Consider the following 56,008-nt stretch of genomic DNA (forward strand, 5'->3'; position numbering starts at 1 on the left):
GGCTTGCCACGTTCCTCATCCCGGGCATCTCTCTGGAGTCGAGTTCCGCCGCGGAGACGGTGACCACGCTGCTCCTGGTGGCGGTGATCTTCGGCGTGGTCAACGCGGTCCTCCAGCCGATCATCAAGACCGTCGGTTGTGGTTTCTACCTGCTGACGCTTGGTCTCATCGCGCTGGTCGTCAACGGGCTGCTGTTCCTGCTCACCAGTTGGATCGCCGACCAGGCCGGGCTGCCGTTCTCGGTTGACGGTTTCTGGCCGGCGGCGGTGCTCGGTGCCCTCTTCGTGAGCATCGTGACCTGGATCCTCGGCGCCGTCCTCGACCGGGACTGACCGGCGACCTGCCCGCACCGACCCGGCCCGCCCGGGCTCCGACCACGGCCGGGGCCGGGGCGGGCCGATGACCAGAGTTCGGGAATTGGCCGGCGGCCGCGCCCATCGTGGCGGCTAGCGTCGCCTGGTGTTCTCACAGACCCGCGCCGACGGCCACCTGCTCAGCACCGACCCGGCCCGGCTCGACCTGAGCCTGGTGCACCACTGGTTGTCCACCGACGCGTACTGGGCGGTGGGGCGGGACCGGGCGACTGTCGAGCGGGCGTTCGCGGGCTCCCTGCCGTTCGGCGTCTACCGGCCCGGGGACGGCCGTCAGGTCGCGGTGGCCCGGGTGGTCACCGACCGCGCCACCTTCGCCTGGCTCTGCGACGTGTACGTCGACCGCGCCTCCCGGGGCGACGGCCTGGGCGGCTGGCTCGCCACCGCGGTCCGCGACCACCTGGCCGAGCTGGGCGTACGCCGGATCCTGCTGGCCACAAACGACGCCCACGAGGTGTACGCACGGGTGGGCTTCACGCCGCTCGGCGCTCCGGAGCGGTGGATGAATCTCGACCAGCGGCCGCCGGTGACCCCCATCACCGGAAAGGAACAGAGAGCAGCTGGACCCCTTACGGTGGAGTCGTGACGCCACTCCGCCTGGGATACCTCTACGGCATCGGCGCGTACCTGCTCTGGGGTTTCTTCCCGCTCTACTTCAAGTTGCTGCGACCGGCCGGCCCGCTGGAGATCCTGGCCCACCGGATCGTCTGGTCGGTGCTCTTCGTGGCGCTGCTGCTGGGCGCGCTGCGCAACATCGGTTTCCTGCGGGCGCTGCTGCGCCGGGGCTGGGCGCTAGCCGGGATCGTCGCCGCCGCCGCGCTGATCGCTGTCAACTGGGGCACCTACATCTACGGGGTCAGCTCCGACCGGGTGGTGGAGACCGCGCTCGGTTACTTCATCAACCCCCTCGTGGTGGTGCTGCTCGGGGTGACGGTGCTGCGGGAGCGGCTGCGCCCGGGGCAGTGGGTGGCGCTGGGCATCGGCGGGTCGGCCGTGGCGGTGCTCGCCGTGGACTACGGCCGCCTGCCCTGGCTGGCGCTGACCCTGGCGTTCAGCTTCGCCGGGTACGGCCTGATCAAGAAGCGGCTCGGGCTGCCTGCCGCCGAGGGACTGTTCGTCGAGTCGGCCGTGCTGGCGCTGCCCGCACTCGGCTACCTCATCTGGCTGTCCTACCGTGGTGGGATGGCCTTCGGGCACGTCTCGGCCGGGCACACGGCGCTGCTGGTGCTGGCCGGCGCGGCCACCGCGATCCCGCTGCTTCTCTTCGCCGGTGCCGCGAACCGGCTGCCACTGACCGGCCTCGGCATGATCCAGTACCTGGCGCCGATCCTCCAGCTCGCCTGCGGTGTGCTCATCTTCCACGAGCCGATGCCGCCGGCCCGGCTCGCCGGCTTCGCGCTGGTCTGGCTCGCCCTTGTGGTCTTCACCGCCGACGCGATCCGTCACACCCGCCAGGCCCGTCAGGCCGCCCGCGTCTCCACCGCCGCCCCCGTCCCGACCTCCTGACCCCACCCCCACCACGGGGCGTGGTGCCGGGGTCAGGGGACGTCGTAGGTCAGCAGGGGGGTGCCGTCGGCCCGCTGGAGCTCGACGCTCACCAGCTCCGCGTCGGTGAACCTGGTGGCACCGGTGAACTGGAGGCTGTCGCCCGGCGCGGCGAGCCAGGAGCCGATCTGTTCACTGGCGCCGTTCGGGCCGTGCGCCACCAGCCGGAACGGGTACGCCTTGCCGTAACTCGTCCGTGGGTCGTACCCGCAGCGCATGGTCACTTCGGTGCCCCACTTCGTGCTGTTGAGCCCGACCTCGGCGTGCACCGGCCCGGCCGTGGCCACCGGCCGCATGGCGACCATCGAGACCCGTACGCCAGGTGTCCCCACCGCGTTCGGAGTGACCGGAGAGCTCGGCCCGCCCCGCAACGCCGTAACCGTGCCGACGCCCACCACCAGCGCCATCGCGGCGGCGACGAGCCCCGTCACGGCGTACCCCCGGCGGTTGGACCACCGCTCGCGGCGCCGGCGGGCGCGGGCCTCATCGAGCAGCGCGGGCACCCGGGGTGGGGTCGGGGGCGGAAGGAACTGTTCCAGGCCGGACGGGTCGAGGCGGCCGAGCAGTCCGGGTAGGACGGCGATCTCGGCCACCGCGTCGCGGCACTCGGCGCAGCCGGAGAGGTGCCGCTCGTAGGCGGCCCGCTCGGCGGGGGCGAGTGCGCCCAGCACGTACGCGCCGTCGTCGTGCGCGAACTCGCACCGGGTCATCCCGTCACTCCCATCTCAGCCAGGACCAACCGTAGTGACCGCAGCGCGTAGTGGGTGCGGGACTTGACGGTGCCCGGTGGCACGCCCAGCCGCGACGCCGCCTCGGCCACCGACCGTCCCTGGTAGAAGCACTCGATGAGCACCTCCCGGTGGGTCGGGCTGAGCCGGTTCAACGCCTCGGCGACGGTCCACGCCTCCACCGCGCGTTCGGCCTCGTCGACGACCTCGGGTGGCTCCGGCATCTCGTCGGTGAACACCTCGCCGACCCGCGTGGATCGGCGACGCCAGGCGTCGATGGCCAGGTTGCGGGCGGTGGTGAAGAGCCACGCCCGCACCGAACCCCGGCGGGGGTCCAGGGATTCCGGGTGCCGCCAGGCCCGCAGCAGCGTCTCCTGCACCAGGTCCTCGGCACGCTGCCGGTCGCCGTTGACCAGCCGCAGGGCATGTACGTACAGCGCCTCCGCGTGCTCGTCGTGCAGCGCGCGCAGCAGTTGGGCGTCATGGTCGCTGATGGCGGTCTCCTCGCTTCCGGCGCGCGTCCGGCTGTGCGTCCGCCCGGGAATACGTGCGGTGACGCCTTTCGGTTCAGCCCGAGGTCAGACCGGCTGCGGGTCGATACCCGACCGGAGAGGTGTTCACGCCCGGTTCACATCGCAGCCGGCGAGCGCTCACCGCGTCCTCCTAGCGTCCGGCTGGTACGCCGCCTGTCGTGCCACCGACTCCCTGGAGGCTTCTCCCATGAGCGACCGCCCCCGGCTGCTTCCCCTGTTGACCGGCACCCGCCACGGCACCCGCGACGCCATGACCTGCCTGTACCGGTGCGGAAACGCCTGCGACCACCCGGTGCCGAACACCTCCGACAACGCGTACTTCGGGGACGTGGTGAACACGGAGGTCTCGCGGCGCGGCGTGGTCCGTGCCGGTGCGGTAGGCGCGCTTGTCCTCGGCTTCGGGGGCGCGGCGGCCGGCGCGGCCCCCGCCGTGGCGGCTCCCACCACGCCGGACGTCCCGGACGCCTTCGGCTTCGGCCGGCCGAGCACCGGTGTGGGCAACGGCGCGCTGACGTTCAAGCCGATCCCGCCGAACAGGTTGGACAGCCTGGTCGTACCGAACGGCTACGACCACGCCGTGGTGATCAGGTGGGGTGACCCGGTGCTGCCCGGCGCTCCGGCGTTCGACGTGCACCACCAGAGCGCCGCCGCCCAGTCCCGGCAGTTCGGCTACAACAACGACTTCGTGGGCGTGCTGCCGCTGGACAAGCAGGGCAGGCGGGCGCTGCTCGTGGTCAACCACGAGTACACGAACGAGGACCTGATGTTCCCGGGCTTCCCGGGCCTCGACGGGCTGTCCGTGGAGCAGCTGCGCACCGCCATGGCGGCGCACGGCATGTCGGTGGTGGAGGTGGAGCGGGTCGGCGGCACCGGGCAGTGGAAGCCGGTCGACAGCGGTCGCCGGCCGTACAACCGGCGGGTCACGGCGCTGGGAACCAGGTTCGACCTGACCGGTCCGGCCGCCGGCTCCGTGTGGCTCAAGACCGCCGCCGACCCCAGGGGTCGTACTGTCGTCGGGACGCTCAACAACTGCGCGGGGGGCGTGACCCCGTGGGGGACGGTGCTCTCCGGGGAGGAGAACTTCAACCAGTACTTCGTCGGCGCCGACGCCGCGCCCGCCGAGCTGAAGCCGAAGCTGGACCGGTACGGCATCAGCACCGCGAGCCGCTACCCCAGCGGCAGCCGCAGGTGGGAGCGGGCGGACGAGCGCTTCGACCTGGCCCGGCACCCCAACGAGGCGCACCGCTTCGGGTGGATCGTCGAGATCGACCCGTTCGACCCGGAGAGCCGCCCCCGCAAGCACACCGCGATGGGCCGGTTCAAGCACGAGGGCGCGAACGTGATCGTCGCCCGGGACGGGCACGTGGTCGCGTACATGGGCGACGACGAGCGGTTCGACTACCTGTACAAGTTCGTCTCGGACAAGAAGTTCCTGAAGGGCAACTCCTGGGCGGCCCGGCAGCACAACCTGACACTGCTGGAGTCCGGCACGCTCTACGTGGCGCAGCTGGAGCAGACCAGCGCCGGCGAGATCGACGGCTCGGGCGCGCTGCCCGGCGACGGCGCGTTCAACGGCCGGGGCCGCTGGATCAAGCTGGTCAGCGGCAACCGGTCGTTCGTCGACGGGATGACCGCCGCCGACGTGCTCACCTTCACCCGGCTCGCTGGCGACAAGGTCGGCGCGACCAAGATGGACCGCCCCGAGGACGTCGAGCCGAGCCACCTCACCGGCAAGGTGTACGTGGCGCTCACCAACAACACCGACCGCGGCAAGGCCGGCAAGGCCGCTGCCGACGAGGCCAACCCGCGCAACGCCAACAAGCACGGGCAGATCCTCGAGCTGGTCGAGGACCGCAACGACAACACGGCGGAGACGTTCGCCTGGTCGCTGCCGATCGTCTGCGGCGACCCGACCGACCCGTCGACGTTCTTCGCCGGGTACGACAAGACGAGGGTCTCCCCGATCTCCTGCCCGGACAACGTCGCCTTCGACGCCACGGGCAACCTGTGGATCTCCACCGACGGCAACGCGTTGGGCAGCAACGACGGTCTGTTCGCGACAGCCGTGGAGGGCCCGGAGCGAGGTCACCTCAAGCAGTTCCTGACCGTGCCGATCGGTGCGGAGACCTGCGGCCCGTTCATCACCGGCGACAACCGCTCGGTGTTCGTGGCCGTACAGCACCCGGGTGAGATCACCGGCGCCTCGGTGGAGAACCCGGCGTCGAACTGGCCGGACGGCGACTACGCCAAGCCGGGCGTGGTGGTCACGTGGCGCCTCGACGGCGGCCCGGTGGGCAGCTGACGTTGCTCAGGCGGTCCGGCCCTGGACCGCCCCGAGGGGCTCTCTCCCCGCCCGGGAGGGGGCCCCTCGGCGTCGTACGGGTCAGTGGTCGGCGGCGATGCCGTCGGCGACGCTGCGGGCCACCGTGAGCAGCTTGGCGCGTACCACCCGGGCCGACGTCATCATCTCGCTGGCCGGCAACGCGCACGCCAGCACCACGCGGCGTTCCATGTCCTTGTCCGGCGCGACGAGCACCGCCGCGCACGCCACACCCTGACGGAACTGCCCCAGCTCCAGCTGCATCCCCCGCCGGTCGCCGGCGGCCAGGTCGGCCTCGAACGTCTCGTTACTCGTCAGGGTGGCGTTCGTGAACGGCCGCATGCCGTACTCCCGCAGGTAGCGGAAGCGCTGGTCGGCGGTGAGGGTGGCGAGCAGCGCCTTGCCGAGGGCCGTGGCGTGTGCCCCCTCGTCGAACCCGGGGACCAGGTCCTCCAGGTAGGGCGACCGGTGCCCCTCGGCGACCGCCGTGATGGCCACCTGACCGCCGACGAAACGGCCCAGGTAGTGGCTGTAGCCGGTGTCCAGGGCTGCGCGGCGCAGCGCCTCACCGACCGCCGGTGGCCCCCGGAACGCGGTCACCAGCTCGCGGTAGCGGTCGGCCACCTCCAACCCCACGATGTACGTGCCGTCCTCGCGACGGATCACGTAGCCCTCGTACGCCAGGGTGCGCACCAGGTGGTAGGTGGTGGCAACGGTCAGCTCGCACCGCCGTGCGATCTGCTTGACGGTCAGGCCCTTCGGGGCGCGACCGACCGACTCCAGCACCCGCAGGGCTCTGGAGACGCTGCGGATCAGGTCCGAAGGTTCTGCCAAGGGGTCGCGCACAACCACCTCCGCCGCCGGGGACTTACACCATATGAAATACAGGCCCGGTGCGAAATGCCTGTTCGGGTCGAGGATGCCAGATCACCATCCACACGTTGTGCCCTGACGGTCACGAGGAGTGCTTTGAACACCTCTCGCGTAGGTTTGCCGGACGATGAACGACACAGTCCTCACCCCGACCTCCGCCCGCCCGCGACCCGTCCGGGCGAGCACCGGTGCCGTCGCCACGACAGTGGCCTGCGTGCTGCCCGTCTTCCTGCTCGGCGGCCTCGCCGTGCAGATGGGTGCCGACGTCGGCTTCTCCCCTGCCGGCCTGGGCGTGGCAGTGGCCGTCTACTTCGGTGTCAGCGCCCTCGCGTCGGTGCCCTCGGGTCGGCTGGTCGAACGGTACGGACCGGCGGTGGTGGCCCGCTGCGGCATCCTGCTGGCCGCCGGCTCGATGCTGGCCGTGGCGGCTCTCGCCCGGTCGTACCCGGTGCTTGTGGGGTTGCTGGCACTCAGCGCCGCCGCGAACGCCCTCGGCCAGCTGGCCAGCAACGCGGCCCTCGCCCAGCACGTCCCGGCCCGCCGGCAGGGCCTGTCGTTCGGCGTCAAGCAGGCGGCCATCCCGGTCTCCACACTGCTGGCCGGCGCGGCGGTGCCCACCGTCGCGCTGACCGCCGGCTGGCGCTGGGCGTTCGTGGTCGCCGCCGGTGCGGCACTGACGACGCTGCCGCTCGTACCCCGGCAGGAGCCCGGCCCCGCCCGCGGGGCCGGCGGCGGGCGCACCGGCCGGGCCACCGGGGCGCTGGTGGTCGTCGGCGCGGCGGCCACGCTGGCCGCCGCCGCCGCCAACGCGCTCGGCACGTTCCTGGTGGACTCCGCCGCCGCCCGAGGTCTGTCCCCGGGCCTGGCCGGCCTCACCCTGACCCTGGGCAGCGCCGTCTGCGTGGTGGCCCGGGTGGGCGCCGGGTGGCTGGCCGACCGCCGCGCCAGCGGCCACGTGGCGCTGATCGCCGCGATGCTTGTGGTCGGCGCGGTAGGTCTGGGACTGCTCGCGCTGACCGGCGCGGTGCCGCTGGTCGCGGGCGTGGTGCTCGGCTTCGGCCTCGGCTGGGCGTGGCCCGGACTGATGAACTTCGCGGTGGTACGGCTACACCCGCAGGCGCCGGCCACCGCCACGTCGATCACCCAGACCGGTGTGTACGCGGGCGGCTGCCTCGGTCCGCTGACCCTCGGCCCGCTCGCCGCCCACCTCGGCTACCCGACGATGTGGTCCACGGCGGCGGTGTCCATGCTGCTCGCCGCCGCCCTCATGCTCGTCGGCAGTCGGCTGCTGACCGCCGCCGGAAACGACCGGAGCGAGGATCAGCTGGTGCGGTCGGCGATGTAGTCGCAGAGCGATTCGAGGGCACGACGCGACGGGCCGGCCGGAAGCGGGGCCAGGCGGGCGCGGGCGTCCTCGGCGTAGCTGCGTACGGTCTCCCGTGCCCGCTTGAGCGCCGGGCTCTCCCGGAGCAGACCCAACGCCTCCGCGTGCAGGGCGTCGTCGGTGAGCGGGCCGGTCGCCAGGATCTCCCGCAGACGCACCGAGGAGGCGTCGGAGTCGTCAGCCGCACGGGCGTACAGCACCGGAAGCGTCGGAACGCCCTCCCGCAGGTCCGTCCCGGGAGTCTTGCCGGACTGCACCGACTCGGACGCGATGTCCAGCAGGTCGTCGGTGAGCTGGAACGCGACGCCTATCGTCTCGCCGTAGCCGGCGAGGGCCTCGACCTGCTCGGCGGGGGCACCACCGAACATGCCGCCGAACCGCACCGACGTGGCGATCAGCGAGCCGGTCTTCTCGGCGATGACGCTCAGGTAGTGCGCGACCGGGTCGTCCCCGGGGCGCGGGCCCACCGTCTCCGCGATCTGACCGTGCACCAGGCGGGCGAAGGTGCGCGCCTGCAACCGGACCGCCTCGGGGCCCAGATCGGCCGCGATGTCCGCCGCGCGGGCGAAGAGATAGTCGCCGACCAGGATGGCCACCGAGTTGGTCCAGCGGGAGTTCGCACTCGGCGCACCCCGGCGGACGGCCGCCTCGTCCATCACGTCGTCGTGGTAGAGCGTCGCCAGGTGCGTGAGTTCCATCACCACGGCGGCCGGTACGACCTGCGGGCCGCTCGGATCGCCGAACTGGGCGCCCAGCGCCACCAGCAGGGGGCGGAACCGCTTCCCGCCGGCCTCCAGCAGATGCCGGGCGGCCTCCTCGACGAAGGGGTCCGCGCTCGCCACACTGGCGCGCAGCTCGACCTCCACCGCGTCGAGCAGACCCAGCACGGACGCCTCGACGCGGGGATCGGCGAGATGGAGGCCGAGCGCGCCGAACTGACTCGTACTCGCCCGACCCCGACGACCGCCGGAGCCCGGGGCACCTGAACGCTCGCCAGCCGGATTCACCACGCCATCAACCATGCCACACCCGTTCTACCTGCTCCGGGTTGGGGATAGCACCGGAGGCCGGCACGCGCACGCGTACCGGCCTCCGATCGTCGAGACTCGCGTCATCGTACGAATTCGGCAGCTCCGGCGGCCAGATCGAGCAGCGGCGCCGGGGCGACACCGAGCACCAGGGTCGCCAGTACGCCGATCATCAGCGCGGCGGAGGTGAGCCCACCGGGCACGGTGACGGTCGGGGTGGACTCGCCCGGCTCGGACAGCCACATCATCACCACGACCCGCAGGTACGGGAACGCCAGCACCATGCTGGTCAGCACGCCGGCGATCACCAGCCAGGCCTGCCCCTCCTCCAGAGCCGGCCCGAAGATCGCGAACTTGCTGGTGAAGCCGCTGGTCAGCGGGATACCCGCGAAGGCCAGCAGGATGAACGTGAACAGCGCGGCGAAGAACGGCGACCGCCGGCCCAGCCCGGCCCACCGGGACAGGTGGGTGGCCTCCCCGTCCGCGTCACGCACGAGCGTCACCACGGCGAACGCGGCAAGCACCGAGAACCCGTAGGCGACCAGGTAGAACATCGTGCCGGACAGCCCGTCCTTGCTCGGCGCCAGCACACCGACCAGCAGATAGCCGGCGTTGGCGATCGAGGAGTACGCGAGCAGCCGCTTGATGTCGGTCTGGGTGACCGCGAGCACCGCGCCGACCAGCATGGTCAGCACCGCGACCGCGCCGAGCACCGGCGTGAAGTCCCAGCTGGCGTCGACGAACGCGACGTGGAAGACACGCAGCAGCGCACCGAACGCGGCGACCTTCGTGCAGGCAGCCATGAAGCCGGTGACCGGGGTCGGCGCGCCCTGGTAGACGTCGGGCGTCCACACGTGGAACGGGGCCGCCGCCGCCTTGAAGAGCAGACCGATGGCGAGCAGCGCCATGCCGGCGAAGAGCAGCACCGGGCTGGCCGGCGACTCGGTCACCGCCGCGTTGATGGTGGCGAAGTCGACGCCCGCCGTCCGACCCGGCATCCCGGCGGTGAACCCGTAGATCAGGGCCACCCCGAACAGGAAGAACGCCGAGGCGTACGCGCCGAGCAGGAAGTACTTCATCGCCGCCTCCTGGCTCAGCAGACGCCGGCGACGGGCCAGCGCGCAGAGCAGGTACAGCGGCAGGGAGAAGACCTCCAGGGCAATGAACATGGTCAGCAGGTCGTTCGCCGCCACGAAGATCAGCATGCCGCCGATCGCGAACGTCGTGAGCGGGTACACCTCGGTGAGCCCGTTGCGCCCCTCGGCCTGCCGCCTGTCGTCGGTCGACTCGGCGGTCACGGCCGCCTGGGCGACGAACGCGCCACCCCGCTCCACCGAGCGGTCACCGATCAGCAGCAGCGCCATCGCGGCCAGCACGAGGATCGCGCCTTGGAGGAAGAGCGTCGGCCCGTCCACCGCGAGCGCCTGACCAGCGGTGATGATCCGGTCGTCGGCGTTGAAGACCACCATGGTCAGCGCGGCGAGCACCGCCAGCAGGGCCAGCGTCAGCTGCACCACGTGCCGCGAACGCCGGGGAACGAAGGCCTCGACAAGCACACCGAGCAACGCGGTGCCCAGCATGATCAGGATCGGGGCGAGCGCCGCGTAGTCAAGCGACGGCAGTTTCAACTCGGTCACTTTGCCGCCTCCTGGACGGTGCCGCCCACGGACGGTGCCGGGTCGGTTCTGCCGATGTCGTCCATGGTCGCCTGGACGGCAGGGTTGATCACGTCAGTGACCGGCTTGGGATAGAAGCCGAGCAGCACGATCAGCGCGATAAGTGGGGCGACCACGAACTTCTCGCGCAGGTTGAGGTCCTTGCGCATCCCGTCGACCTCGGTGAGAGCCGGGTTGAGCGTGCCCTGCGTGGTGCGCTGCACCATCCACAGCACGTACGCCGCGGCCAGGATGATGCCGAGCGTCGCGATGACCGCGACAGGCTTGTTCACGGTGAACGTGCCGATCAGCACCAGGAACTCGGAGATGAACGGCGCGGTGCCGGGAAGCGCGAGCGAGGCGAGACCGGCGAAGAACAGCACCCCGGCGAGCACCGGGACCAGCTTGCCCGCCCCACCGAAGTCGCTGATCAGCGCCGAACCCCGCCTGGCGATAAGCATGCCCACCACCAGGAAGAGCAGCCCGGTGGCCAGGCCGTGGTTGAGCATGTAGAGCACCGCGCCCGTGCCTGCCTGCGTGGTGAACGCGAAGATGCCCACCCCGATGAAACCGAAGTGCGCGATCGAGGTGTACGACACCAGCCGCTTGAGGTCGTTCTGGCCGACCGCCAGCAGCGCGGCGTAGATGATGCCGATCACGCCAAGCGCCAGCGCCCACGGCGCGAACCACTTCGACGCCTCGGGGAACAGCGGCAGGCAGTAGCGCAGGATGCCGAACGTGCCCACCTTGTCCAGTACGCCGACCAGCAGAGCAGCGGCACCCGCCGGTGCGGCGCCACCGGCGTCCGGCAGCCAGGTGTGGAACGGGAAGAACGGCGCCTTGATGGCGAACGCGAGGAAGAACCCGAGGAACAGCCAACGCTCGGTGCCGGTGCTGATGTCGACCTGCGACAGCGCCTGCCAGTCGAACGTCTTCCCGCCGACCACCCACAGGCCGATCACCGCGGCCAGCATGAACAGACCGCCGACAAGCGAGTAGAGGAAGAACTTCACCGCCGCGTACTGCCGCTGGTGGCCGCCGTAGCTTCCGATGAGGAAGTACATCGGGACCAGCATGACCTCGAAGAACACGTAGAACAGGAACACGTCGGCGGCCGCGAAGACGCCGATCATCGTGCATTCGAGGACCAGCAGCAGCGCGAAGTAGACAGGCACCGACCGCTTCGACGACTCCGCGTCGTGCCAGGACGCCAGGATCACCAGCGGCACCAGCACCGCGATCAGCATCAGCATCACAAGCGCGATGCCGTCGGCGGCGAAGGTGAAGCTGACACCCCAGTTCGGGATCCACGAGTACGACTCGCGGAACTGGAACCGGTCACCGCCGGCGTTGAAGCTGACCCACATCACCACCGACAGCACAAGCACCAGCAGCGACCAGGCGAACGCCACCTGCTTGGCCAGCTCCGGCCGGTGACGCGGCAGGAAGGCCACCACCAGGGCGCCCACCAGCGGCGCCACGGTGAGCACCGAGAGGAACGGGAAGTTGGACATTATGCGGCCTTACCTCCGTCGTGGATGCGTAGTCCGCCGGCGGGGGCGGCCGGGCAGAGGTCGATCACGCCAACCACCCCGCCTGCACCGCCAGGAACGCGGCCATCACCAGCAGCGCGCCGGCCAGGATCGAGGTGGCGTACGAGCGGACGAAGCCGGTCTGCATCCGCCGGAGCCGGCCCGATCCACCGCCGACCGCGGCGGCGAGCCCGTTGACCAACCCGTCGATGCCCCGGTTGTCGAGGAAGACAAGTGCCCTGGTGAGGAAGATGCCCGGCTTCTCGAAGACCGCTTCGTTGACCGCGTCGGTGTAGAGGTTGCGTCGGGCGGCGGTGACCAGCACCCCGGCCGGCTGCGGCGCGGTGGCCGTACCGGCTCGGAACAGGAACCAGGCGAGCCCGGCGCCGAGCACGGTGACCAGCAGCGACAGCGTGGTGATCACGGCGTGCGAGAGGACCGCCTCGTGCTCCGCGTGCTCGCTGCCCAGCCCGGCGGTCGCCGTCAGCCAGTCCGGAACGGACGTGGAGAGCAGGAAACCGGCGCCCACCGAGCCGACCGCCAGCAGGATCAGCGGGATGGTCATCAGCTTCGGCGACTCGTGCGGGTGCTCGATGTCCTCGGTCCACCGCTTCGGGCCGTGGAAGGTGAGCACGAACAGCCGCGTCATGTAGAACGCGGTCAGCCCGGCCCCGAGCAGCGCCGCGCCGCCGAAGAGCCACGCGGTCCAGTCGTCCCGCTCGAAGGCGGCCACGATGATCGGCTCCTTGGAGAAGAAGCCGGAGAACGGGAACATGCCGATGATGGCCAGCCAGCCCATCATGAAGGTCAACCAGGTGACCTTCATGTACTTCGACAGCCCACCGAACCGGCGGATGTCCACCTGGTCCTTCATCCCGTGCATGACCGAGCCGGCGCCCAGGAACATGTTGGCCTTGAAGAAACCGTGCGCCAGCAGGTGGACGATGGCCAGCGCGTACGCCCCACCGCCCAGACCGACGCCGAGGAACATGTAGCCGATCTGGCTCACCGTCGACCAGGCGAGCACCCGCTTGATGTCGTCCTTGGCCGCGCCGATGATGCAGCCCATCAGCAGGGTGAGCGCGCCGACGCTGACCACCACGAGCTGGAGCGTCGAGTTCGCGGAGAAGATCGGGTTGGAGCGGGCGATCAGGTAGACGCCCGCCGTGACCATGGTCGCGGCGTGGATGAGCGCCGACACCGGGGTCGGGCCCTCCATGGCGTCCGGCAGCCACGCCTGGAGCGGGAACTGGCCGGACTTGCCTGCCGCGCCGAGCAGCAGCAGCAGGCCGAGCACCAGCACCGTGGTTGCGGTCAGCCCGCCGACGCCGGTGAACACCTCGTCGTACTGGGTGGTGCCAAGCGTGGCGAACATGATGAAGATGCCGACGGCCAGACCGGCGTCGCCGACCCGGTTCATCAGGAACGCCTTCTTACCGGCGGTGGCCGCGCTCGGCCGTCCGTACCAGAAGGAGATCAGCAGGTACGACGCCAGACCGACGCCCTCCCAGCCGAAGTACAGCATCACGTAGTTGTTGCCGAGCACCAGCAGCAGCATGGCCGCCACGAACAGGTTGAAGTACGCGAAGAACCGGCGGCGGCCACTGTCGTGCGCCATGTACTCCACCGCGTACAGGTGGATCAGGAAACCCACCCCGGTGATCAGCAGCACGAAGACCGCGGCGAGCGGGTCGAACAACAGGCCGAAGTCGACGCGGAGGTCACCGACCGCGATGAAGTCCCAGAGGCTCAGCTCGACCGACTTGTTCTCCAGGCCACGCAGCTGGAAGAAGAAGGCCAGGCCGAGCACGAAAGCGGCACCGATGGCGGCGACGCCCAACCAGTGCCCCCAGCGGTCGGCCCGACGGCCGAGCAGCAGCAGGATGGCCGCGCTGACCAGCGGGATCGCCACCAGCAGCCAGACGCTGCCGAGCAAGCCCGTGGCACCGGCGTACTGCACAGTCTCTTCCACTTGCTTGCCCCTTAGTACTTGAGCAGATTGGCGTCGTCGACGCTCGCGGAGCGTCGAGTACGGAAGATCGACATGATGATCGCGAGCCCGACCACGACCTCGGCCGCGGCCACCACCATCACGAAGAACGCCATGATCTGGCCGTTCAGGTCACCGTTGATCCGGCTGAAGGTGACAAGGGTCAGGTTGGCCGCGTTGAGCATCAGCTCCACGCACATGAAGAGCACGATCGCGTTGCGCCGGACGAGCACCCCGGCGGCGCCGATGGTGAACAGCACCGCGGCCAACACCAGGTAGTAGTCGGGTGTCATGACTGGGCTCGCCTTTCGTTCGCGACTGCGGGGCTCCGCTTCGCTGCACTCCTCGCGCTCACTGGTCCGTCCCCTTCAGGGTGGTCTCCTGCGCGGTCAGCTCCCGCACCGGCAGGATGTCCGGCGTGCTCCGGTCGGTGAGCCGCCCGTCCGGCAGCCGAGCCGGGGTGGCCACCGAGGAGGAGGTCGCGAAGACGCCGGGGCCCGGCTTGGGGCCGGGGTAGTTGCCCGGCGCGAAGCGGGCCTTCATGGTCGACGGCTGATCGATCTTGTCCTGCTTGCGCCGCTCGATGTGCGCGAGCACCATGGCGCCGACCGCCGCGGTGATGAGCAGCGCCGAGGTCAGCTCGAACGCGAAGACGTACTTGGTGAAGAGCAGCCGGGCGATGCCCTGCACGTTGCCCTCCGCGTTGGCCTGCTCCAGGCCGACCGCGGTGGTGCCCTCCAGCGCCCGGTAGAGCGCCCCGCCGACCAGGCCGGCGAAGCCCAGGCCGAGCACGATCGCGGCGACCCGCTGGCCGCGCAGCGTCTCGATCAGCGAGTCCGTGGAGTCCCGGCCGACAAGCATCAGCACGAACAGGAAGAGCATCATGATCGCGCCGGTGTAGACGATGATCTGCACCATGCCGATGAACGGCCCGGCCTGGAGCACGTAGAACACGCCCAGGCAGAGCATGGTGAGCACCAGCCAGAGCGCCGAGTGCACGGCGTTGCGGGCGGCCACCATCCCGATCGCGCCGATCAGGGCGAGCGGCGCGAGGATCCAGAAGGTGACCTCCTCGCCGCCGGACACCCCGCCCGCCGCGGCCAGCACCGTAGACGTGGTCATGCTCCCTCTCCCTTGCCGGCCGCCGCGCGCTGGGCGGCCTGCTCGGCACCCGGGAACGTCACACCGGGGTGCTCCTCGACCTGGTAGCGGCCGGGGCCCATCGGGGACGTCTCGGCACCGGCGGAGGTGCCCGGGTTGTCGAGCGCGCCGACGTAGTAGTCCTTCTCGCTGTCGCCCAGGCGCATCGGGTGCGGCGGCTGCTCCATGCCCTCGAGAAGCGGCGCGAGCAGCTGCTCCTTCGTGAAGATCAGGTCCTGCCGGTTGTCCCGGGCCAGCTCGTACTCGTTGCTCATCGTGAGCGAACGGGTCGGGCAGGCCTCGATGCAGAGCCCACAGAAGATGCACCGCGCGTAGTTGATCTGGTAGGTGCTGGCGTACCGCTCACCAGGCGAGAAGCGCTGCTCGTCGGTGTTGTCGCCGCCCTCGACGTAGATGGCGTCCGCCGGGCAGGCCCAGGCGCACAGCTCGCAGCCGATGCACTTCTCCAGCCCGTCCGGGTGCCGGTTGAGGATGTGCCGCCCGTGGTAGCGCGGCGCCGACACCGGCGGCTTGAACGGGTAGTCGGTCGTGACGACCTTCCTGAACATGTGCGAGAAGGTGACACCGAATCCCTTGAACGTTCCGGTGATCGCGCCCACGTCACACCTCCCTGGAGTCCGAGCCGGCGACGATGTTTGCCGGCTCCCGCTCGGCGACCACGCGCGTGATACGCGGGCTCGGTGGTACCTGTAGATCCATCGGTGGCAGCGGGAAGCTCCCGTACGGCCGGTTGTTGACCTGTTCCTGCGTGGTCGGCTTGGGCTGCGGCCGGCGGTTGGGCCAGAACAGCGTGGCGATCAGCAGCACGCCGGCCGGGATGCCGACCGCGATGAGCTTGCTGCGCGAGTCCCAGTCCTCGATGGAGCGCAGGCCCGACAGGACCAGGATCCACACCAGGTTGATCGGCAGCAGCACCTTCCAGCCGAAGCGCATGAACTGGTCGTAGCGCAGCCGGGGCAGCGTGCCGCGCAGCCACACGAACACGAAGACCAGTGCGATCACCTTGCCGAAGAACCACAGCATCGGCCACCAACCGGAGTTGGCGCCCTCCCACAGGGTGATCGGCCACGGCGCCCGCCAGCCGCCGAGGAACAGCGTGGTGGTGACCGCGGACATGGTCACCATCGCGACGTACTCGCTGAGCATGAAGAGCGCGAACTTCAGCGAGCTGTACTCGGTCATGAAGCCGGCGACCAGCTCGGACTCGGCCTCGGGCAGGTCGAACGGCGCCCGGTTGGTCTCACCCACCGTGGCGATGAAGAAGATGATGAAGCTGGGCAGCAGCAGGATCGCGTACCAGCCCGGCGCCGGGATCTCGGTGCCGAAGACGGTCAGCTGGGTGGCGTCGCCCTGAGCGGCGACGATCCCGCTGGTGCTCATCGTGCCGGCGGTCATGAAGACCGCCACGATGCTCAGCCCCATCGCGACCTCGTAGGAGATCATCTGGGCGCTGGACCGCAGACCGCCCAGGAGCGGGTACGTCGAGCCGGAGGCCCAGCCGCCCAGCACGATGCCGTAGACGCCCATCGAGGAGCAGGCCAGCAGCAGCAGCACCGCCACCGGCACGTCGGTGACCTGCAACGGCGTGTGGTGACCGGCGATGCTCACCATCGGGCCGAACGGCACCACCGACAGCGCGGTGACAGCGCAGATCACCGAGATGGTCGGCGCGAAGAAGTAGACGACCTTGTCGGCCGCCTTCGGCAGGATGTCCTCCTTGAAGGCCATCTTCAGGCCGTCGGCGAGGGTCTGCAGCAGGCCGAACGGGCCGACCTGGTTGGGGCCGGGCCGCACCTGCATGTAGCCCACCACGCGCCGCTCGAACCAGACACCGAGCAGGGTGGCCAGCAGACCGAACGCGAACGCGAAGACGATCTTGCCGAGGACCAGCCACCACGGATCCCTGCCGAAGTCGGCAAGCGTCGGGTCCTGGGCCAGGATTGACGGACTCACTGGGCACCCCCGGTGTTGAGGAGCGGACCCGGCAGACCGGTCTCGTCGGCCGCCACCCGACCGGCCGGTACGGCCGCGCTCGGTGCGGGGACGGAGATCCGGACGACCGCGCCGGACGTCGCCCCGAGGCTGCGTCGCACGGTCGAACCGGGAGAGTTGGTCGGCAACCAGACCACGCCGTCCGGCATCTCGGTGAGCTCGGCCGGCAGGGTGAGAGCGCCCCGGTCGGTACCGACGGTGACCGCGTCGCCGTCGGCCACGCCGAGCGCCTCGGCGGTTCCCTTGCCCAGCCGGACGACAGGCGGGCGGGCGGTGCCGGCGAGGTGCTCGTCGCCGTCGGTCAGGCTGCCCAGGTCGACAAGCTGGTGCCAGGTGGCCAGTACGGCCTCCCCGGCGCCCGGGTGGGGCACCGCGCCCGGCGACACCGACGGGGGAGCCGGCCGGGACGTACGGCTGGCCGGCAGCGAGCCCAGCTCCCGACGCACACTCGGCACGTCTGCGGTGCCGAGCCGCACGTCGAGCAGCGCGGCCAGCGCGTCGAGCACCCGACCGTCGGTCATCGCGGCGGTGTTCAGCACCGCCTCGAACGGACGCAGCCGGCCCTCCCAGTCCAGGAAGCTGCCGGCCTTCTCGACCACCGGCGCGACCGGCAGCACCACGTTCGCCCGCCGGGTCACCGCGCTGGCGCGCAGCTCCAGGCTGACCAGGAACGGCACCGCGTCCAGGGCGGCCTCGGCGAGCCGAGGGTCCGCCAGGTCGGCCGGGTCGACACCGCCCACCACCAGGGCGCCGAGCTGGCCGTTGGCCGCGGCCGCCAGGATCTGGTCGGTGTCCCGACCGGCCTGGCTCGGGATCACCCCGGCCGGGATGTCCCACGCCTCGCCCAGCTCGGCCCGCGCGGCCGGCTCGGTGACCAGCCGGCCACCGGGCAGCAGGTTCGGCAGGCAGCCCGCGTCGACCGCGCCACGGTCACCCGCGCGTCGCGGCACCCAGGCCAGCTTCGCGCCGGTACGCCGGGCCACGTTCGCCGCGGCGGAGAGCCCACCGGGGACGCTCGCCAGCCGCTCGCCGACGATCAGGATCGCGCCCGGGGCGCTGAGCGCCTCGGCGACCGTGGCGTGCTCGGCGAGCACGCTGGCCTCCTCGCCGGGCACCACCCGCGCCAGCTTGGCGCCGAGCTTCTCCAGGCCGCGGGTCGCGAACGGCGCCAGCGCGTACACCGTCAGGGTCTTCTTCAGGTACGCCTTGCGCAGTCGCAGGAAGAGGATGGGGCACTCTTCCTCCGGCTCCAGGCCGACGAGCACCACCGCCGGCGCGTTCTCCACGTCGGTGTAGGTCACGTCGGTGACGCCGGCTACCGAGCTGGCCAGGAAGTCGGCCTCCTCGCGGGAGACCGGTCGGGCCCGGAAGTCGATGTCGTTGGTGTTCAGTGCCACCCGGGCGAACTTCGCGTACGCGTAGGCGTCCTCGACGGTCAGTCGGCCGCCGGTGAGCACCGCCGCGCCCTGCCCACCCTCGCGGGCCGCGTGCAGCCCCTCGGCGGCCACGGTGAGCGCCTCACTCCAGGACGCCTCCCGCAGCTCACCGGTGCGCTCGTCGCGGACCAGCGGGTTGGTCAGCCGGTCGGTGGCGCGGGTGTACTGGAAGCCCCAGCGGCCCTTGTCGCAGTTCCACTCCTCGTTGACCTCCGGCTCGTCGCCGGCCAGCCGGCGCAGCACCTTGCCGCGCCGCCAGTCGGTGCGCTGCCCGCAGCCGGCGGAGCAGTGCTCGCAGACGCTCGGGCTGGACACCAGGTCGAACGGGCGGGCCCGGAAGCGGTACTGGGCGCCGGTCAGCGCACCCACCGGGCAGATCTGCACGGTGTTGCCGGAGAAGTAGGAGTTGAACGGCACATCACCGGCGTCGCCCTCCTCGCCGTACGCGTCGTCCCGGTAGATGTTGATCTCCTCGGCGGACGACCGGCCCATCAGGTCGATGAACTTGTCGCCGGCGATCTCCTCGGAGAACCGGGTGCACCGCTGGCAGAGCACGCAACGCTCGCGGTCCAGCAGCACCTGGCTGCTGATCGCCATCGGCTTCTCGTACTCCCGCTTGTGCTCGTGGAAGCGCGAGTCGGTGCGGCCGGTGGACATCGCCTGGTTCTGCAGCGGGCACTCGCCGCCCTTGTCACACATCGGGCAGTCCAGCGGGTGGTTGAGCAGCAGCAGCTCCATCACCCCCTCCTGCGCCTTCTTGGCGACCGGGGAGGTGAGCTGCGTACGCACGACCATGCCGTCGGCGACGGTCTGGGTGCAGGAGGCGACCGGCTTGCGCTGCCCCTCCACCTCGACCAGGCACTGGCGGCACGCGCCGGCCGGGGCCAGCAGCGGGTGGTCGCAGAACCGGGGGATCTCGGTGCCCATCTGCTCGGCGACCCGGATGAGCAGGGTCCCCTTGGGGGCGGTGACCTCGACGCCGTCGATGGTGAGGGTGACGGTGTCGGTCTGCTTGGCTACGTCGGTCACAGTGCTTGCCTTTCGCTCGCGACTGCGGGGCTCGCTTCGCTCACTCCTCGCGCTCGCATCAGTGAGCTCCAACCAGCTGCTTGTCCGACAGCTTCGGCGCGGTACGTCCCTCGATGTAGTCGAGGTAGTCCTGCTTGAAGTACTTCAGCGACGAGGTCACCGAGCTGGTCGCGCCGTCGCCGAGGCCGCAGAACGAACGACCGAGGATGTTGTCGCAGGTGTCCAGAAGGGTGTCCAGATCCTCGTGGGTGCCCTGACCGGCGAGGATCCGCCGGTAGACCCGGACCATCCAGTAGTTGCCCTCGCGGCACGGGGTGCACTTGCCGCACGACTCGTGGTGGTAGAACTCCAGCCACCGGTACGTCGCGTAGACCGGGCAGTCCTGGTCGGAGAAGATCTGGGTCGCCGTGGTGCCCAGGATCGAGCCGGCCGCCGCCACCCCCTCGAAGTCCAGTGGCACGTCGAGGTGCTCGGCGGCGAGCAGCGGCGTCGACGACCCACCGGGCGTCCAGAACCGCAGGTTGTGACCGGGCTGCATCCCGCCGGCCAGCTCCAGCAGCTCGCGCAGCGTGACACCCATCGAGCACTCGTACTGGCCGGGGTTCGCGACCCGGCCGGACAGCGAGTAGATCATCGGCCCGGAGGACTTCTCGGTGCCCATGCTCTTCCACCAGTCGGCGCCACCGAGCACGATCGGCGGCACGCTGGCGATGGTGCCGACGTTGTTCACCACCGTCGGGCTGGCGTACAGGCCGTGGGTGGCCGGGAACGGCGGGCGCAGCCGGGGCTGACCCCGGAACCCTTCGAGCGAGTCCAGCAGCGCCGTCTCCTCGCCGCAGATGTACGCCCCGGCGCCGGAGTGCACCACCAGCTCCAGGTCGTAGCCGCTGCGCAGAATGTTCCGGCCGAGGTAGCCCTTGTCGTACGCCTCCTGGACCGCGCTGCGCAGTCGGCGCGCGGCGTGCACCGCCTCGCCCCGGATGTAGATGTAGGCGCGGCTGGCCCGGATCGCGTACGAGGCGATAATGACGCCCTCGACGAGCGCGTGCGGGTCGTGGGTCATCAGCGGCAGGTCCTTGCACGTGCCCGGCTCGCCCTCGTCGGCGTTGACCACCAGGTAGTGCGGCTTGCCGTCGCCCTGCGGGATGAAGCCCCACTTGAGTCCGGTGGGGAAGCCCGCGCCGCCACGGCCGCGCAGACCCGAGTCCTTGATCAGCTGGATCAGGTCGTCCGGGTGGGCCTTGAGCGCCTTGCGCAGCGCGGCGTAGCCGTCGAGCTGCTCGTAGGTGCCGATCCGCCAGGCGTCCGGCGACAGCCAGCGCTTGGTCAGCACCGGCGTCAGCTTGGCCAACGTCTCCGGTCGGGGAGTGGTCACTTCTGGGCCCCCGTTTCGTTCGCGCCGGCGGAGTTCGCGCCATCGGTGCCCGCCGACGCTTCGTTGAGGTTGCGCTCCTGCGCGCCTGTGGAGTCACCGGCGGGCTTCCCGTCGCCGGCGGGCGCGTTGGCCGCCGCGCCGGCGGCCTCCGCCTCCCGCGCGTCGCGCGAGGCCGGCGGCGAGGTCTCCGTCGGAACCTTGGTGCCTGGTGCGTCCGGAACTGCGGTGTCCGCGTCCGGTTGCCGGGTCTCGGCGGTACGCACCTGCGGCGACTTGTCGTCAGGCGCCTTCACGTCCGGAGCGGTGCTGCCCGTCACGGACTCCGGCTTCGCCGGCTCGGCGACGCCTGCCGCGCCCGTCGGGGCGGACGCTCCGTCGCCGCCCTTGACCGGAGCCGCGCTGGCCTCGGCGGGCGCCGGCTTGGCGGCCTCCACCTTCGCCTTCGCCTCGGCGGCGGCCTTGTCGGCCTCGGCCTTGCTGCGGATCGGGGTGTTCGGGTCGAAGCCCGGCACCGAGACGCCGTGCTGCTGGGCCAGCCGCAGACCGCGCAGGGTGGGCTCGCCCGGCCCGCCGTCGGCGACCGCGCCGTCGCGCTCGTCGGCGAAACCGGCGAGCTGCACCGCCATCTCCTTGAGCGTGCAGAGCCGCGCGCCACGGGTCGGCATCGGCCGACCTCCCGCGCGCAGCTCGTCGACCACTCCGACAGCCGTCGACGGGTCGACCCCGTCGAAGAAGTCGTAGTTGACGGTCATCACCGGGCCGTAGTCGCACGCCGCCAGGCACTCGGCGTGCTCAAGCGTGATCGTGCCGTCGGCGGTGGTCTCGTCGTGCCCGACGCCCAGGTGCTCGGAGAGCGTGTCGTAGACCTCCTGGCCACCGAGCACGTTGCACATCGTGTTGGTGCAGACGCTTACCAGGAAGTCACCTGTCGGCTTGCGCTTGTACATGGTGTAGAAGGTGGCCACGGCGCCCACCTGGGCCTTGTTCAGCCCGAGCACCTCGGCGCAGAACGCCACGCCGGCCGGGGAGACGTACCCCTCCTCGGCCTGGACCAGGTGCAGCAGCGGCAGCAGCGCCGAGCGGGACCGGTCCGCCGGGTAACGGGCGATGATCTCGCGCGCCCGCTCGCGGGTCTCGTCGGTGAAAGTCGTCATCGGTCACAACCACCCATCACGGGGTCCAGCGAGGCGCCACCGGCGATCACGTCGGCGATCAGGCCACCCTCGGCCATCGCCGGGAGGGCCTGGAGATTGACGAAGCTCGGCTCCCGGTAGTGCACCCGGTACGGCCGCGTGCCACCGTCGGAGACCGCGTGCACGCCCAACTCGCCGCGCGGCGACTCGATGCCGACGTACACCTGGCCCGGCGGAACCCGGAAGCCCTCGGTGACGAGCTTGAAGTGGTGGATCAGCGACTCCATCGACTGACCCATGATCTTCGCGACGTGCTCCAGCGAGTTGCCCATACCGTCCACGCCGATGGCCAGCTGCGCCGGCCAGGCGATCTTGCGGTCGGCGACCATCACCGGGCCCGGCTTCAACCGGTCCAGTGCCTGCTCGACAAGCTTCATCGACTCGCGGATCTCGGCGAGGCGCACCTGGTAGCGGCCCCACACGTCACCGTCGGGGTGGGTCGGCACGTCGAACTCGTACGTCTCGTAGCCGCAGTACGGCATCGTCTTGCGCAGGTCCCAGGCGAGGCCGGCGGAGCGCAGCACCGGGCCGGTGACGCCGAGTGCCACGCAGCCGGTCACGTCGAGAACCGCCACGTTCTTCGTACGCTCCAGCCAGATCGGCTGACCGGAGAGCAGGTCCTCGTACTCCTTGAGCTTCTTCGGCATCATCTTGAGGAACTCGCGGATCTTGACGATCGCCTCGTCCGGCACGTCCTGCGCGACACCGCCCGGCCGGACGTACGCGTGGTTCATCCGCAGGCCGGTGATGGTCTCGAAGATGTCGAGGATGTACTCCCGCTCGCGGAAGCCGTACAGCATGATCGAGATCGCGCCCAGCTCCATGCCCGTGGTGGCCAGCCAGACCAGGTGCGACGAGATCCGGTTGAGCTCCATCATCAGCACGCGGATGGTGGTGGCCCGCTCGGTGATGTCGTCGGTGATCCCGAGCAGCTTCTCGACCGCGAGGGCGTACGCCGTCTCATTGAAGATCGGCGCGAGGTAGTCCATCCGGGTCACGAACGTCGAACCCTGCACCCAGTTGCGGTACTCGAGGTTCTTCTCGATGCCTGTGTGCAGGTAGCCGACGACGGAACGGGCCTCGCGGACCGTCTCGCCCTCCAGCTCCAGGATCAGCCGCAGCACGCCGTGCGTGGACGGGTGCTGCGGACCCATGTTGACGACGATGCGCTCGTCGTTGATCGGGTCGGTGCCCGAGACGATCGTGTCCCAGTCACCGCCGGTGACTGTGAAGACGCGACCCTCGGTGGTCTCACGCTCGGTCGCGTAGTTCGACGTGGTCACTGGTAGGACCTCCTACGGTCCGGCGGTGGGATTTCCGCGCCCTTGTACTCGACGGGAACGCCGCCGAGCGGGTAGTCCTTGCGCTGCGGGTGGCCCTCCCAGTCGTCCGGCATGAGGATCCGGGTCAGGTTGGGGTGGCCGTCGAAGACGATGCCGAACATGTCGTACGCCTCCCGCTCCTGCCAGTCCGCGGTCGGGTAGACCGCCGTCACGCTGGGCAGGTGCGGGGCTTCGACGGAGACCGCGGCCTCCAGTCGCACCCGACGCCGGTAGGTCATCGAGGTGAGCTGGTAGATCACGTGCAGGCGACGCTCGTCGGCGCCGAGGTAGTCCACCCCGGACACCGAGGAGCACAGTTCGAAGCGCAGCGCCATGTCGTCGCGCATCACCTGGCAGACCTCGGCGATCCGCTCGGGGCGTACGTGCAGGGTCAGCTCACCCCTGTCGACGACCACCTTCTCGATCGCGTCGCCGAAGGCCGGGTACGCCTCCTCCAGCGCGTCGCGCACCTCGTCGAAGTAGCCGCCGTACGGGCGGGCGGCCTCCTCGATGGGCTGGCGCGGGCGGACCAGGCCGCCGTAGCCGGACACGTCACCGGAGCCCTGGTTGCCGAACATCCCCCGCCCGGCCGGGCTGGCCGGAGGCAACTCGGCGGGAGCGCCACTGGAGGCGCCGGCCGGCACCACCGGCAGCGGTACGCCGCCGTCGTTGGGCTTGTCCGTGGGTGACGTCATTTGGGGCCTGCCTGCGGGTGGAGGTGGTTCTGGGCGTTCATCCAGTTCTCGATCCGCAACTGCTCCTCGCGCCCCTCACGGACCGCCTTGGTCCACTCGGCACGCCGGGCCTTGTCGTTGCGGTACGAGGACGGCATGGAGCCGTAGGGGACGACCGGGACGTCGCCGCGCTCCTGCCGGGCCGCCAGCATCTTGCGGCCGTTCGGGCCGAGCGGCTCGTACATGATCTTCTCGCGGAGCTTGAGGATCGCGTCGATGAGCATCTCGGGGCGGGGCGGGCAGCCGGGCAGGTACATGTCGACCGGCACCACGTGGTCGACGCCCTGCACGATCGCGTAGTTGTTGAACATGCCGCCGCTGCTGGCGCAGACGCCCATCGAGAGCACCCAGCGGGGCTCGGCCATCTGGTCGTAGATCTGCCGCAGCACCGGGGCCATCTTCTGACTCACCCGGCCGGCGACGATCATCAGGTCGGCCTGCCGGGGCGAGGCCCGGAAGACCTCCATGCCCCAGCGACCCATGTCGTAGTGCGGACCACCGGCGGCCATCATCTCGATGGCGCAGCAGGCCAGGCCGAAGGTGGCGCCCCACACGGACGACTTCCGGGACCAGTTGACCAGCTTCTCCACCGAGGTGAGCAGGACGCCGGCGGGAAGCTTCTCCTCGATGCCCATCTGACGTTCCTTCCTCAGTCCCAGTCCAGGCCGCCGCGACGCCACACGTAGGCGTACGCGACGAAGACCGCGACGATGAACAGGACCATCTCCACGAAGCCGAAGATCGGCAGGGCGTCGAACGAGACCGCCCAGGGGTAGAGGAAGATGATCTCGATGTCGAAGACGATGAAGAGCATCGCCGTCAGGTAGAACTTGATCGGGAACCGCCCACCGCCGACCGGCTGGGGGCTGGGCTCGATGCCGCACTCGTAAGCCTCGAGTTTGGCCTTGTTGTAACGACGTGGACCGGCGAAGCGGGCGGCGCCAACGGAGAACAGCGAGAACGCCGCGGCGAGGGCGAACAGCCCGATGATCGGTGCGTAAGGCGAGAGCGACATCGTTTTCTCCTGCTCGTCCTTCCCTGCCCTCGGTGCTTGACGAAAATCACACTATTCACGTCCCTCGCGGTGGCTGCCGGCGGGGGTCGATCTTTGTCGGCATCGGTGCTGTGACCAGCACCGATGCCGTCCTACTTACACAGCTGGCGCGGCCTTCGTCATCGCATTGATGACCCGGTCCATCGCGTCCCCGCCACGCGGGTCGGTCAGATTGGCCAGCAGCTTGAGTACGAAACGCATCAGCGTGGGATGCGGCATGCCGTGCTTCGTGGCGATCCGCATGATCTCCGGACGGCCGATCAGCTTCACGAAAATGCCGCCGAGTCGGTAGTAGCCGCCGAGGCGGGCCTTCAGCTCGTTCGGGTACGCCATCAGCGCCCGCTCGCGCTCCGGCCCGGCCGGCCGCGCGAGCGCCTGCACGGCGACCTCCGCCGCCAGTTCGCCGGACTCCATCGCGTACGCGATGCCCTCGCCGTTGAACGGGTTGACCATGCCGCCGGAGTCGCCGACCAGCATGACGCCGCGGGTGTAGTGCGGCACCCGGTTGAAGCCCATCGGCAGGGCGGCGCCGAGGATCGGGCCGTCGGCGTTGGTCTCGTCGGTCATCCCCCAGTCGGCGGGGGTGTTGGCGAGCCAGTCGGTGAGCAGCCGGCGGTAGTTGGTCTTGCCGAACGCGGAGGACGAGTTGAGCACGCCGAGGCCGACGTTCACCCGCCCGTCACCGAGCCCGAAGATCCAGCCGTACCCGGGCAGCAGATTGTCGCCGCTGTCCTTGCTGCGCAGCTCCAGCCACGACTCCAGGTAGTTGTCGTCGTGCTTGACCGGTGAGCGGTAGTAGCGGCGGACGGCCACGCCGATCGGCCGGTCCTCCCGCTTGGCCAACCCGAGCGCGAGCGGGAACCGACCGGAGACCCCGTCGGCCGCCACGACGAGCGGCGCGTGGAAGGTCGTCGGCTCCTTGCCGGGACCCACCTCCGCCTCGACCCCCGTCACCCGGCCGTCGCCGTCGAGCACGGGGCCCAGCACGTTGACGTTGGTACGCAGCTTGGCGCCGGCGGCCACCGCCCGCTGGGCGAGCAGGTCGTCGAAGTCCAGTCGGGTGCGCACCAGCCCGTAGTTGGGGAAGCTCGCCAGCTCCGGCCAGTCCAGTTCCAGGCGTACGCCGCCGCCGATGACCCGCAGGCCCTTGTTGTGCAGCCAGCCGGCCTCGGGTGAGGTGTCCACACCCATCCGGACGAGCTGGCGCACGGCGCGCGGGGTCAACCCGTCGCCGCAGACCTTCTCCCGGGGGAACTCGGTCTTCTCCAACAGCAGCACCCGTACGCCATGCCGGGCCAGGTGGTACGCCGTCGCCGATCCACCGGGACCGGCGCCCACGACGATGACGTCGGCGTCATGTTCCACCGCGGTCATTCGCGCCTCCTCCCGCACGCTCGTGAAATGCTTCACAAGCCAGACGGGACGAGTGTATGACCGGCGTCATACCAGCGCAGGATCAGGGGTACCTAACTCGCCGATGTGACAGTCGAGGACTGTCCACAGCAGTCGAGTGTCAGGCCGGGCTGGGCGCGTCCAGACCCGCGTCGACGCGGATCGTCTCCGGCAGGTGCTCGCGCAGCGCGCCTCCGGCCGCCCGGTCCAGCGCGGCCAGCACCTGGGCGACCACCTGCCGGACCTCCGCCGGGTCGGCGCCGGCCAGCGCGCGGAGCTGCGCGATGAGTTCGGCAGCGTCGTCGTCGGTGGCGGCCACCGGGTCCGCCCGGTCTGCTCCGGTCATGCGGACGAGCGTACGGGGCAAAGTGGACTAAAGCCGGATATTCACGAATTGTGCGCGCGGGATAGCGGACCTACTCGCGGATTCCCCGGTGCAGGGCGACCACGCCGCCGGTCAGGTTGCGCCACGCCACCCGACCCCAACCCGCCGCGGCGACCCGCCCGGCGAGGGCGGCCTGGTCCGGCCAGGCCCGGATCGACTCGGCCAGGTAGACATACGCCTCGGGGTTGCTGGAGACCGTGCGGGCCACCGCGGGCAGGGACCGCATCAGGTACGACAGGTACACCGTCCGGAAGGCCGGGTTGACCGGGGTGCTGAACTCACACACCACCAGCCGCCCACCGGGGCGGGTCACCCGGGCCAGCTCGCGCAGGGCCGCGTCGGTGTCGTTGACGTTGCGCAAGGCGAACGAGATGGTCACCGCGTCGAAGCTCGCGTCCGCGAACGGCAGCCGGAGCGCGTCACCGGCCAGCAACGGCACCTGCGGTCGGGCCCGCTTGCCCGCGTACAGCATGCCCAGCGACAGGTCCGCACCCACCGCGTACGCCCCGGACTGCGCCAGCTCCAGCGTCGAGACACCGGTGCCCGCGCCCACGTCCAGCACCCGCTCGCCCGGTCGCAACCCGAGCGCCGCCCGGGTGGACCGACGCCAGGAACGGTCCTGGCCGAAGGAGAGCACCGTGTTGGTCAGGTCGTAACGCTCCGCCACGCCGTCAAACATCGCGGCGACCTCGTGCGGCTGCTTGTCCAGGCTGGCTCGCTGGCCCTGCGGGGTACGGCTCACCCCTCCACTCTGCCAGCCACGCCCCGACGGTCGACCGCTGGGTCCGCGTACCCCCGGGGTGCGGGAACCGGCGCGGCCCGGCCGGGGACGCGAAAGGGCGGGGTGGTCGCCCACCCCGCCCCCGCGTCGCTGCTACGTCAGTCGGTCGACTTCTCGTCGCCCGGGGTGACCAGGACGACCTTGCGGCGGCGGGAGAGCACCAGCAGTGCCCCACCCACGAGCAGGATCAGACCGCCGATGCCACCGATCAGGCCGGCCTGCACACCTGTCACCGGCAGTCCTCCGCCCGCACCGCCGCCGGCACCCGGCGAGGTGGTCGCTCCCGGCGTCGGCGTCACGGTCGGCGTGGCCGTCGGGGTCGGCTGCGCGCGGAGGTCGACGAACGCCTCGAAGGTCGTGTGGTTGTCCAGCACGTCGACCTCGGTGAAGGTCTTGCGCTGCGTGGAGGTGGCCGCCTTCGGCTCCTGCTCCGGCTTGCCCTCGGCGGCGTCCAACCCGTACCCGAAGAGATCACCCTCGTGCAGGATCGGCTCGGTCACGCCGTCGCCGACGGTCACCTGGACGTCGGCGGTGTAGTACTGCCCGGGCTTGACGACCGCGCCGGCGTCCTCGCAGAACAGCTGCTGCTTGCCCAGGTAGACCTGCTCGAGGCAGCCCTGTGGCTTCTTCGCGAAGGTGACGCCCACCGGCAGGGTCAGGCCGAAGAAGATGCCTGTGGCCTTGCGGCTGCCGTCGTTGTAGACGGCCCAGTCCAGCGGCACCGTCGCCCCACGGGGGACCGGCTTGAGGTCGGGCTCGTCGATGACGGCGCCGTTGACCACGACGTTGGCCTGCACATCCTGCGCCCAGGCGGTCAGGTCGTAACCGGGCTTCGCGACGGTGATCGGCACCTCGACGGTGTCGTCCTCGATGTTGTTCTGCGGGGTCGTGGTGGTGACGCCGACGCCCAGCACCCCGCCGTCCCCACGGCCGCCCGTGCTGAAAAGCGGGATGCCGAAGTCCTCGCTGGTGCCGGCCGGCAGATCGCCGAGGGGGCAGCTGTAGATGCCGGTGGTGCTGAGCACGCAGTCGGCGGGAGGGACCAGGCCGACCCGCTTGCGCCTCAGCTCACGGGTGTCCACCCGGACGACGACGTTCTTGGCGTCGGCGGTGCCGGAGTTGGTCACTGTGAACTTGAACGGCTTCGCGCGCGCCGCGTCGACACCCTTGGCAAGGGTCGTACTGATCGGTTGCAGGCTGATCTCGGCCGTGTCGGCGGCGTGCGCCGGGGCGGCGACGGTGGCCAGGCCACCGGCCGCCAGCAGGGCCACGACGCCGGCACGAGCCAGCGCCGAGCGGTGGAACGCGGTCATCAGTCCCCCGGGGGATAGGGAAATCAGTGGTTGCGGAACCGGGGGGACGTTATCGAAGGTCGATGTCCCACGCCAGCGGCGCGCACCACTTCCAGCCGTCCGGTCCGGACCCGGAGACGGCACGGGCGGGATGGTGACCCATCCCGCCCGTACCGCCGTGCGTTATGTGGACGACCCTCACGGGCCGATGGAGGACAGCCCCGACCAGGACCATCAGACCATCCGCCAGCAGCAGGGTCGCGCCGATTTCGTCGATCCACGGTGGCGACGGATACGAGCCGGGACGCTAGCCGCCGACGATCATCTCCACCAGCCCCGGACGGGACAGCCGGACGTTGCGACGGCCGGGACCACCCGTACCGGCCACCGTGGTCGGGCGGGAGCACGAGCCCCGGTCAGCCGAACGGCCGGGTCAGTTGACCTCGACGAGGGGCAGCGACCGGCCAGCCCCACCGCCCGGCAGGGCGATCGAGGAGAAGTGCGAGACCACCCGCTCGTCGGTCGGGTCGTCGGCAGGCGTGTGGTGCACGGCGAGCCGGTTGTAGAGCGTGTCCCGCTGCGCGGGGATCCGGTCCGCCGAGCGGATCATGCCGATCAGCTCGTGCAGGTTGGAGCGGTGCCGCGCGCCCGCCGAGGAGATCACGTTCTCCTCCAGCATGATCGACCCGAGGTCGTCCACGCCCATGTGCAGGGAGAGCTGCCCGACGTCCTTGCCTGTGGTCAGCCAGGACGCCTGGAGGTGCGGGACGGTCTCGAAGAACAGTCGGGCCACCGCGACGAGGCGCAGGTACTCGAGCGTGGTCGCCTGCGTGCGGCCCTTGAGGTGGTTGTTCTCCGGCTGGTACGTCCACGGGATGAACGACCGGAAACCGCGGGTGCGGTCCTGCACGTCACGGATCATCCGCAGGTGCTCGATCCGCTCGGCGTGCGTCTCACCGGTGCCCATCATCATGGTGGCCGTCGACTCGATGCCCTGCCGGTGGGCCAGCTCCATGACCTCCAACCAGCGCTCGCCCGACTCCTTGAGCGGTGCGATGGCCTTGCGCGGACGCTCCGGCAGCATCTCCGCGCCGGCACCCGCGATCGAGTCCAGACCGGCGGTCTTGATGCGCGCGATGGCCTCGTCCAGGCTCACCCCGGACACCTTGGCCATGTGCAGGATCTCGCTCGGGCCGATCGAGTGGATGGCGAGCTGCGGGTACGCCTGCTTGACCGAGGAGAACAACTCCTCGTAGTACTCCACGCCGTAGTCCGGGTGGTGCCCGCCCTGGAGCATCACCTGGGTCGCGCCCAGCTCGACCGCCTCGCCGCACCGGCGCAGGATCTCCTCGGTCGGGTGGGTCCACCCCTCGGAGTGCTTGGGCGCGCGGTAGAAGGCGCAGAACTTGCACGCCGTCACGCAGACGTTCGTGTAGTTGATGTTGCGATCGATCAGGTAGGTGACGACGTTGTCCGGGTAGCGCCGCCGGCGCACCGCGTCCGCCGCCTCGCCCAACGCGTGGAAGGGCGCCTCGGTGTAGAGCAGCAGGGCCTCCTCGGGCGTGACCCGCCCGCCGTCCGCGCCGCGCTGCAGGATGTCGTCGATCTCCCGGCTCACCGTCACCCCCTGAGCCTACGTCGGCGTCAACTCGTCTCGCTGACCTGGGGACGCTGATGTGATCCCCAACGGAGTGGGGTTATATTTACAAGATCAAAATATGTTGTAGATAGTCTATTGACATCTTATGCATCGGTCATGAAGATATCGCTGGGGTTGAGGGAGGCGAGATATGAGCGACACGGACACCGCTCCGGGCATCGCTGCCCGGTGTCGAGCCGACGGCGGATTAACGCAAGCAACTCTCGGCGAGTTACGGGACGAGTTGGGCTACCGGAAGCTCGGCCGTTGGGTTCTCGCGGAGATCGCCGAGACACTCAGAGCGACCGGCTTGGGCTTCTTCCCTCCAGAGCGACTCACTGCCGAAATCAACACCGAGCCGCGCCAGTGGCAGACGGTCTGGATTTACGTTCGGGATGGCGGGCCGCGGGCACGAGTGATCGATGCTGTGCTTCAGCCCGACGACTGCGATGTACGCGCGGAACTCGACGCCATCGGCACCAAGAACCCGGCAGCGCTGACACCTCAGCAGAAGTTGGACCGAATCCGGGACATCGTCAACGCGTAGGTCAGGGTCAGCGACCACCACAGGAAGGGTCCACGCGCCATGAACGCGCACGTCTTCGTGGACGAGACGAAGGAGCGAGGGCTTCTCGCCGCGGCGGCGGTCGTGCTTCCGGCGGACCTGGCCGCTGCCCGCCGGACCATTCGCAATCTGATCCTGCCCGGCCAGCGCCGCATCCACTTCCATAAGGAGAAGGACGATCGACGCCAACAAATAATCGCTGCCGTCGTCACACTGCCTGCGCACGCGGTGATCTTCGATGCAAGGAGACACCGTGACCCCAGGGTGGCGCGGGAGGCCTGCCTCGTCGAACTCGTGGAGCACGCCACGAAGATAAACGCCGCACGCCTCGTCCTGGAGCGTGATGATTCGACATTCCAAGCCGACCAGCGTCTGCTCTTCGAGCAGGTGAGGAAGTCGGGGACGTCCGGCAACCTGCGTTACGACCAACTGAGAGCCCACGAGGAGTGCCTGCTGGCCATTCCGGACGCATTGGCCTGGTGCTGGGCCAAGGGTGGCCGATGGAAGACGTCCGTGCAGCGCGTCGTCAGGGAGACGCGGCAGCTTTGACCAGGCCCGGGAAACGCGAGACCCGGCTCACCCACCGTCCGGAAGGCTGCCGGGTCCACTTCCTAGGAGCTAATGCCCCTGGCAGTTGCCAGGCTACCTTTGCCCGTCCCTCACGGACAAGGAATTGGGCCGTTCCAACTCCCGCGCCGGGACCAAACCGCCAGGGCGGAATGATCTAGGGCCGCCTCGCACCGTCACGGCAGCTGTCGGGTCTACTCAGCTTTCGCGAATCTCGACGTGTATGCCGTAGGTGTCCCGCAGCTCCGCCGCGAGCTCCGGCCCCACCCACGCCGGCACGTACGCCTCCCACCACGACCGCTCGGCACGCCCCGGCATCGGCTGCTCGGAGAGCAGCGCTCGGAACCGTTCGTCCGCCGCCCCGACCCGCTCCCGGACCCACAACAGCTGCGGGAAACCGAGCAACCGTTCGTCGGTCAGCACCCTCTCGATGGCGTCCCGGATGCTGAGGTCGAACCAGTACTCGTCGAGGTTGTCGTCGTACCCCTCCTCGCAGAACTCGACGAACTGCTCCCACCCCTCCACGTACCCGGTCGGACGCCGCCCGCCGGTGACCTCGGCGAACCGCTCGACGAACTCCCTGTCGTTCGGCGCCGTCATGCGTCGTAGTCGACAGTGAGCTTGTCGGTGGTCGGGCTGGACTGGCAGGTCAGCACGTAGCCGGCGGCCAACTCGTCGGGCTCCAGGGCGTAGTTGCGGGCCATCGTGACCGACCCGTCGACGACCTTCGCCTTGCAGGTCGAGCAGACACCGCCCTTGCAGGCGTACGGCAGTTCGCCGCGCACCTTCAGCGCGGCGTCCAGCACCCGCTCCTCGCGGCCCATCGTGAAGCTCGACGACCTGCCGTCCAGCACGATCGTCACCTCGGTGCCGGCACCCGGCTGGTCGACGGGGCGGCGCACCGGCTCCGGCGGGGTGTCGACGTGGAACAGTTCGGTGCGTACCGCCGACTCGGGCAGCCCCCGCGCGGTCAGCACGTCCCGGACGTCGACCACCATGCCGTACGGGCCGCAGAGGAACCACTCCTCGATCAGGTCGCCCGGCACGATCGTGCCCAGCAGACGCTCCAGCCGCTCGGCGTCGATCCGGCCGGAGAGCAGCGGCGACTCGCCCTGCTCCCGGGACAGCACGTGCACCAGGTGCAGCCGGGTGGGGTAGCGGTCCTTCAGGTCGGCCAACTCCTCGGCGAACATCACCGTGTTCGCCGTGCGGTTGCCGTACACCACTGTGAACGTGCTGGCCGGCTCGACGGCCAGGGCGGTCGCGACCAGCCCGAGCACCGGTGTGATGCCGGAGCCGGCGACGACCGCGCCGTAGTGGCGTACCCGGTCCGGCGCGAAGGCCGTCGTGAAGGTGCCGAGCGGCGGCAGCACCTCTACCGTGTCGCCGCCGCGCAGCGCTCCGCAGGCGAACGCCGAGAAGGCGCCGCCGGGGACCTCCCGCACCCCGATCCGCAACCGGCCGTGCCGGGTCAGGTCGTCGGGGGTGGAACAGATGGAGTACGACCGGCGCACGTCCTCGCCGTCGTCGGTGACCCGCCGCACGGTGAGGTGCTGGCCGGCGCGGAACGCGAAGGTCTCCCGCAGATCCTCGGGTACGGCGAAGGTCACCGCCACGGAGTCGTCGGTGAGCCTGTCGACTGCGGCGACGGACAGCGGGTGGAAGACCGGCCGGCGGCGGACCGGGCGGGTGATGGTGACAGTCACAGCGCCTTCAGGTGGTCGAAGGGTTCGGAGCAGGAACGGCAACGCCACAGCGCCTTGCAGGCGGTCGAGCCGAACCTGCTGACCTGCTCGGTCTCCGGTGAGCCGCACTGCGGGCACCGGACCGCGAGGGTCAACGACACGACGCCGGGGGCGCGTACCGGCTCCGGCGGGGCGATCCCGGCGGCGGCGAGCTTGGCGCGCCCACCCTCGGAGATCCAGTCGGTGCTCCACGGTGGGCTGTAGACGGTCCGGACCTCCGCGTCGGCGTGGCCGGCGGCGGCGAGCGCCCGCCTGATGTCGGCCCGGATCACGTCCATCGCCGGGCAGCCCGTGTAGGTCGGGGTGATGGTGACGGTGATCCGGCCACTCGCCGGATCCTCCTCGACCGCCCGCAGGATGCCCAGCTCGTCGATGGTGATCACCCGGATCTCCGGGTCCACCACCGACGCGGCCGCGTCCCTGGGGTTCACCACGTCGCCCCGGGATGGGCGCGGTGCAGCACCTGCATCTCGGCCAGCAGGTAGGACAGGTGCTCGGTGTGCACACCGGCCCGGCCGCCGGCCGGCGCCCAGGCGCTCCCCGGCCGGGTCAGCGTCGCCTCGGTCAGCACCGCATCGACGGTCTCGTCGAACGCCTGCCGCAGGGTGGCCGGGTCGACAGGCGCCGCCGGGTCCGCGGTGAACAGCTCATGGGTGTACGGCCACACCTCGTCGACTGCCGACTGCATGCGACTGTGCGACTCCTCGGTGCCGTCGCCGAGCCGCTTCACCCACAGCGCGGCGTGGTCCAGGTGGTACGCCGACTCCTTGCGTGCCTTCGCGCCGATCGCGGCCAGCCGCTCGTCGCCGCAACCAGCAAGCGCCGTGTAGAGCGGAAGCTGGTACGCGGCCAGGAAGAACAGCTTCGCCATCGTCACCGCGAAGTCGCCGTTGGGCAGCTCGACCAGGAGCACGTTGCGGAACTCGCGGTCGTCGCGCAGGTACGCCAGCGCGTCCTCGTCCCGGCCCGCGCCCTCCAGCTCACCCGCGTACGACAGCAGCAGGCGCGCCGCGCCGAGCTGGTCGAGGGCGATGTTGGCCAGCGCGATGTCCTCTTCCATCTCCGGGGCGCGGGTGGTCCACTCGGCCAGCCGCTGCGCGGCGACCAACGCGTCGTCACCGAGGCCGAGAGCGAAGTCGAAGGGTCCGTTCACGCCGCCACCTCGCTGCGCTCGGCGGCGGCGCGAAGCGCCGCGTTGCTGAGCTGGCTGGTTCGCTCGCTCACAGGTGGGCCACCCCGTCCGGCACCTCGTAGAACGTGGGGTGGCGGTAGACCTTGTCGGCGGCCGGGTCAAAGAAGGCGTCCTTCTCGTCCGGGCTGGACGCGGTGATCGCGCCGGCCGGCACCACCCAGATCGACACGCCCTCCTGCCGCCGGGTGTAGAGATCCCGGGCGTTACGCAGGGCCAGTTCGGCGTCGGGGGCGTGCAGGCTGCCGACGTGGGTGTGCGACAGCCCGCGCCGGGCGCGCACGAAGACCTCCCACAGCGGCGAGTGTTCGGTGCTCACGCGGCCACCTTCTCCTTCTGTTCCGCCCGCTTGGCGGCGTACGCCGCGGCGGCCTCGCGTACCCATGCGCCGTCGGCGTGGGCGGCCCGCCGGTGCGCCATCCGCTCCCTGTTGCACGGCCCGTTGCCGGAGATCACCCGCATCAGCTCGTCGTAGTCCGGCTGGGTGTAGTCGTACGCCTGCCGCTCCTCGTTCCAGCGCAGGTCGTCATCGGGGATGCGCAGCCCGAGCACCTCGGCCTGCCCGACGCACATGTCGACGAAGCGCTGCCGCAGGTCGTCGTTCGAGAAACGCTTGATCTTCCAGGCCATCGACTGGGCGGAGTGCGTGGAGTCACCGTCCGGGGGGCCGAACATGGCGAGCGACGGATACCACCAGCGGTCCACCGCGTCCTGGGCCATGGCCTTCTGCCCGGCCGTGCCGTGCGCGAGGGTGTGCAGGATCTCGTAGCCCTGGCGCTGGTGGAACGACTCCTCCTTGCAGACCCGGATCATCGCCCGGGCGTACGGGCCGTAGGAGCAGCGGCACAGCGGCACCTGGTTGACGATCGCCGCGCCGTCCACCAGCCAGCCGATCGCGCCGACGTCGGCCCAGGTCAGGGTGGGGTAGTTGAAGATCGAGCTGTACTTCTGCTTCCCGTCCAGGAGCAGTTGGACAAGCTCGTCGCGGCTGATGCCGAGGGTCTCGGCGGCGGCGTACAGGTAGAGCCCGTGGCCCGCCTCGTCCTGCACCTTGGCCAGCAGGATCGCCTTGCGCTTGAGCGACGGCGCCCGGCTGATCCAGTTGCCCTCCGGCTGCATGCCGATGATCTCGGAGTGGGCGTGCTGGGCGATCTGCCGGATCAGCGTCCGGCGGTACGCCTCGGGCATCCAGTCGCGCGGCTCGATCTTCTGCTCGGCCCCCACCACGTCGGCGAAGTACGCGGCCAGGTCCTCGTCCGGCGCGGGTCCGCCGCGCCGCTCGCGCGCTGCCGCCGCGCGCAGGTCGGCCTCGGCCGCCTCGACCTCACCCAGCAGGCCGCCGCCGGGCGGGTCGTCCGGAGCGTCCGCCGGCGCGGAGAAGTCGTTGCCATACATGAGGACAAGTGTTACAGCTTGCGCCTTGATGCACCAGGGGGTGTAACAGGAAACCGGAGTCACCTTCGGTCACGAACAGGCGGTTTTTCCTCACGTTGCGCGACCCGTCGGTCTATGAGCTAGCTCACGGTCGAAAGATGAACCCTCTCAGAAGCCGCATACCGTGCCGATATCCCGTCTTCATTGCAAGTTGCCTGGTGTCGGGTTCTGGCGAGCCGCCGGTCCGGACGTAGACTTCTGCCGGTCACATCGATCGGCTGCCCAGAATCGCCGTCTCCACAGAGGCCACCTCCCCCGGCCTCGGCGATCGCACCCGGTCGCCCCGGACAACAAGCCGGTCCCCCCGGCCCTGACATCTGGAGCTCACCCAACTCATGCGATCTCGCGTGACCATGGTGCTCGCCGTCGCGGCGGTCCTGCTCGGTGGCGTCCTGCTGGTCCCCACCGCGTACGCCCGACTGGCCGACGGCACCAGCAGCGCAGGCGGAGGCGGCGGCGCCGCCTCGACAGTCGCCGCGCCCGCACCCACCCCACCACCGCCGCCCACCCTGGCGGCCGGCCCGGTGTCGGTGAGCTTCAAGGGCGAGTTCTTCTCATGGGCGCTGATGGACAGGCAGACCGGCAAGATCTCCGGATCGCCCAACATGACCTCGACCAGCTCCACCGAGTCGATGATCAAGGCGTGGATTGTCTCCGACTACCTGCGGCAGCTCGGTGACAGGGAGCCGCCCGCGGCGCTGAAGGAGGCGTCCCGGCTGGCCATCATCGACAGCAACGACGGCGCCGCCAACAAGGTCCACTCCGCCGCCGGTGGCTCGTACCGGGCCTCGACCAGCAGCACGCCCGACGCGGTGATCCAGCGGGCAATCAAGATCTGCGGGCTGACCGACACCAAGCGGGGCAACGTCAAGCCGTACACCGGCTACTGGAGCTTCACCCGGATGTCCCCCCGCGACGCCGTCCGGCTCGGCGACTGCATCGCCGACGGCAAGGCCGCCGGCCCGAAGTGGACGAAGTGGGTGCTCGACCAGATGAGCAAGGTCAGGGGCACCACCGCCGCCAAGGACCAGAAGGCAAGCTCGGGCGGCGGCCGATGGGGGATCATCGACGGCCTGCCCAAGTCGATCACCGCCCAGGGCCCGGTCAGCATGAAGAACGGCTGGACCCCCATCGCGTACGACGGCAACTGGCACGTCAACTGTCTGGCCGTCAACGGCAAGTGGAGCCTCGCGGTGATGCTGCGCTATCCGATCAGAAGTGGACTGGACTACGGGGCGCAGGTCTGCGCTAGCGTCGCCACCCAGTTGGTCACCCCGCAGCCGGGCGCCGCGCTGAAGGTGCCGCAGCAGCCCGTCGGGAGGCTCTGATGGCCGGCAACCGTCGGGTCGACAGGCGCGGCGGTGGTGAGGCGTCCCCACTCCGGTTGATCGCCATCGCGGTCATCCTGATCGGGCTGGTGCTGGTGTCGCTGCGACTGCTGCCCGGGTCGCCGTTCGAGTCGTCCGCCGCCGCCCGGTGGGGTGATTCCGGTACGCCCGGCGGCCGGTCCACAGGCACGGCCACCGACCGCAGCGCCCGCCAGCCGGCCGCGCCGTCACCCAGCCCCAGCCCGTCGCTGGAGCCGCTGCCGTTCGTGGCGAAGGATCTCAAGCTCGACATCGAGGGCTGGTACTCCTGGAGTGTGCTCGACCGTCGGACCGGAAAGATCATCGGTTCGAAGAACATGGGCGAGACCAGCACCACCGCCTCGATGATCAAGGCCTGGATCGTCGCCGACTACCTCCGCCGCGCGGCCGACAACGGTCAGACGCCGAGCGACGCGAAGCTCGCCGACGCGACGCGGATCATCAGGGACAGCGACAACACCCGCGCCGAGCAGTTCTACAACACGGTGGGCCGGGACGCCTCGATCAAGCGACTGATCTCCACGTGCAAGCTCACCGACAGCAGCGTCGCCCCCGACAAGGGCTGGTCCCGGACGGCACTCTCCCCGCGCGACACCGCCCGCCTGGGCAACTGCATCGCCACCGGCACGGCCGCCGGCCCGAAGTGGACCAAGTGGCTGCTCAACGAGATGAAGCTGGTGCGCGGCGCCGGTGACTTCGGCATCCGCAAGGCGTTCCCGGCCGACGAGCAGAAGCAGATCGCCATCAAGAACGGGTGGATCGACCGGACCAGGGAGCAGGAGATGCACATCAACTGCCTGGCCATCGGCGACACCTGGACGATGGGCGTGATGGTCAAGTACCCGATCGACATGGGCTACGACTACGGCATGAAGAACTGCGAGAAGATCACCGAGGCGCTGCTCCGCCCCGGCACCTGACCCCCAGCTCAACGCCAGCCGGCCGGCCGTGCCGGCTGGCGCGTGCCGGCGGCTGAGCCGGCTGGCGTGCCCGCCGGCTCAGCCGGCGAAGAACTCGGGGCCGCCGTCCGGCAGCTCCGGAACCTCCCCGAGCGCCGCGACCCGCCGGGCGAACTCTCGCAGCCCCGCGACCTGCCGGTCACCCAGCGAGAAGTCAAGGGTCCGGAAGTACGTGGCGAGCGTCGCGGCGTCGAACGTCTCCCACCGGGCAGCCGCCTCGGCGACCTGGTCCAGCTCGGCCAGGCACAGGTCACGCGAGCGTAGGAACGCCTCGTGGACCTCCTTGACCAGGCCCGGATGGGCGGCGGCGAAATCGCGGCGAACCGCCCAGACGGCGAAGACCATCGGCAGCCCACTCCACTCCCGCCACGCCTGACCGAGGTCGGTGACCGTGAGGCCGCGCTGCGGCGCGTCGTAGAGCGCCCGCAGCGCCACGTCCCCGATCAGCACACCGGCGTCGGCCTCCAGCAGCATCTGGGTCAGGTCCGGCGGGCAGCGGAAGTAGTCGGGCCGCACGTCGTACCGCTCGGCGAGCAGCAGCTGGGCCAGCATCACCCCGGTGCGGGACGTCGAGCCGAGCGCGACCTTCGCGCCGTCCAGCTCGGCGAGGGGCCTGGTCGAGACCAGGTTGACCGAGAGCACCGGCCCATCGCTGCCCACCGCCAGGTCCGGCAGGAGGAGCAGCTCGTCGGCGTGCCGCAGGTACTCCATGAGCGTGATCGGGCCGATGTCGAGGTCACCGGCGACAAGCGCCGCGCTCAACCGGTCCGGCGAGTCCTTGTGCAGGTCGACGTCGAGGAGGGCACCCGAGCGCATCAGGCCCCAGTAGATCGGCAGGCAGTTCAGGAACTGGATGTGCCCTACTCGCGGGCGTGCGATGCGCTCAGCCATGACCCGACCGTATCCCCGGCGTTCCGGCGGGGCTCGGCGGGCCGGCCCGGAGTGGCCAAGCCCGCATCCGCTCACGAGCCAGACAGCGCGGTGTTGCGAAGGTCGGCAGCGGAACGGACGAGTGAGGCAATTGCCAGGGAGCGGCTGTTCGGCGGCCAGGCGATCACGGTCGTGACTGTCGGCGCGTCGACGACCGGCACCGCGACGTGGTCGGGCCACTGCCAGGCACGGCTGGAGGCGGGGATCACCAGCAGCGTTTTGCCGAGCGCGACGAGCTGGGCGAGCTGCGACTGGGTGCGCACCTCCGGTCCGGGCCCGTCCGGGTACGACCCGTCCAGCCGGGGCCATCGCGCGATAGGCAGGCCCGGCACGTCGCGGACGTCCGCCATGGTCAGCTGATCGAGGGACGCGAGTGGATGCCCTGCGGGCAGAAGCGCGATCTGACCTTCGACGCAGAGGTCCTCGGTGTCGAACCCGGCGAGGTCGTCGAAGGGACGGTGCATGAGTGCCACGTCGGCGCGCCCGCTGCGCAGCAGCCCCGCCTGCTCACCGACCTCGCACAGGAGCACGTCGACAGGCACCGCGCCGGGCTCGCTCGCAGCCGCGTCCAGGAGCCGTTGCAACAGCTCGTGGGACGCCCCGGCCTTCGTCGCGAGCACCAGCGGCCGTTTCGGATCACCGGCACGCCGTGTCCGTCGATCGGCGGCCGCCACCGCGTCGAGGACGGCTCTCGCCTCGCCGAGTAGCACCCTTCCGGCATCCGTGAGCGCGGTTCCCCGACGGTCCCGGTCGAGGAGGTCGACACCGAGCCGGTGCTCCAGCTGGCGGATCGCCCGCGAGAGCGGCGGCTGGGCGATCCCGAGCCGGACAGCGGCACGCCCGAAGTGCAGTTCCTCGGCGACGGCGACGAAGTAACGGAGTTCGCGTGTCTCCAGGTCACTCACGGACAGAGCCTAACGCGCCTGATACCTGCCGAGTATCACCGCGTACCGGATCGGTCTTGGACGCCGGCTCACGACCCGATGAGCATGAACCGCGTGAACGACAAGAAGATCGCGCTGGTCACCGGCGCGAACAAGGGAATCGGTTTCGCCATCGCCCAGGGCCTCGGAGCGATCGGCTTCACGGTCGCGGTGGGCGCGCGGGACGACGCCAGGCGCGAGGAAGCCGTGGAGCGTCTGCGTGCCGCAGGTCTCGACGCGACAGGGGTCGCCCTCGACGTCACCTCCGACGACAGCGTCACCGCGGCGGCGGCGATCATCGAGCGGACGGCAGGACGCCTCGACGTGCTCGTCAACAACGCGGGCATCAGCGGCCGGACCGACGATGGCGCGCAGGACCCGACGACACTCGACCTCGACGTCGTCCGCACCGTCCTCGAAACGAACGTGTTCGGGGTGGTCCGGGCGACGAACGCGATGCTCCCGCTGCTGCGCCGCTCCAGCTCGCCGCGCATCGTCAACATGTCGAGCAACATGGGCTCCCTGACGTTGCAGACCGGCCCGGTCCTCGCCGCGTACGCACCGTCGAAGTCGATGCTCAACAGCGTCACGGCCCAGTACGCCCGCCGGCTCGCCGACACGAACGTCATCGTGAACGCCGCCTGCCCCGGCTACGTGGCGACTGACTTCACCGGGTTCAACGCGCCACGGACACCCGAGCAGGGTGCCGCGATAGCGATCCGGCTCGCCACCCTGCCGGATGACGGGCCGCGCGGCGGCTTCTTCGACGACGGGGGCGTCGTCCCCTGGTGAGCCGGACGGCACCCTGATCTTGAGCCGAAAGTGTCGTACACCTGTTCTATCGTCGGTTCATGTTGAGGGCGTTGGCGCAGGCGGGCGGTGCCGTTGACGACTGTGCCGAAGCCGTTGCCTGGGCGCTGTCCGACGACGACCTGCTCGCATCGATCGACGCGGCACACGCGGTGGCGCAGCGGTTGGCGACCGTTCAGCTCGGTCTCGTGCGTGAGCTGGACGCCCGTGGCCTCGCGGTCTCCCGGGGCGCCGCGTCCACAACCGTCTGGCTGCGGGAACGGCTCCGACTCTCGAGCCGATCGGCCCGCCAGATGGTCCAGCTCGCCACCACGATCGATGCCGCGCCACCACCGGTCCGCGCGGCCCTGCTCGGCGGCACTCTCACCGTCGAGCAGGGCCGGGTCGTGGCGGAGACGATCGCGGCCCTGCCGGTCGAGGTCGGCCCGGAGGTGGCGGACAAGGCCACCGAGCTGTTGGTCGCCTGGGCAGACCGCTTCGACCCGACCATCCTGAGCCGCCTCGGCGAACGGGTCCTCACGCACGTCGCACCCGACCTGGCCGACCAGGCCGAGTTGGCCGCCCTCACACGGGCCGCCGAGCGGGCCGAGACCCGCCGGCACGTCACCCTGTCCGAGCAGAAGGACGGGCAGGTACGCCTCAGCGGCAACCTCGGCACCGAAACCGCGAGCCTGCTGCGCGAGGCGATCGATCCACTCAGCGCCCCGTCCGGCGACCACGACGACCGCAGCCCCGGCCAGCGCCGGGCGGACGCGCTCGGCGAGATCTGCCGGCTGGCTCTTGGCACCGGCACCCTGCCCGACAACGGCGGCGACCGGCCGCACCTCGTGGTGACCATGTCGCTGGACGCGCTGCTCAACGGGGTACGCGCGGGCACCCTGGAGACCGGCGCGCGCCTCACACCGGGCGCGGTCCGCCGCCTCGCCTGCGACGCCGCCGTACTGCCTGCAGTGCTGGGCGGCAACAGCCAGATCCTGGACGTCGGGCGTCAGCGCCGACTCTTCACGGGCCCCCTGCGACGCGCTCTGGTGCTGCGCGACGGCGGTTGCGCCTTCCCGGGCTGCGACCGGCCCTCCCGTTGGTGCGACGGTCACCACGTCCGGCACTGGGCCGATTGTGGTGTGACAGCCCTGGGCAACGCCGTCCTGCTCTGCGGGCATCATCACCGGCTCATCCACCAGGGCGACTGGACGGTCCGCATCGCACCGGACGGCCAGCCCGAGTTCCTCCCACCCGGCTGGCTCGACCCGCTCCGCACCCCACGCCGCAACCTCTACCACCGGCGCTGCTGAGCCCACGCGACTGCCTTTCTCCTTTCGAAGCGCGAGACGGACCGGTCAGAGCGCGAGCCGGACCGGGCACGCCACCACCCAGCGCCACACCACGCCCAGTGCCACACCACGCCCAGAGCAAGCCACGCCCGGAGCAGGCCACGCCGGAGCGAGCCGCGCCCAGAGCAGGCCACTCCAGAGCAAGCCACGCCCAGAGCAAGCCACGACCGGAGCAAGCCACGACCGGAGCAAGCCACGACCGGAGCGAATCGCGACCGACGCGAGCCGCGCCCTGGTCCGGCCCGCCACGCCCGGGTCTGCCCGCCCACGAGCACTCCGCGTCACGCCCGGCCCGCCCCACCCAAGGCGCGCCACGCCGTCACCATCGGGTGGCCGCTTCGGTAATTCGGTGGTGGGGGTGGGTCGGAGAGCGTAGGGTTGCAGGCCGCTTGACGGCCGAGGTGAGCTGCACCGGAACGGACGTCCCCGCGCCGGGCGGCCGGCCATCCGCCCCCGGACACGCGAGCGAGCAGCAGATGTGAACGATGGGACGTCAGCATGCCCGCACTTGACCTTGACACCCACCTGGACGGCACTCCTCTCGACGCCGACCTGGCCGCCGAGCGCGCACACCTGGACACGTCGCGGGCGGCGCTGCGGCGGATGCGGGAGCGGGCCGAAGCCCTGTTCTCGACAGGTGACCAGGTCGCCGGTGACGCGTACGCCGCGGAAACCCTCGGCCGCACGCTGGCCCGCCGGGTTGCCGAACTCGCCGACGACCCGACCACGCCGCTGTTCTTCGGCCGTCTCGACTTCGCCGGGACCCCGCAGGCGCAGGAGACGGGCGACGACGACAGCACCGGCACCGGCGATCACGACGGTCGGCGGTACCACGTGGGGCGGCGGCACGTCACCGACGAGCTCGGCGAACCGTTGGTGCTGGACTGGCGGGCGCCGGTCTCCCGGTCGTTCTACCGGGCCAGCGCCCGGGATCCGCAGGGCGTGGCGGTCCGGCGGCGGTTCGGGTTCAGCAACGGGGTGCTCACCAGCTTCGAGGATGAGCGGCTGGATCAGGGCGAGGAGCTGGGTACGACCAGTCGAATCCTCACCGCCGAGATCGAGCGGCCGCGTGTCGGGCCGATGCGGGACATCGTCGCGACCATCCAGCCGGAGCAGGACGAGCTGGTCCGGGCCGACCTGGCCGACTCGATCTGTGTGCAGGGAGCGCCGGGCACCGGGAAGACGGCTGTTGGTCTGCACCGGGCCGCGTACCTGCTCTACCTGCACCGGGAGCGGTTGCGGCGGGCCGGTGTGCTGATCGTGGGACCGAACAGGGCGTTCCTGTCGTACATCGCGGCGGTGCTGCCGGCGCTCGGCGAGGTCGAGGTCGAGCAGGCGACCGTGGAGGAGCTGATCGCGCGGGTGCCGGTCCGGGCGGTGGAGCCGCCGGCGGTCGCCGCGCTCAAGCACGACGCGCGGATGGCGAGCGTCCTGCACCGCGCGGCGCAGGCACAGATCGGTACGCCGACGGACTCGATCACCGTCTCGGACGGCTCGTTCCGGTGGCGGATCGGCGTGGAGCCGCTGCACCGGATCGTCGAGGAGACCCGCCGGGAGGGGCTGCCGTACGGCACCGGCCGGGAGCGGGTCCGGGCGCGGGTGGTGAGCCTGCTGCAACGGCAGGCCGAGGCGCGGCGGGCGGAGTCGCCGAGCGACGCGTGGCTGCGCCGGATGGGCCGCTGCCGGCCGGTGCTGGACTTCCTGGACGCGGTCTGGCCGGCTCTCACCCCGGAAGGGCTGGTGCACGGCCTGCTCTCCGACCCGGCCCGGCTCGCCGCCGCTGCGGACGGCCTGCTCACCGACGACGAGCAGGCGCTTCTCATCTGGCCGAAGCCGGCACGCACCCCCAAGGCGACCCGCTGGACCGCAGCCGACACGGTGCTGCTCGACGAGGCGGCCGGGCTGCTCGAACGGCCCTCCGGGTTCGGGCACGTCGTGGTGGACGAGGCGCAGGACCTCTCCCCGATGCAGTGTCGGGCCATTGCCCGGCGCAGCGAGCACGGTTCGATCACCCTCCTCGGTGACCTGGCCCAGGGCACCGCGCCGTGGGCCGCCACGGACTGGGCGCAATCCCTTGCCCATCTGGGCAAGCCGGACGCCGTGGTGGTTCCGCTGACTGTCGGTTTCCGGGTGCCCGCGGCGGTTGTCGCGTTCGCCAACCTCCTGTTGCCGGCGCTCGCCGTGGACGTACCGCCGGCCGAGTCGCTGCGCCGCGACGGCGGCCTGGACGTGCGTACGGTGACCGACCTGACCTCGGCGACGGTGGCCGAGGTGCACGCGGCCCTGGCGCACGACGGCTCGGTCGGCGTGATCGCCGCGGACGACGCCGTCGACGGGCTTCGCGCGGCGCTGACCGCCGCCGGCGTGGCGACCGCGACCGCCGACGACGTGACGGCCGCGGAGCGCGTCACGGTGGTGCCCGCGACGCTGGTCAAGGGCCTGGAGTACGACCATGTGGTGGTGGTCGAGCCGGCCGCGATCGTCGCGGCCGAGCCGCGTGGGCTGCACCGGCTGTACGTGGTGCTCACCCGGGCCGTGTCGCGGCTGTCGGTGCTGCACCACGAGCCCCTGCCCGCGCCACTGCCGGGCCAGCCCGCCAACGGCTGACCGCCCGGCGGGCAAGCGGCGGCTCAGGGTCAGCGGGCGTTCAGGGCGGCGGCGATCTCGCGCAGCGGTTCGCCGGACTCGGCGATCGGCACGGTGAAGGCCAACCACGAGCCGTCGGTGAAGTCGATACGGAGGCGCTTCGGGTTGAGCCGGTGCCAACCGACCCGGGCGGCGGCTACCTCGGCCCGGGGCATCGACCAGACGATTGTCGTCTCGGCTGCCGCCCGCTCGTCGTCGGCCCGGCTCGACCAGAGCTTGACCGCCCCGGACTCGCAGACGAGGAACCGCTTGTCGGTGACGGCGAGGATGGTGTCCCTGATGGAGGTCGCGGGCGGCACCGGCCGGCGGGAGTACTGGAGGGTGGACGCCGCCGAACCGGGAGCGCCGCGACCTGCCACCCCGTGGGTGATCCGGTCGACGAGCCGGTCCCCCGCCGGGAAGGAGACAAGCGGCGAGATCAGGTTGAGCAGCGCACTGGCGACGACGCCTCCGGCGCGGGAGGGTTCGGGTCGCTGCGGGTCCGGTGGGTCGGGCGGCAGGGCGCCCTGGGCGATCCCGGTCTTCGCGACGGCGAGCACCTGCTCACCGGGCTCGACGAGCTGGGTGAGCCGTCCGGAGTAGTCGACGTCCACCATGCTCAGTACCGATCCGGGTGGGACTGACCCGCGCCGGGCGCGTCGGCCATCACCTCACCCACCAGTTCGCGTACGCGGGCGGCGGCCGCCTCCTGGGCACGCTTGGCGGCGGCGGTGAACTCCTCGGCCAGCGTGTACGAGTCGAACCGCATGGCGCGGGCGTTGACGTCGGTCGAGACGATCGTGCCGTCCGCCGAGGCGGTGACCCGCACCAGGCCGGAGTCGCTCACGCCCTCGGCGCTGCTGTCCTCGAGCTCGGCCATCTTGCCGGCCAGTTCACGCTGCCAGCCGTCCAGGTTGCGGGCCAGCGCCTCGATGCGGTCCAGACCGGGAAAGGTCATGTCGGTCCCCTCAGGTCAGGATTGAGTCGAAGACATTCTGCACGCCCTTGGTGTAGGGGCCCAGATCCTCGCGGTAGGTGCCGTCCACCAGGTAGTTGCGGTCCTTGGTGCCGTCGGAGACGTCGTGCAGCCCGACGCCGGTGTCCAGGAGGGAGCCTCCCAGGCCGGGGATGTTCACCGGGGACGCCTGGTTGATCAGGAACTTGCCCGGGAAGAGGGTCTTGAATTTCTCTATCTGGAAGGCCCGCGCCTCGGCGGTCCAGCCGGACTTGTTCCACGCCCGGTACGCCTTCTTCGCCTTGCGGATCTCCAGCACCGCGCGGCGGTACCTCATCAGCAGCTCGGCGACCTTCTGCATCTTGGTAGCCAACTTCGTCAGGATCTCCGCGAACCGCGCCACGATCTTGACCATCCGGCCGACGGTGGTGGCCAGCTTGGCAAGCACCCGGACCACGGTCGCGGCGAGCGAGATGCCGGCGCTGAGCGCCGCCGCCACCGCCGCGATGATCACCTCGGTGAGGAACCAGAGCAGGAACTCGAGGATCAGCTCGACAAGCAGGTTGAAGGCGTCGACAGCCGCGTTGGCCGCGTCGACGAGCACCTCCTTGGTGCCGTCCAAACCCTTGGCCAGTTCCTCGATCGCCTCCTCCACCGAGGCCATCGAGGCGTGGAAGCTCTCGGCGGCGTCGCCCGTCCAGTAACCGCGCAGCCGGGCCCGGTCCTGGATCTGCTCGCCGGCGATCTCGCGGACCGCCGCGCCGGTGTCCAGGCAGAGCTGCGCGGCCCGCATCAGGTCGTCCGGTTCGCCCGCGACAAGCTCGAGAAGTTGCTCGAAGGGCCAGAGCACCGCGTTTGACAGCGGCTTGAACGGGTCGGGGGTGCCCGAGACGATCTGCTCGAAGTAGGTCTTGTTGCGTTGCAACGCCTCGGTGCTCATGCCGGCACCGGCCCGGTCGCGCCGCTGGTGCCGGGCGACCAGGGGCCCGGCGCGATGACGTCGGGGGCGGCCGGGCGGCCAGGTACGAACATGTCGGTGTTTGCCACGTCGGTGCCGGTGTACGCCCCGGCGGTGTCGCGGAGCCCTTCGGCGATGTCCGCCATCACCTCGGCGCCGTCGGCAAGCCCCTGGAGGCACGCCTCGAACTGCTCGGCGTACGTCGCGGCGAGGCTGAACGACGCGGGCATCACCCCGAAGGCGTGCCGGGGCACGTGGCCGTCGCCGAACGAGCGGTGCAGCTCGCGAAAGCGGGCCGCCCGGTCGGTGGAGGCCGCGGCGAACGCCGTCAACGCCTCGGGCTGGACGTCCAGCTCTCTGCTCGGGCTCGACACGGACCCTCCCCTGTGTCCTGTGCGACGGATCAGCCGCTACAGCCACCCACCATAGGCACTGCGCGCCGCAGTCGGTAACCCGACGGCGGAACGGGGTCACACCGCATCGACTTTGTGCCGTAAAGTAGTTTGCATGACCCGCGACGACGACCTGCCTCCCACCGACGCCGCAGCCGCGCTCCGGCTCATCGAGGACCAGCGCTCGCAGACGGTACGCCGACTCGAGCCCGATCCCCGGGTGCTCTACTGGCCGTGGGGCGTCGCCTGGCTCGTCGGCTTCGGGCTGTTCTTCCTGCGCTTCGCACCGGACGACCGGGTGCTGGTCCGGCTGCCCGGGTGGCTGCCGCTGACCGTCCTGTTCGTCCTGCTCCTGTGCGCCGCGGCGATCCAGGCGGTGGCCGGCGCGAAGGCGTACGGCCAGGTGACCGGCGTCTCGGCGACGCGCGGGCGCTGGTACGGCTGCGCCTGGGCGCTGGGTTCGGTGAGCGTGTACGCGGGGCTCGGCCGGATCAGCGAGCACCTGCCGCACGACCTGGCCGCACTGCTCTGGTCGACGACGGCCGTCGGACTGACCAGCGCGCTGCACATGGCCGGCGGCGCGATCTGGCTGGACCGGGACCTGTTCCGGCTGGGCGTGTGGATCGGCGTGATCAACGTGGCCGGCGCGTTCGCCGGGCCGGGCTGGCACTCGCTCGTGGTCTCGGTGGCCGGCGGTGGCGGCATTCTCGTCGCCGGCCTGCTCGCCCACCTGCGTCGGCGGCCCGCACGATGACCGACCTCGACCCGGTCATCCACGCCCAGGCCCGGCTGCGCGTGGTGGCGAGTCTGTCCGCGCTGAACGACGGCGACCGGATCACCTTCCCCCGCCTCCAGGACCTGCTCGCGATGACCGCCGGCAACCTCTCCGTACACCTGCGCAAGCTCGAGGACGCCGGCTACGTGGAGGTCAGCAAGACCCACCGTGGACGCACCCCGACCACCCTGATCCGGCTGAGCCGGCGGGGCCGGCTGGCGTTCGAGGAGTACACCGAGGCCATCCGCACCCTGCTCGACCCCTCCCCGTCGAAGGAGCAGCAATGACCCTCGCCCGAGCCGACCAGGCCAGCCGCCGGTACGGCGACGTCCTCGCCCTCGACCGAGTCGACCTGGAGGTGCGGGCAGGTGAACTGGTCGGCCTGCTCGGTCCGAACGGCGCCGGCAAGAGCACCCTGATGAACCTGCTGGTCGGGCTGCGCAAGCCCAGCTCCGGGCGCGTCGAGCTGTTCGGCGGCGATCCGCGCGACCCGGCGTCGCGGCGACAGATCGGCGTCACCCCGCAGGAGACCGGTCTGCCCGGCACGCTGCGCGTCGGCGAGGTCGTCGACTTCGTCTCCGCGCACTACCCCGACCCGGTGCCCCGGGGAGAACTGCTCGACCGATTCGGCATCGGTGACCTCGTCCGGCGGCAGACCGGCGGGCTCTCCGGCGGGCAGCGCCGCCGGTTGGCCGTGGCGCTGGCGTTCGTCGGTCGGCCCCGACTCGTCCTGCTCGACGAGCCGACCACAGGCCTGGACGTGACCGCCCGGCACACCCTGTGGGACGCGATCCGCGCGTTCCACGACGACGGCGGGACCGTCCTGTTGAGCAGCCACTACCTGGAGGAGGTCGAGGCGCTGGCCCGCCGGGTCGTGGTGATCGGGCAGGGCCGGGTGCTCGCCGACGACACCGTGGACGCGGTGCGCGGCATCGTCGGCGTACGACGGGTCAGCCTGCTCGCCGACGAGCTGCCCGACCTGCCCGGCGTGGTCCGCACCGAACGGATCGACGGTCGGTTGCACCTGCTCACCACCGACGCCGACGAGCTGGTGAGGGCACTGGTCACCACCGGCACCGCCTTCACCGACCTGGAGGTCCGGCCGACCTCGCTCGAGGAGGCATTCCTCGCCATCACCGGCGAAGAGCGGCCCACCGCCGACGCTCAGCCCGCCACCGTTGCCGCCCGACCCACCACCGTCTGAGGAGGCGACCCGATGCAGCTCGCCCTGGTCCATGCCCGCTACCAGCTCCTGGAGATCATCCGGATTCCGGTGGCCGTCTTCGGCAGCGCCTTCTTCCCGGCCGCCGCCATGATCTTCTTCGTGGTGCCGTTCGCGGGTGACGACGCGGTGGGCGCCACCTACGCCACCGCGTCGATGGTCACCTTCTCGGTGATGAGCGCCAACATCTTCCAGTACGGCGTCGGCGTCGCCGAGGACCGCGACCAGCCCTGGAACCCGTACACCCGGACCCTGCCGGCCGGGCCGGCACCCCGCTTCGCCGGCCGGGTGCTCGCCGGCCTGGCCCTGACCTACCTCTCGCTGATCCCGGTCGTGGTGATCGGCGGGACGCTCACCGCGGCGCAGCTCACCCCTGCGGCGTTCCTGCTGGCCCTCGGCACGGTGGCAGTCATCTCGGTGCCGTTCACGCTGATGGGGCTCGCCATCGGCTACTCGCTGCCCAGCAAGGCGGCGATCGTGGTCGCGCAGGTGGTCTTCCTGCCGCTGGCGTTCGGCGGCGGCCTGCTGTCCGCGCCCGGCGACGCGCCCGGGTTCATCGAGACGATCGCGCCGTACCTGCCCACCCGCGGCGCGGCGGAACTGATGTGGTCGGCGGTCGGCGACTACTCGGTCGAGCCGCTGGCGCTGGTCATGCTCGGCGTCTGGGTGGTGCTGCTCGCGGCACTTGCCGGCTGGGCGTACCGGAGGGACGAGGGTCGCCGGTTCAGCTGACGATTCGTCCGTTTCCGCCCCGAGCCGCGGCGGGACGGTGCCAGGATTCCGGCAGGGGGCCGCCGTGGCCGCCCGGGCCGAGAGGGGTCTTGACCGTGAGCACCGTCCCGCCGGGCACGCCCTGCTGGGCCGACCTGGCCACCCCGGACCTGACCGACGCGCGGCGTTTCTACCCGGAACTGTTCGGCTGGACCGGCCAGGTCACGCCGGAACCCGAGGCGGGCGGCTACACGATCTTCCAGCTCGACGGCCGGGCAGTGGCCGGCGCCGGGCCGCCGGCCATCCCGGACCAGGTGCCGATCTGGTCGACGTACGTCGCCACCGACGACGCCGAACTCGTCGCCGGCCGGGTCGAACGGGCCGGCGGGCAGGTGGTGGTGCCGCCGTTCGAGGTGTTCGACAGGGGTTGGATGGCGGTCTTCGCCGACCCGGCCGGTGCCACGTTCAGCGTCTGGCAGCCACTGACCATGGCCGGCGCCGAGGTGGTCGGCGTACCGGGCGCGATGAGCTGGAACGAACTGGTCACCCCCGACCCCGAGGGCGCGAAGGTCTTCTACGAGCTGGTGTTCGGCTGGCAGCCCGACGACCAACCGGTCGCCGGTACGACGTACACCGGGTGGCGCCTCGGGGCGCGGATCGTCGCCGGGATGATGCGGCCACTGGCCGAGGACTTCCCGGCCGATCTGCCGGCGTACTGGACCGTGTACTTCGCGGTGGCCGACGCGGACGCCGCAGCGGCCCGCGCCTCCGAACTCGGCGGCACGATCCTGGTCCCGCCCCGCGACATCCCGTCCGGCCGGTTCGCCGCCCTGCGCGACCCCCAGGGCGCTCTCTTCTCGGTGATCGACCTCGGCAGCTGACGCACTCCGGTCGTGGTTCAGGGAGCGGGGCGGGGGCGCACGGGCACCACCAGGGGGCCGTGAGCTCCGGGCACCACCCGGACGCTTGCCCGGTAGTGGGTGGCGAGCAGGTGCTCGGTCAGCACCTCGTGTGGGCTTCCCGACGCCACCACCTGACCGTCGGCGAGCAGCACCATGCGGTCGGCGTACTCGCCGGCCAGGGACAGGTCGTGCATGGTGGCGACCACCGTGAAGCCGTTCTCCCGGCGGAGCTGGTCGACCAGTTCCAGCACCTCCTGCTGGTGGCCGATGTCGAGGGCGCTTGTCGGCTCGTCCAGCAGCAGCAGCGTCGCGCCCTGGGCCAGCGCGCGGGCCAGGAAGACCCGCTGTCGTTCGCCCCCGGAGAGGGTGGCCAGCTCGCGTCGGTGAAAGCCCACGAGGTCGAGCCGGTGCAGCACGTCGTGTACGGCGTCCACGTCGGCGGCCGACTCCCGGCCCAGCGGCGGGATGTACGGGGTGCGGCCGAGCAGCACGTAGTCCAGCACCGACATGCCCGGCGGTACGACCGGGGACTGCGCCACGGTGGCCACCACCCGGGCGCGGTCCCGGCGACGCAGCGCGGCGCTCGGCGTACCGAAGAGGGTGATGGCCTCCGGCGCGGACAGCAGGCCGCCGATGGCGCGCAGCAGTGTCGACTTGCCGGCGCCGTTCGGACCGATCACGGTGACCCACTCGCCGACGGCGATTGTGAGATCGACTCCGGTGAGGATCGGGGTGCCGTCCAGGCTGACGTGCAGCCCCCGCACCTCGACGGCCGGCCCCCCGGCGGCGGTCCGGTCGGGGCTCATGTGAGCACCCGCCGCGCCGTGCGCAGCACGAGGACGAAGAACGGGCCGCCGAGCAGCGCGGTCACCACCCCGATGGGCACCTCGGCAGGCGCGGCGGCGGTACGGGCCACCACGTCGGTAAGCGCCAGGAACGCGCCGCCGAACAGCAGCGACAGCGGCAGGATCACCCGGTAGCTCGACCCGGCGAGCAGCCGGACGGTGTGCGGCACGATGATGCCCACGAAGCCGATCAGCCCGGTCGCGGAGACCGCCGCCGCGGTGCCCAGGGAGGCGGCGGCGATCAGCAGGTACCGGGTGCGCTGCGGGTGCAGGCCCAGGCTCCTCGCCTCGTCGTCGCCGACCGCGAGGACGTCCAGCTCACGGCGGTGCAGCAGGACCACGACGGTGGTCAGGGCGGCGTACGGCAGCACCAGCAGCACGTCGTGCCAGCCGGCGGTGGCCAGCCGACCGAGCAGCCACGAGTAGACCGGCTGGATGCTGTCGGCGTGTCGTTGCAGCAGGTACGTCTGCCCGGCGGAGAGGAACGCGGAGACGGCCACCCCGGCCAGGATCAGCATCGCCGGTGACCGGCTCCGGCCGCCGGCCCCGCCGAGCACGTAGGTCATCGTGACGGCGAGCAGCGAACCGGCGAACGCGGCAAGCGGGACGGTCAGCGGCAGCCCCGAGAGCGAGCCCTCCAGGCCGGCGCCACCGAGGGAGATCACGGCGGTGACCGCGAGGCCCGCACCGGCGGCGACACCGAGCAGGTACGGGTCGGCCAACGGGTTGCGGAACACGCCCTGGTAGCAGCCGCCGGCCAGGGCGAGCAGACCACCGACGAGCAGGCCCAGCACGACCCGGGGCAGCCGCAGCTCGGTGACGATCGCGGCCTCGCGCTCGGAGAGCCCGCTGTCGAGGTGCACGCCGGGGAGCAGGTTGAGCAGTTCGGCGGCGACGCTGCCCGGCGGCAGGCTCACCGGCCCGAGTGACACCCCGGCGACAAGCGCGACGAGCACCGCGAACAACCCCGCGACCAGCCAACGCACGCGTAGGCCGGCGGGCCGGGCCGCGGAGAGCAGCCCGGCGGGCCGAGCCGCGGAGAGCGGCTCGGTCATCGACGGACCAGTGTCACGCGTGCACCTTGGCGACCGCGTCGATGATCACCCGGAGCAGGTCCACGACTCGCGGACCCCAGCGGGAGGCGACGTCGTCGTCCAGTGCGACCACCTGGTTGTTCTTCACGGCGGTGAGCCCCGCCCAGCCACTGCGCGCCTTGACCGTGTCGGCGTTCTGCTGGCAGCACTTCGAGTCGGCCAGGAAGACGAAGTCCGGGTCGGCCTTGACGATGAACTCCTGGGACAGCTGCGGGTAGCCGAAGTTCTTGCCGTCCGCGTCTGCCGGGTCGGCGATGTTGGCGAGGCCCACCAGGCTGTAGAGCGAGCCGATGAAGGTCTTGCTCGTCGCGCTGTACAGCTCGGGGCCCAGCTCGTGGTAGTAGGTGAGCTTCTCGGCGCGCTGCGGCAGGTCCTTGACCAGCTTGGCGATGTCGTCCTTCATCCGGGTGGTGACGTCGGTGGCCTGGTCGGCGTGCCCGGTCAGCGTGCCCAGCTCGGTGATCTGCCGGTACGTGTCGTCGAGCGTCGTCGCCGCCGGGGTCCGGTACACCGGGATCTTCAGCTTGCCGAGCTGCTCGACGATCTTGTTGCGGTCGTCGGAGAGCACCACCAGGTCGGGGTTCTTACCGGCGATCGCCTCGGCGTTCGGCTGGAACGCGGAGAGGTCGCTCTTGGGCACGTCGGCCGGGTAGTTGGACTGGTCGTCGACGGCGATCACCTGCGGGCCGGCACCGATCGCGAAGACCATCTCGGTGGCGCTGGGCGACAGCACGACGATCTTCTCAGGGCGCTTGTCGAGGGTGAGCGCGCCGACAGTCACCGGGAAACTGGCGGCCGCGGTGCCGGTGGTCGGCTTGTCGTCGGCCTTCTCGGCGCAGGCGCCGAGGGCCAGCGCGGCGACCGCGAGGGTCGCGGCGAAGAGCCGAGGGGTACGTCTGAACATGGGGCCTCCTGTCGGTCGAGGAGTGTGGTGCTTCGCCGACAGGGACTTTCGTACGCCCGCCCACGAGGCGCCCTTCCTCGAGAGCGCGTGTCGCGACCGGTCCGCAGGCGACCTGGCTCGTCCCCGCCGTCGGGCGGGGCATCACAGTTGCGGGACAGCGCCGGGTTGAGCACCGGCTTCGCTGCGGACTGGTCGGTAAGACGGTAGCGCACCGACCCGACGTGCCGGATCGATCAAGGGCCGATCGACGACGCGCGATGCCTGGACCGGCGCGCATCGAGGGATATGTCCCGGATCAGGAGGCTCGGGGACGGGTGGCGGGGCCCCGCCGGGGCGGAGCGGGGCCCCACCCGATCAGGAGGAGGTGATGGTGACGTTGTCCACAGCCGCCTCGACGAGGCTGGCGCCCGAGGCATCCGCCGCCTCGACGAGGATGCGGACGGACTGCCCGGCGTACGGGGTGAGGTTGAGGTTCGCCACCGCCCAGCTCCCGTTGCGGTTGGTGGCCGCTCCGGCCTGGGTGAGCAGGGCTGTCGTGCCGCCGTTGTGCACCACGCTGACCCGCAGGTAGTCGGCCGACGAGGCGTTCGAGCCGTGCGCCAGGTACCAGGCGAGGGAGAGGGTCAGCGTGCCGGACGACGGCAGCGTCACCGCCGGGGACCGGGCGCTAGTCACGCCGCCGTCGAGGTCGTAGTCACCTGCCGCCGAGCCGGCGAGCCTCCCGGTGACCAGGTCGTTCGCTCCGGCGTACGGGGTGAGCTGCTTGGCGCCGGAGGACGTGGTCGCCTGGGCGGCGCCCCGCTCGAACGCGCCGGCCGTGGCGGTGTCGGTGCCGGACGGGTTGATGGTCCAGCCGGTGGCCGTCTCGAAGGTGTCCGACCAGACAGTGGTGCCGCCACCCCCGCTGCCGCAGTACTGTGCCTGCTTGCCGATGGCCCGGTACGGGCAGTCGGCGTACTCGCTGAGCAGCAGCACGGCCTCGCGGTTGCGGCTGGTCTGCGCCGGGATCACCTCGTCGGGCGGGTAGAAGCCGCCGCCGCTCGCCGAGCCGGGGTACATCTCGAAGGTGTACGCCCAGATGTTGTGGGTGGCCCACATCCAGTCGAGGCTGTCCCCGTCGGTGATGTAGAGGTCGCTCGACTGTTCCGGGGTGTAGTTGTTGGTGGCCGCCATCTGCTGGCCGATGGTGGCGAAGGTGTTGTACTGGTCGGCGTTCATCCCGGTCGCGGTGTTCGCCGTGGTGTAGCCGTACGGCCAGAGCACCAGCTGCGAGTACGTGTGGAAGTCGATGTTCGCCTTGATCTGCTGCGTCCCGCCGACCACCCGACTGTTGACGAAGTTGCGCAGCGCCTGCGTCTCGGGTGCGGAGAACGCCGACGGGCCGCGGTACGTCTCCGACGAGGTGCTGCCGGACGAGCCGCCGCAGCAGCCCCAGTTGTAGCCCCAGTTGCGGTTCAGGTCGGTGCCGACGTTCGACGAGCCGCTGTTGGGTTGCCGGTTCTTGCGCCAGGAGCGGTACGACCCGGTGGCGATGTCGTACTCGCTGCCGTCCGGGTTGACGGTCGGCACGATCCAGATCTCCCGGCTGTTGACGATGTTGGTGATCCGGGAGTCGCCGCCGTAGCTGTCGGTGAAGAGGTTGAGCAGGTAGATCGCCATCTCGACGGTCAGGTGCTCGCGGGCGTGCTGCTGGGAGTTGAACAGGATCTCCGGCTCGTTCTCGTCGGTGCCCACGTTGTCGGAGATCTTCACCGCCATCAGGTCGCGGCCCTCGTACGACGAACCGATGCTGATCTTGCGGGCGATGGCCGGATGGTCGGCGACGACCTGGTTCACGACGGCGGTCAGCTCCGCGTAGTCGTGGTAGTTGGAGTCGGCGGGCGGGAAGGCCAGTGTGCCGACGTCGCCGGCCCCGCGTTCGGCGCTGGGCGGCGGGGCGAGCGGTTCCAGTCGGAAGCCGAGTTTGCCGATCGCGGCGGCCTCGGCGGCGGTGGCCGAGATGTGCAGGACGCCGTGCTCGGAGTAGTCGATGGCGGCTCCGGTGCGGGCCACCGCGTTGCG

56 protein-coding genes (2 of these 56 running past the window's edge) are annotated in these 56,008 nt (G+C 70.7%); 17 read left to right on the forward strand and 39 right to left on the reverse strand.

Features of this window, described 5'->3' with window-relative positions:
- From ACZ6N8_RS04695 to rarD, 3 genes are all read left to right on the forward strand, one after another.
- On the forward strand, nucleotides 1–332 hold the 3' portion of the coding sequence (locus ACZ6N8_RS04695) for a phage holin family protein (protein ID WP_364369179.1). 55 nt of this gene lie to the left of the window's left edge; 332 of the gene's 387 nt are visible here — the last part of the coding sequence; its start codon lies off the left edge, out of view; the stop codon is at nucleotides 330–332.
- 127 nt (nucleotides 333–459) lie between these two features.
- Nucleotides 460–957 (forward strand): GNAT family N-acetyltransferase, encoded by a 498-nt coding sequence (locus ACZ6N8_RS04700; protein WP_466007544.1) that lies wholly within the window; start codon nucleotides 460–462, stop codon nucleotides 955–957.
- The gene (rarD, locus tag ACZ6N8_RS04705) at nucleotides 954–1,877 is read left to right on the forward strand and encodes an EamA family transporter RarD (RefSeq protein ID WP_466007546.1); all 924 of its coding nucleotides are present in this window, start codon (nucleotides 954–956) and stop codon (nucleotides 1,875–1,877) included. Before ACZ6N8_RS04700 ends, rarD begins: the two co-directional genes overlap by 4 nt.
- Before the next feature lie 32 nt (nucleotides 1,878–1,909).
- Here the strand turns inward: rarD and ACZ6N8_RS04710 are convergent, their stop codons facing one another.
- Nucleotides 1,910–2,626 carry an anti-sigma factor family protein gene (locus ACZ6N8_RS04710; protein WP_364369188.1) on the reverse strand — a complete coding sequence of 239 codons (717 nt, stop codon included), beginning with the start codon at nucleotides 2,624–2,626 and terminating at the stop codon, nucleotides 1,910–1,912.
- Complete coding sequence (locus ACZ6N8_RS04715; protein WP_357990566.1) at nucleotides 2,623–3,138, reverse strand: sigma-70 family RNA polymerase sigma factor; 516 nt, start codon at nucleotides 3,136–3,138, stop codon at nucleotides 2,623–2,625. Before ACZ6N8_RS04715 ends, ACZ6N8_RS04710 begins: the two co-directional genes overlap by 4 nt.
- Nucleotides 3,139–3,364: 226 nt before the next feature.
- Between ACZ6N8_RS04715 and ACZ6N8_RS04720 the strand changes: the two genes are divergently transcribed.
- The gene (locus ACZ6N8_RS04720; RefSeq protein WP_466007548.1) at nucleotides 3,365–5,479 is read left to right on the forward strand and encodes a PhoX family protein; all 2,115 of its coding nucleotides are present in this window, start codon (nucleotides 3,365–3,367) and stop codon (nucleotides 5,477–5,479) included.
- Between the two features lie 81 nt (nucleotides 5,480–5,560).
- Here the strand turns inward: ACZ6N8_RS04720 and ACZ6N8_RS04725 are convergent, their stop codons facing one another.
- On the reverse strand, nucleotides 5,561–6,343 hold the full coding sequence (locus ACZ6N8_RS04725; protein WP_387116339.1) for an IclR family transcriptional regulator: 783 nt from the start codon (nucleotides 6,341–6,343) through the stop codon (nucleotides 5,561–5,563).
- 154 nt (nucleotides 6,344–6,497) lie between these two features.
- On the opposite strand from ACZ6N8_RS04725, the gene ACZ6N8_RS04730 reads away from it, so the two are divergent.
- A complete protein-coding gene (locus tag ACZ6N8_RS04730; protein WP_466007551.1) occupies nucleotides 6,498–7,715 on the forward strand; it encodes an MFS transporter in 1,218 nt (405 codons plus the stop codon).
- Here ACZ6N8_RS04730 and ACZ6N8_RS04735 read toward each other — a convergent pair.
- From ACZ6N8_RS04735 to mqnC, 20 genes are all read right to left on the reverse strand, one after another.
- Nucleotides 7,691–8,776: a polyprenyl synthetase family protein gene (locus ACZ6N8_RS04735; RefSeq protein ID WP_466007552.1), complete on the reverse strand. Its 1,086-nt coding sequence runs from the start codon at nucleotides 8,774–8,776 to the stop codon at nucleotides 7,691–7,693. The genes ACZ6N8_RS04730 and ACZ6N8_RS04735 overlap by 25 nt on opposite strands.
- Before the next feature lie 89 nt (nucleotides 8,777–8,865).
- Nucleotides 8,866–10,419, reverse strand: coding sequence for an NADH-quinone oxidoreductase subunit NuoN (gene nuoN, locus ACZ6N8_RS04740; protein ID WP_466007554.1), 1,554 nt, complete (start codon nucleotides 10,417–10,419; stop codon nucleotides 8,866–8,868).
- On the reverse strand, nucleotides 10,416–11,951 hold the full coding sequence (locus ACZ6N8_RS04745; protein WP_364369203.1) for an NADH-quinone oxidoreductase subunit M: 1,536 nt from the start codon (nucleotides 11,949–11,951) through the stop codon (nucleotides 10,416–10,418). The genes nuoN and ACZ6N8_RS04745 overlap by 4 nt, the downstream gene beginning before the upstream one ends.
- A gap of 64 nt (nucleotides 11,952–12,015) precedes the next feature.
- Nucleotides 12,016–13,941, reverse strand: coding sequence for an NADH-quinone oxidoreductase subunit L (gene nuoL, locus ACZ6N8_RS04750; RefSeq protein ID WP_466007556.1), 1,926 nt, complete (start codon nucleotides 13,939–13,941; stop codon nucleotides 12,016–12,018).
- A gap of 11 nt (nucleotides 13,942–13,952) precedes the next feature.
- Complete coding sequence (nuoK, locus tag ACZ6N8_RS04755; protein WP_030486270.1) at nucleotides 13,953–14,252, reverse strand: NADH-quinone oxidoreductase subunit NuoK; 300 nt, start codon at nucleotides 14,250–14,252, stop codon at nucleotides 13,953–13,955.
- A 58-nt stretch (nucleotides 14,253–14,310) separates the two neighbouring features.
- On the reverse strand, nucleotides 14,311–15,081 hold the full coding sequence (locus tag ACZ6N8_RS04760; protein WP_364369210.1) for an NADH-quinone oxidoreductase subunit J: 771 nt from the start codon (nucleotides 15,079–15,081) through the stop codon (nucleotides 14,311–14,313).
- A complete protein-coding gene (nuoI, locus tag ACZ6N8_RS04765) occupies nucleotides 15,078–15,719 on the reverse strand; it encodes an NADH-quinone oxidoreductase subunit NuoI (RefSeq protein WP_007454597.1) in 642 nt (213 codons plus the stop codon). The genes ACZ6N8_RS04760 and nuoI overlap by 4 nt, the downstream gene beginning before the upstream one ends.
- A 1-nt stretch (nucleotide 15,720) precedes the next feature.
- A complete protein-coding gene (nuoH, locus tag ACZ6N8_RS04770; protein WP_466007559.1) occupies nucleotides 15,721–17,073 on the reverse strand; it encodes an NADH-quinone oxidoreductase subunit NuoH in 1,353 nt (450 codons plus the stop codon).
- Complete coding sequence (locus tag ACZ6N8_RS04775; protein ID WP_466007561.1) at nucleotides 17,070–19,577, reverse strand: NADH-quinone oxidoreductase subunit G; 2,508 nt, start codon at nucleotides 19,575–19,577, stop codon at nucleotides 17,070–17,072. Before ACZ6N8_RS04775 ends, nuoH begins: the two co-directional genes overlap by 4 nt.
- 58 nt (nucleotides 19,578–19,635) lie before the next feature.
- A complete protein-coding gene (gene nuoF, locus ACZ6N8_RS04780) occupies nucleotides 19,636–20,952 on the reverse strand; it encodes an NADH-quinone oxidoreductase subunit NuoF (protein ID WP_466007562.1) in 1,317 nt (438 codons plus the stop codon).
- Complete coding sequence (gene nuoE, locus ACZ6N8_RS04785) at nucleotides 20,949–22,106, reverse strand: NADH-quinone oxidoreductase subunit NuoE (protein ID WP_466007564.1); 1,158 nt, start codon at nucleotides 22,104–22,106, stop codon at nucleotides 20,949–20,951. Before nuoE ends, nuoF begins: the two co-directional genes overlap by 4 nt.
- Entirely contained in the window at nucleotides 22,103–23,428 is a 1,326-nt protein-coding gene (locus ACZ6N8_RS04790; protein WP_139585187.1) for an NADH-quinone oxidoreductase subunit D, read from the reverse strand. The genes nuoE and ACZ6N8_RS04790 overlap by 4 nt, the downstream gene beginning before the upstream one ends.
- On the reverse strand, nucleotides 23,425–24,162 hold the full coding sequence (locus tag ACZ6N8_RS04795) for an NADH-quinone oxidoreductase subunit C (RefSeq protein ID WP_466007566.1): 738 nt from the start codon (nucleotides 24,160–24,162) through the stop codon (nucleotides 23,425–23,427). The genes ACZ6N8_RS04790 and ACZ6N8_RS04795 overlap by 4 nt, the downstream gene beginning before the upstream one ends.
- Nucleotides 24,159–24,836: a NuoB/complex I 20 kDa subunit family protein gene (locus ACZ6N8_RS04800; protein WP_466007568.1), complete on the reverse strand. Its 678-nt coding sequence runs from the start codon at nucleotides 24,834–24,836 to the stop codon at nucleotides 24,159–24,161. Before ACZ6N8_RS04800 ends, ACZ6N8_RS04795 begins: the two co-directional genes overlap by 4 nt.
- Before the next feature lie 14 nt (nucleotides 24,837–24,850).
- Nucleotides 24,851–25,216, reverse strand: a complete 366-nt coding sequence (locus tag ACZ6N8_RS04805) for an NADH-quinone oxidoreductase subunit A (protein WP_007454588.1) — start codon at nucleotides 25,214–25,216, stop codon at nucleotides 24,851–24,853.
- 135 nt (nucleotides 25,217–25,351) lie between these two features.
- The gene (locus ACZ6N8_RS04810; RefSeq protein ID WP_364369231.1) at nucleotides 25,352–26,629 is read right to left on the reverse strand and encodes a geranylgeranyl reductase family protein; all 1,278 of its coding nucleotides are present in this window, start codon (nucleotides 26,627–26,629) and stop codon (nucleotides 25,352–25,354) included.
- A 139-nt stretch (nucleotides 26,630–26,768) separates the two neighbouring features.
- A complete protein-coding gene (locus tag ACZ6N8_RS04815; protein ID WP_466007570.1) occupies nucleotides 26,769–26,993 on the reverse strand; it encodes a hypothetical protein in 225 nt (74 codons plus the stop codon).
- A gap of 70 nt (nucleotides 26,994–27,063) precedes the next feature.
- Nucleotides 27,064–27,774, reverse strand: coding sequence for a demethylmenaquinone methyltransferase (locus ACZ6N8_RS04820; protein ID WP_364369235.1), 711 nt, complete (start codon nucleotides 27,772–27,774; stop codon nucleotides 27,064–27,066).
- 137 nt (nucleotides 27,775–27,911) lie between these two features.
- Nucleotides 27,912–29,126 (reverse strand): LPXTG cell wall anchor domain-containing protein, encoded by a 1,215-nt coding sequence (locus tag ACZ6N8_RS04825; RefSeq protein WP_466007573.1) that lies wholly within the window; start codon nucleotides 29,124–29,126, stop codon nucleotides 27,912–27,914.
- 412 nt (nucleotides 29,127–29,538) lie between these two features.
- Nucleotides 29,539–30,729, reverse strand: coding sequence for a cyclic dehypoxanthinyl futalosine synthase (mqnC, locus tag ACZ6N8_RS04830; RefSeq protein ID WP_466007574.1), 1,191 nt, complete (start codon nucleotides 30,727–30,729; stop codon nucleotides 29,539–29,541).
- A gap of 166 nt (nucleotides 30,730–30,895) precedes the next feature.
- Here mqnC and ACZ6N8_RS04835 point away from each other — a divergent pair, with 166 nt between their 5' ends.
- Together ACZ6N8_RS04835 and ACZ6N8_RS04840 are read left to right on the forward strand one after the other, a co-directional pair.
- Nucleotides 30,896–31,291 (forward strand): hypothetical protein, encoded by a 396-nt coding sequence (locus tag ACZ6N8_RS04835; protein ID WP_466007576.1) that lies wholly within the window; start codon nucleotides 30,896–30,898, stop codon nucleotides 31,289–31,291.
- Nucleotides 31,292–31,330: 39 nt separating this feature from the next.
- Nucleotides 31,331–31,858 carry a hypothetical protein gene (locus ACZ6N8_RS04840; RefSeq protein WP_466007578.1) on the forward strand — a complete coding sequence of 176 codons (528 nt, stop codon included), beginning with the start codon at nucleotides 31,331–31,333 and terminating at the stop codon, nucleotides 31,856–31,858.
- A 216-nt stretch (nucleotides 31,859–32,074) separates the two neighbouring features.
- Here the strand turns inward: ACZ6N8_RS04840 and ACZ6N8_RS04845 are convergent, their stop codons facing one another.
- The 6 genes from ACZ6N8_RS04845 to paaA form a co-directional block, all read right to left on the reverse strand.
- The gene (locus tag ACZ6N8_RS04845) at nucleotides 32,075–32,476 is read right to left on the reverse strand and encodes a hypothetical protein (RefSeq protein ID WP_466007580.1); all 402 of its coding nucleotides are present in this window, start codon (nucleotides 32,474–32,476) and stop codon (nucleotides 32,075–32,077) included.
- Nucleotides 32,473–33,582: a 1,2-phenylacetyl-CoA epoxidase subunit PaaE gene (gene paaE / locus ACZ6N8_RS04850; protein WP_466007582.1), complete on the reverse strand. Its 1,110-nt coding sequence runs from the start codon at nucleotides 33,580–33,582 to the stop codon at nucleotides 32,473–32,475. Before paaE ends, ACZ6N8_RS04845 begins: the two co-directional genes overlap by 4 nt.
- Nucleotides 33,579–34,055, reverse strand: coding sequence for a 1,2-phenylacetyl-CoA epoxidase subunit PaaD (gene paaD, locus ACZ6N8_RS04855; protein WP_466007584.1), 477 nt, complete (start codon nucleotides 34,053–34,055; stop codon nucleotides 33,579–33,581). The genes paaE and paaD overlap by 4 nt, the downstream gene beginning before the upstream one ends.
- Nucleotides 34,049–34,774, reverse strand: a complete 726-nt coding sequence (paaC, locus tag ACZ6N8_RS04860; RefSeq protein ID WP_466007586.1) for a 1,2-phenylacetyl-CoA epoxidase subunit PaaC — start codon at nucleotides 34,772–34,774, stop codon at nucleotides 34,049–34,051. Before paaC ends, paaD begins: the two co-directional genes overlap by 7 nt.
- A gap of 67 nt (nucleotides 34,775–34,841) precedes the next feature.
- Entirely contained in the window at nucleotides 34,842–35,129 is a 288-nt protein-coding gene (paaB, locus tag ACZ6N8_RS04865; RefSeq protein ID WP_139585175.1) for a 1,2-phenylacetyl-CoA epoxidase subunit PaaB, read from the reverse strand.
- Nucleotides 35,126–36,205 (reverse strand): 1,2-phenylacetyl-CoA epoxidase subunit PaaA, encoded by a 1,080-nt coding sequence (paaA, locus tag ACZ6N8_RS04870; RefSeq protein WP_466007587.1) that lies wholly within the window; start codon nucleotides 36,203–36,205, stop codon nucleotides 35,126–35,128. Before paaA ends, paaB begins: the two co-directional genes overlap by 4 nt.
- A gap of 374 nt (nucleotides 36,206–36,579) precedes the next feature.
- Between paaA and ACZ6N8_RS04875 the strand changes: the two genes are divergently transcribed.
- Together ACZ6N8_RS04875 and ACZ6N8_RS04880 are read left to right on the forward strand one after the other, a co-directional pair.
- On the forward strand, nucleotides 36,580–37,572 hold the full coding sequence (locus ACZ6N8_RS04875; RefSeq protein ID WP_466007589.1) for a hypothetical protein: 993 nt from the start codon (nucleotides 36,580–36,582) through the stop codon (nucleotides 37,570–37,572).
- Nucleotides 37,572–38,531 carry a serine hydrolase gene (locus tag ACZ6N8_RS04880; protein WP_466007591.1) on the forward strand — a complete coding sequence of 320 codons (960 nt, stop codon included), beginning with the start codon at nucleotides 37,572–37,574 and terminating at the stop codon, nucleotides 38,529–38,531. Before ACZ6N8_RS04875 ends, ACZ6N8_RS04880 begins: the two co-directional genes overlap by 1 nt.
- Nucleotides 38,532–38,609: 78 nt before the next feature.
- Here ACZ6N8_RS04880 and ACZ6N8_RS04885 read toward each other — a convergent pair whose 3' ends face one another.
- Nucleotides 38,610–39,461, reverse strand: coding sequence for a menaquinone biosynthetic enzyme MqnA/MqnD family protein (locus ACZ6N8_RS04885; protein ID WP_387116404.1), 852 nt, complete (start codon nucleotides 39,459–39,461; stop codon nucleotides 38,610–38,612).
- A 71-nt stretch (nucleotides 39,462–39,532) separates the two neighbouring features.
- Nucleotides 39,533–40,396: a LysR family transcriptional regulator gene (locus tag ACZ6N8_RS04890; protein WP_466008301.1), complete on the reverse strand. Its 864-nt coding sequence runs from the start codon at nucleotides 40,394–40,396 to the stop codon at nucleotides 39,533–39,535.
- A gap of 102 nt (nucleotides 40,397–40,498) precedes the next feature.
- Here ACZ6N8_RS04890 and ACZ6N8_RS04895 point away from each other — a divergent pair, with 102 nt between their 5' ends.
- The 3 genes from ACZ6N8_RS04895 to ACZ6N8_RS04905 all read left to right on the forward strand — a co-directional run bounded on the left by ACZ6N8_RS04895 (nucleotide 40,499) and on the right by ACZ6N8_RS04905 (nucleotide 45,171).
- On the forward strand, nucleotides 40,499–41,215 hold the full coding sequence (locus ACZ6N8_RS04895) for an SDR family oxidoreductase (protein ID WP_466007594.1): 717 nt from the start codon (nucleotides 40,499–40,501) through the stop codon (nucleotides 41,213–41,215).
- A 59-nt stretch (nucleotides 41,216–41,274) separates the two neighbouring features.
- The gene (locus ACZ6N8_RS04900; protein ID WP_466007596.1) at nucleotides 41,275–42,525 is read left to right on the forward strand and encodes an HNH endonuclease signature motif containing protein; all 1,251 of its coding nucleotides are present in this window, start codon (nucleotides 41,275–41,277) and stop codon (nucleotides 42,523–42,525) included.
- Nucleotides 42,526–43,062: 537 nt separating this feature from the next.
- Nucleotides 43,063–45,171 carry a HelD family protein gene (locus ACZ6N8_RS04905; RefSeq protein WP_466007598.1) on the forward strand — a complete coding sequence of 703 codons (2,109 nt, stop codon included), beginning with the start codon at nucleotides 43,063–43,065 and terminating at the stop codon, nucleotides 45,169–45,171.
- 29 nt (nucleotides 45,172–45,200) lie between these two features.
- Here ACZ6N8_RS04905 and ACZ6N8_RS04910 read toward each other — a convergent pair whose 3' ends face one another.
- From ACZ6N8_RS04910 to ACZ6N8_RS04925, 4 genes are read right to left on the reverse strand one after another with little or no spacing between them, the layout of a single operon-like run.
- A complete protein-coding gene (locus ACZ6N8_RS04910; protein WP_466007599.1) occupies nucleotides 45,201–45,806 on the reverse strand; it encodes a hypothetical protein in 606 nt (201 codons plus the stop codon).
- Between the two features lie 2 nt (nucleotides 45,807–45,808).
- A complete protein-coding gene (locus ACZ6N8_RS04915; protein ID WP_357982660.1) occupies nucleotides 45,809–46,147 on the reverse strand; it encodes a YbaB/EbfC family nucleoid-associated protein in 339 nt (112 codons plus the stop codon).
- Between the two features lie 10 nt (nucleotides 46,148–46,157).
- Nucleotides 46,158–47,084 carry a WXG100 family type VII secretion target gene (locus tag ACZ6N8_RS04920; RefSeq protein WP_151492865.1) on the reverse strand — a complete coding sequence of 309 codons (927 nt, stop codon included), beginning with the start codon at nucleotides 47,082–47,084 and terminating at the stop codon, nucleotides 46,158–46,160.
- Nucleotides 47,081–47,476: a type VII secretion target gene (locus tag ACZ6N8_RS04925; protein ID WP_466007601.1), complete on the reverse strand. Its 396-nt coding sequence runs from the start codon at nucleotides 47,474–47,476 to the stop codon at nucleotides 47,081–47,083. The genes ACZ6N8_RS04920 and ACZ6N8_RS04925 overlap by 4 nt, the downstream gene beginning before the upstream one ends.
- A gap of 133 nt (nucleotides 47,477–47,609) precedes the next feature.
- On the opposite strand from ACZ6N8_RS04925, the gene ACZ6N8_RS04930 reads away from it, so the two are divergent.
- From ACZ6N8_RS04930 to ACZ6N8_RS04950, 5 genes are all read left to right on the forward strand, one after another.
- Nucleotides 47,610–48,248, forward strand: coding sequence for a transporter (locus ACZ6N8_RS04930; protein WP_466007603.1), 639 nt, complete (start codon nucleotides 47,610–47,612; stop codon nucleotides 48,246–48,248).
- Entirely contained in the window at nucleotides 48,245–48,556 is a 312-nt protein-coding gene (locus tag ACZ6N8_RS04935; RefSeq protein ID WP_466007605.1) for a transcriptional regulator, read from the forward strand. The genes ACZ6N8_RS04930 and ACZ6N8_RS04935 overlap by 4 nt, the downstream gene beginning before the upstream one ends.
- On the forward strand, nucleotides 48,553–49,473 hold the full coding sequence (locus ACZ6N8_RS04940) for an ABC transporter ATP-binding protein (protein WP_466007607.1): 921 nt from the start codon (nucleotides 48,553–48,555) through the stop codon (nucleotides 49,471–49,473). The genes ACZ6N8_RS04935 and ACZ6N8_RS04940 overlap by 4 nt, the downstream gene beginning before the upstream one ends.
- Nucleotides 49,474–49,485: 12 nt before the next feature.
- Nucleotides 49,486–50,223, forward strand: a complete 738-nt coding sequence (locus ACZ6N8_RS04945; protein WP_466007609.1) for an ABC transporter permease — start codon at nucleotides 49,486–49,488, stop codon at nucleotides 50,221–50,223.
- A gap of 95 nt (nucleotides 50,224–50,318) precedes the next feature.
- On the forward strand, nucleotides 50,319–51,083 hold the full coding sequence (locus ACZ6N8_RS04950; protein WP_466007611.1) for a VOC family protein: 765 nt from the start codon (nucleotides 50,319–50,321) through the stop codon (nucleotides 51,081–51,083).
- 17 nt (nucleotides 51,084–51,100) lie between these two features.
- Here the strand turns inward: ACZ6N8_RS04950 and ACZ6N8_RS04955 are convergent, their stop codons facing one another.
- The 4 genes from ACZ6N8_RS04955 to ACZ6N8_RS04970 form a co-directional block, all read right to left on the reverse strand.
- Complete coding sequence (locus ACZ6N8_RS04955; protein WP_466007613.1) at nucleotides 51,101–51,910, reverse strand: ABC transporter ATP-binding protein; 810 nt, start codon at nucleotides 51,908–51,910, stop codon at nucleotides 51,101–51,103.
- Complete coding sequence (locus ACZ6N8_RS04960) at nucleotides 51,907–53,004, reverse strand: FecCD family ABC transporter permease (protein ID WP_466007615.1); 1,098 nt, start codon at nucleotides 53,002–53,004, stop codon at nucleotides 51,907–51,909. The genes ACZ6N8_RS04955 and ACZ6N8_RS04960 overlap by 4 nt, the downstream gene beginning before the upstream one ends.
- Before the next feature lie 13 nt (nucleotides 53,005–53,017).
- Nucleotides 53,018–53,947: an ABC transporter substrate-binding protein gene (locus ACZ6N8_RS04965; RefSeq protein ID WP_466007617.1), complete on the reverse strand. Its 930-nt coding sequence runs from the start codon at nucleotides 53,945–53,947 to the stop codon at nucleotides 53,018–53,020.
- A 354-nt stretch (nucleotides 53,948–54,301) separates the two neighbouring features.
- Nucleotides 54,302–56,008, reverse strand: the 3' portion of a protein-coding gene (locus ACZ6N8_RS04970) for a M14 family metallopeptidase (protein WP_466007619.1). It continues 174 nt past the right edge of the window; only the last 1,707 of its 1,881 coding nucleotides appear in the window; its start codon lies beyond the right edge, outside the window; the stop codon is at nucleotides 54,302–54,304.

Source organism: Micromonospora sp. NPDC047521, assembly GCF_055587305.1.

Coding starts and splice junctions, on each gene's coding strand:
- ACZ6N8_RS04710 (WP_364369188.1), bottom strand. CDS start 2,626: ATGACCCGGTGCGAGTTCGCGCACGACGACGGCGCGTACGTGCTGGGC.
- ACZ6N8_RS04720 (WP_466007548.1), top strand. CDS start 3,365: ATGAGCGACCGCCCCCGGCTGCTTCCCCTGTTGACCGGCACCCGCCAC.
- ACZ6N8_RS04730 (WP_466007551.1), top strand. CDS start 6,498: ATGAACGACACAGTCCTCACCCCGACCTCCGCCCGCCCGCGACCCGTC.
- ACZ6N8_RS04735 (WP_466007552.1), bottom strand. CDS start 8,776: ATGGTTGATGGCGTGGTGAATCCGGCTGGCGAGCGTTCAGGTGCCCCG.
- ACZ6N8_RS04745 (WP_364369203.1), bottom strand. CDS start 11,951: ATGTCCAACTTCCCGTTCCTCTCGGTGCTCACCGTGGCGCCGCTGGTG.
- nuoK (WP_030486270.1), bottom strand. CDS start 14,252: ATGACACCCGACTACTACCTGGTGTTGGCCGCGGTGCTGTTCACCATC.
- ACZ6N8_RS04760 (WP_364369210.1), bottom strand. CDS start 15,081: ATGACCACGTCTACGGTGCTGGCCGCGGCGGGCGGGGTGTCCGGCGGC.
- nuoE (WP_466007564.1), bottom strand. CDS start 22,106: ATGACGACTTTCACCGACGAGACCCGCGAGCGGGCGCGCGAGATCATC.
- ACZ6N8_RS04795 (WP_466007566.1), bottom strand. CDS start 24,162: ATGACGTCACCCACGGACAAGCCCAACGACGGCGGCGTACCGCTGCCG.
- ACZ6N8_RS04800 (WP_466007568.1), bottom strand. CDS start 24,836: ATGGGCATCGAGGAGAAGCTTCCCGCCGGCGTCCTGCTCACCTCGGTG.
- ACZ6N8_RS04805 (WP_007454588.1), bottom strand. CDS start 25,216: ATGTCGCTCTCGCCTTACGCACCGATCATCGGGCTGTTCGCCCTCGCC.
- ACZ6N8_RS04810 (WP_364369231.1), bottom strand. CDS start 26,629: ATGACCGCGGTGGAACATGACGCCGACGTCATCGTCGTGGGCGCCGGT.
- ACZ6N8_RS04815 (WP_466007570.1), bottom strand. CDS start 26,993: ATGACCGGAGCAGACCGGGCGGACCCGGTGGCCGCCACCGACGACGAC.
- ACZ6N8_RS04825 (WP_466007573.1), bottom strand. CDS start 29,126: ATGACCGCGTTCCACCGCTCGGCGCTGGCTCGTGCCGGCGTCGTGGCC.
- ACZ6N8_RS04835 (WP_466007576.1), top strand. CDS start 30,896: ATGAGCGACACGGACACCGCTCCGGGCATCGCTGCCCGGTGTCGAGCC.
- ACZ6N8_RS04840 (WP_466007578.1), top strand. CDS start 31,331: ATGAACGCGCACGTCTTCGTGGACGAGACGAAGGAGCGAGGGCTTCTC.
- ACZ6N8_RS04845 (WP_466007580.1), bottom strand. CDS start 32,476: ATGACGGCGCCGAACGACAGGGAGTTCGTCGAGCGGTTCGCCGAGGTC.
- paaA (WP_466007587.1), bottom strand. CDS start 36,205: ATGTATGGCAACGACTTCTCCGCGCCGGCGGACGCTCCGGACGACCCG.
- ACZ6N8_RS04875 (WP_466007589.1), top strand. CDS start 36,580: ATGCGATCTCGCGTGACCATGGTGCTCGCCGTCGCGGCGGTCCTGCTC.
- ACZ6N8_RS04880 (WP_466007591.1), top strand. CDS start 37,572: ATGGCCGGCAACCGTCGGGTCGACAGGCGCGGCGGTGGTGAGGCGTCC.
- ACZ6N8_RS04885 (WP_387116404.1), bottom strand. CDS start 39,461: ATGGCTGAGCGCATCGCACGCCCGCGAGTAGGGCACATCCAGTTCCTG.
- ACZ6N8_RS04900 (WP_466007596.1), top strand. CDS start 41,275: ATGTTGAGGGCGTTGGCGCAGGCGGGCGGTGCCGTTGACGACTGTGCC.
- ACZ6N8_RS04905 (WP_466007598.1), top strand. CDS start 43,063: ATGCCCGCACTTGACCTTGACACCCACCTGGACGGCACTCCTCTCGAC.
- ACZ6N8_RS04910 (WP_466007599.1), bottom strand. CDS start 45,806: ATGGTGGACGTCGACTACTCCGGACGGCTCACCCAGCTCGTCGAGCCC.
- ACZ6N8_RS04915 (WP_357982660.1), bottom strand. CDS start 46,147: ATGACCTTTCCCGGTCTGGACCGCATCGAGGCGCTGGCCCGCAACCTG.
- ACZ6N8_RS04920 (WP_151492865.1), bottom strand. CDS start 47,084: ATGAGCACCGAGGCGTTGCAACGCAACAAGACCTACTTCGAGCAGATC.
- ACZ6N8_RS04930 (WP_466007603.1), top strand. CDS start 47,610: ATGACCCGCGACGACGACCTGCCTCCCACCGACGCCGCAGCCGCGCTC.
- ACZ6N8_RS04935 (WP_466007605.1), top strand. CDS start 48,245: ATGACCGACCTCGACCCGGTCATCCACGCCCAGGCCCGGCTGCGCGTG.
- ACZ6N8_RS04940 (WP_466007607.1), top strand. CDS start 48,553: ATGACCCTCGCCCGAGCCGACCAGGCCAGCCGCCGGTACGGCGACGTC.
- ACZ6N8_RS04945 (WP_466007609.1), top strand. CDS start 49,486: ATGCAGCTCGCCCTGGTCCATGCCCGCTACCAGCTCCTGGAGATCATC.
- ACZ6N8_RS04955 (WP_466007613.1), bottom strand. CDS start 51,910: ATGAGCCCCGACCGGACCGCCGCCGGGGGGCCGGCCGTCGAGGTGCGG.
- ACZ6N8_RS04960 (WP_466007615.1), bottom strand. CDS start 53,004: ATGACCGAGCCGCTCTCCGCGGCTCGGCCCGCCGGGCTGCTCTCCGCG.
- ACZ6N8_RS04965 (WP_466007617.1), bottom strand. CDS start 53,947: ATGTTCAGACGTACCCCTCGGCTCTTCGCCGCGACCCTCGCGGTCGCC.